The following is a 57671-nucleotide window of genomic DNA, read 5'->3' on the forward strand; positions in this document are numbered from 1 at the left end:
TACCCATGTACTGCTGAGTGAAATATATGCAGCAAAGATCAACAGGCCCTAGCTACAGTAAAATTGTTTTTAGGAGACTTAGTTTTAATTCGTGTACTTTTTCCACGCAACATATGACGTAGTTCACTACGGGTGTTACTGGAATTTGCGGTTGTCAGCGCTTTGTTTGGAGACGTAAAAACCATGCCGCCGTTTTCGTCCACATAAAAAAAGTCAGGATGGGAAAAATCTTGGATGTCTTTTACTGACACACTATCTGGCTTCCCATCATTATTCTCATCAGTCGGTAGCGTAATATTCCACTCACTTAAATCAAATTTATCAGCGGGAACGTCATCTGCGATAGCACCAACACTAAATATTGAAAGTATGAGCAACATAGCCGCATTACTGCACTTTCCTCGTTGAATGATAACTTTCATAAAAAACCTTTTAAATTATATGTTAAGCGTACTTCTTATGCGGTACTTGCTTGATACGAATCTCTTCCATAACAACAAACGGCTTTACCAATAAACCATCAAGGATGCATTTAAAAGCAGAGATAAAATACCAAAAAACATTACCAACGAAGAATTAATGTAATACCAATTTAACATTCAAACAATTTAATTACAAAATACTTTCATTTCATTCATTAGGTTGTGGAGAACAATTGCCTAGTATGGGCTAGTGAAACGTAAAGGAAGGTTTAAAAGCTAAAAAAGTGTGGGTGTCCATTAGTGGTGAGAATATTGATGAGACTCATGGGTGAAACTCTTTTTGAACCTTGCATTTGTGACTGTCTGCTAAATAGAGGGTCTGCTAGATAGACGCTTGTTCATATTTAATAGGCTAAAGAAGTAGGTTCGTCTAGCCTTCAAATACGTGGGTGTCTATAAATTGCTATACAGAACTATGGGTGTCCAAATTCAAAGAACAGGTACAATTATTAAAGAATTATTGAAACCAGCGAGTTTCCTGAGGCTCGCAAGCCAGCCTACAAACTACTTATTGATTTTTGTGAGGATATTGGAACGCTTAAATCCAGTGCTCAAATAACTGAACACTATCTAGCTGAAGAATTATTGGGAAAGCAAATTGTGGTTATAGTTAACTTTCCGCCCAAACAAATAGGCCCATTTATGTCAGAATGCTTGGTGACAGGTTTCTATCGTGAAGATGGTGTGGTGTTAGTCAGCCCCGACAAACCTGTGCCTAATGGCGCAAAACTGGGCTGACTATTTAACCCGTGGCTACATCGCTCTGCGTCCTTTCTCAAAACGAGCAATCAAGACGAGCTATCAACACTAGCCTCATAAAGCAGGCTTAAGCATCCGCCTTAGCCAAATGCGCAACTTCATTGCGCCATGCTTTTTCATAGGCCGAGCGAGACAACACCCGTTCAGCATATGACTTTACATTGCCGAACTTTAGGTCTAGCTCACTGCCTTTTGCCCATGACAACACTTGGGCTGTCACGATGTCGGCCATTGTGAACAAACTGCCGCACACATACTCTTTGTCATTAAGAAGTAGCGAGAACGCTGTTAACGCTCGATCAAATTCCCACGCTGCTGTGTTTTGCATCTGGGGAATACGATGCTGCTCAGGTAAAGCAAAGGTATGCTTTGCTTTACTCCATAAGGGCTGCTCTAGTTCGCTAACGGCAAATATCATCATTTGCTCATACAACCCACGTTCAAATGTACCTGATGCAGGAATAAACTCTTCCATTGCATGCTTTTCTGCTAAGAAGGTCACTATGGCACCTGACTCAGAAAGGGCACCTTGTTCAGTGACTAATACAGGAATTTTAGTGGCCGGATTAAGTGTTTTAAATGCTGAGTTTAAGTGTTCACCGGCTTTTAAATTCACCACCTTGTACTCGTAAGGTAAGCCAATTTCTTCTAAAGCCCATGCCACCCTTACCGACCGCGTTTTCGGGTATCCATAAAGTGTATACATTGCGTGCTCCGCGTTTAAAATACTTCAATTTAACAGCATAAAGCCATATTGAAGCCAAAACGCGGTGCAAACAGCTTATGCGTCTTGGCGTCGTAAAAAGACTAATTCAGTGGCTGTACTTTGTGACTCGCTATAAACATAACCTTCACTGTCGAAAGCTTGTAACCCTTCAACATCACTTACTTCGTTTTCAATAATATATCTTGCCATTAATCCACGAGCTTTTTTGGCAAAAAAGCTGATAATTTTATATTGATCGTTTTTATAGTCTTTAAAGACAGGTGTAATCACCATACCTTCAAGTTCTTTTTTCTTAACGGCCTTAAAGTATTCATTAGAAGCAAGGTTCACCAAAACGTTATCACCCTGCGCATGCATGGCGTCGTTTAAAACCTGAGTAATACGACTCCCCCAAAACGCATACAAGTCTTTACCTTCCGGGTTAGCAAGCTTGGTACCCATTTCTAAACGGTATGCTTGCATTAAATCTAATGGGCGTAACAAACCGTAAAGGCCTGACAAAATTCGCAAGTGGTCTTGGGCATAGCTAACGGCTTTATTGCTTAGTGTATTAGCGTCTAGCCCTGTGTATACATCACCATTGAATGCGTACATGGCTTGTCGCGCATTATCAGCAGTGAAAGGGGTAGAGAATTCAGCAAATCGATTAGCATTAAGTGTGGCTAACTTGTCACTAATTTTCATTAACGAAGAAAGGTCGGCTGGCGAAAGGGTACGGCACACTTCCATCAAACGCTCTGTGTCTTGAAGCATGGTAGGCTGCGTGAAATCATCCACCTCAATGGGGGTTTCAAAATCTAGGTTTTTCGCTGGGGATACTACAACTAACATCTTCGACTCCTTATCTTTTTCAGGCTTTATTATACCACTGTGAAAAAGTTGAGGTTGAATTTAGCATTAAAAACCCATAAATCAACGTAACAGAGAAATCCGATTAGCCAGTATTTCCCGTGTCTGCGCTATAAATTGTCACACGGGTTTGGTATAACTATACCCAAATACGCAAACGTTTGAACCTATCAAACAATTACGCCCTACATACGCAAAAGCGAACCGCTTTACACGACTTGCCTTTCCGGCAATTCGTCCGAGTTTTTTAATTTAAGATTAGAGAGAATTATGAGCAACCAGCTAGCTTCGTTACGTGAGATCACCACGGTCGTTGCCGACACCGGCGATATCGACGCAATTAAAAAATACCAGCCAGTAGACGCAACAACAAACCCATCTTTGTTGTTAAAAGCCGCCAGCTTGCCTCAGTATGCCAGCCTAATCGACGACTCAGTAGCGTGGGCTAAACTACAATCATCTGATAGCGATCAACAGCTTATCGATGCATCCGACAAACTTGCTGTGGCTATTGGTAAAGAGATTTCAGACTCTATCCCAGGTCGTATTTCTACGGAAGTAGATGCCCGTTTGTCTTTCGACAAAAATGCCACCGTAGAAAAAGCCGAGCGTCTTGTTCAACTTTATCAAGATGCTGGTATCGATAAATCACGTATTCTAATTAAAATGGCATCAACGTGGGAAGGCATTCAGGCTGCCGAAATACTTGAGAAAAAAGGTATTCAGTGCAACCTAACCTTATTATTTAGCTTTGCCCAAGCGCGCGCTTGTGCTGAAGCTGGCGCATATCTTATTTCACCGTTTGTAGGCCGTATTCTAGATTGGTACAAAAAATCGACTGGTAAAACTGAATATGCTGCTGATGAAGATCCAGGTGTGGTGTCGGTTACCAGTATTTACAACTACTACAAAGAACACGGTTACAACACGGTAGTCATGGGCGCAAGCTTCCGCAACATTGGTGAAATCCAATCATTAGCGGGCTGCGATCGCCTAACTATAAGCCCTGCTTTATTAGAAGAGCTTGCCAATGAACCGGGCGAACTTACTGTTAAGCTTAAAGATAATGGCGCGACTAAAACCCCTGGCGATCGTTTGACCGAGTCTGAATTCCGCTGGGAAATGAACCAAGATGCCATGGCAACTGAAAAGCTTTCTGAAGGTATCCGCAACTTCGCAGCAGACCAAGACAAGCTCGAAGTGATGCTTCGTGAAAAGTTAAGTGCATAAACCACAGGGAATTAGTAAATGAGTACACTAACATCATTGCCACAATGGCAAGCACTTAATCAAATTGCAGCTTCAATGAAAGATGCACACATGCGTGATTGGTTTAAGGCTGATCCTAAGCGTGCTGAAAAAATGCAGTTAGAAGCGTGCGGCATTTTTCTTGATTACTCTAAGAACCGCGTAAACGAACACGCGTTAGGTGCACTTTTCGATTTAGCCCGTGCATGTAAGTTAGATGACGCCCGCGACGCCATGTTTAACGGTGAGCAAATCAACAGCACTGAAGGTCGTGCGGTTCTTCATACCGCGTTACGTAACTTCTCTGATTCACCTGTAATGGTTGATGGCGAAGACGTCATGCCCGAAGTACGTGCCACCCTTGATAAAATTCGCGACTTCACTGCATTAGTTCACAGTGGCGAACATAAAGGCTACACAGGCAAATCTGTGAAGCATATTGTTGCGATTGGTATTGGCGGTTCTTTCCTTGGCCCTAAAATTATGACCGAAGCCCTAAAACCTCATACGGTTGAGACGGTTAAGGTTCATTTTGTGGCTAACGTTGACGGCTGCCATATTCATGATGTGTTAACTAAACTCGATCATGAAGAAACCCTTGTCGTGATGTCTTCTAAGTCATTCACTACGCAAGAAACATTGCAAAACACACTTTCTGCCAAGGCTTGGTTTTTAAAATCTGGCGGCACGCAAGAAGATATCGCGAAGCACTTTGTTGCCGTGTCTTCAAATGTAAAAGCGGCCACTGAGTTCGGAATAGCAGAAGATAATATTTTCCCTATGTGGGATTGGGTTGGTGGCCGTTATTCTTTGTGGTCAGCAATTGGGTTACCTATTTCTTTAGCGTTAGGTTTTGAAAACTTTAAAGGTTTACTTGAAGGCGCGTTCGACATGGACACGCACTTTAAAACAGCCCCGTTAGAACAAAACCTACCTGTATTACTTGGACTATTAGGCGTGTGGTATCGTAATTTCTTCGATGCACAGTCTCAAGTACTTCTTCCTTATTACCACTACCTTCGCGGCTTACCTGCTTATGTACAGCAGCTTGATATGGAAAGTAATGGTAAACAAGTCACTCAAGGCGGCGAAGCCGTAGATTACGCCACAGGGCCTATTATTTGGGGTAGTGAAGGTACTAACGGCCAGCACAGCTTCCATCAGCTTATTCACCAAGGCTCTGGGGTTATTCCAGCTGACTTTATGTTGCCGTTGAATGTACCTAACCAAGATGACACACATCATTCGATGTTAGCATCTAACTGCTTTGGCCAAGCGCAAGCGCTTATGCAAGGCAAAACCTTTGATGAGTGTTATGCCGACCTAGAAGGCAAAGGCTTAGACGAAGCGGAACGTACTCGTTTGGCGGCCCACAAGACGATGCCGGGTAACAAGCCTAGTAACACCTTAATGTTTGATAGCCTTACGCCTAAGACACTTGGCGCACTAGTTGCAATGTATGAGCATAAGGTATTCGTTCAGGGTGTTATCTGGAACCTTAACTCATTCGACCAATGGGGCGTAGAGTTAGGAAAAGTACTGGGCAACCAAGTACTAGCAGGCATTCAGGGAAATGCAGAAGAAGAAAGTTTTGACGCATCTACCCAACAATTGATTGCCCGTTTCAGAGCAGCGAATGCACCAAAATAAGGAAGTCCGAGTGATGTAATCACTCAAATTTGGTGCAAATAATAACTGAACGGCCGGCTTACCCCCGGCCGTTTTTATTGGCAGAAAATAAGAACGTACAAGCTAACTTGCTGCTAAGTATGTAACCTGCTAACTGTTTTGCTAAACACACTGACGATATCTACCTGTGTCATCATACTGTCACAATTTGTTAATAAAAAGTAAATTTACTTGTTTTATTTTAATTGTGGCTGTGATACAAAATTATACAGAGGGAATAAATACCAAACTCTGTATTGTTGTAGTGGTAATAAAAAGGAGAATCCCAGTGGACAAATCAGACTTATTTGCCATGTTAGATATTGAAGCAAGCCCAGCGAAAACAAAAAGTAAAAAACGCAAGTGGAGAGAGATTGAAGCGCTTCAAGATCGCTTCAAACTGGAAAAGGAGCTCTCTGAACTCGATTGTGGTTTCGAATACGAGTTAGAAACACTGGAAAGATAATATAAAGGCCGCCTGTTAATAACAGGCGGCCTTTTTACTTTCTGGCTTCTTACTTTCAAAGCGGCATTCAAAGTTGCGAAAGAACGACGCCTAACGTTTGCCTTTTGTTAACCGCGATCCTTTCAATAGGCTACAACTGCCAGAAACTATACCTGCCAAAGAATGGGTGAAAGTCCTTTGCTTGCTAGGTAGGCATTGGTGTCGCTAAAGTGGTGACAGCCAAAGAAGCCTCGGTAGGCTGATAACGGTGACGGATGTGGCGCATGTAGCACACAGTGCTTAGTGCGTTTGATATGCTTGCCTTTCTTTTGTGCATGACTGCCCCACAATAAAAACACCACGTTTTCTGCGTGCGTGTTAATTGCCTCTATTAGCGCATCAGTATAAGTTTCCCATCCCCACTTGGCATGACTATTCGCCTTGCCCTGCTCTACCGTTAACACGGTATTAAGCAGCAGTACACCTTGTTCGGCCCAAGAGGTAAGCGTGCCGTGGTTCGGAATGGAAAAGTCGGTAATATCATTGGCTAATTCTTTATAAATATTAACCAGCGAGGGAGGTGTTTTAATGTTTGGCAATACCGAGAAGCATAAGCCATGAGCTTGATGTGGGCCGTGATAAGGATCTTGCCCCAATATCACCACCTTTACTTTTTCTAGCGGTGTCATCGTCAGGGCGTTAAATACATCTTCTGAAGGCGGGTAAATGACTTTACCCGCTTCACGTTCAGATTCTACTTTTTGCATTAGGGCTTTGAAGTAAGGCTTATCTTCTTCACTGCCCAATGCTTGTGCCCATGTGGTCACGCTTTTAGTAAATCCAACATGTGCTGTTTAAGCGCATCGTAAGATGCAGGCAAATCAACAGCAAGGCTGTCTTCACCGGCTACATCAGCTAACGGCTTAGGCAAGCTAATAGGCGTGCCCAGCACGTTTTCTACCGTTTCGCGGAATTTCGCAGGATGCGCAGTACCTAAGAATAGGCCAATTTCGCCGTCTTCTAAATCGTGGCTAACTGCACGGTAAGCAATAGCGGCGTGAGGCTCACTGGTATAGCCTAATTGCGCTAATTGGCGCATAGCTAGCTGAGTGTACTCTTCATCTACCATTTCGCCTTTTAAGCAGCCTTTATCAACATAGCCCTGCTCGATTAAGGCTTCAATGCGCGGCCAGTTGTTAGGTTGGCTAACATCCATCGCGTTCGACATAGTAGCGACAGTCTTCTTCGGCGCCCACTCGCCAGTTTTTAAATAGCGTGGCACAGTATCATTAGCGTTAGTGGCAGCGATAAAGCGTTTAATTGGCAAGCCCATTGATTTTGCAATCATACCGGCGGTTAAGTTACCAAAGTTTCCACTTGGTACAGAGATAACTAGTTGATCACGCTTATCTTTAGGTAATTGGCTTACCGCTTCAAAGTAATAACATACTTGGGCTAGCAAGCGACTGATATTAATCGAGTTAGCCGAGTTAAGGTGTAAACCTTCACGGATGTCTGGGTCGTCGAATGATGCTTTTACTAAGGACTGACATTCATCAAAATCAGATTCAACAGCTACTGTATGGATATTGCCACCAAGAGTGGTGAACAGCTTTTCTTGCAGGGCGCTAATTTTGCCTTTAGGGAAAAGAATGACCACATTGATATTTTCAATACCGTGAAACGCATGCGCTACCGCAGCACCTGTATCACCAGAAGTGGCGGTAAGAATAGTGACTGGTTTACCTTCACTAATTCTTGATAAGGTTTGCGCCATGAAGCGACCACCAAAATCTTTAAACGCCAATGTCGGTCCGTGGAAAAGCTCCAAGGTATAAATATTGTCGCTTACCTGCTCTACCGGCGCGCCAAAAGCAAATGCGGTATTCACAATATCTTCTAGTTCGCCATTGTTAAGCTCATCACCAATAATGGCACGCAGTACTGCTATGCTGCGCTCCGCGAACGGCATTTCAAGCAGTTCGTCAATGTTGTCTAGTTTCGGGATATGAGTAGGGAAATACAAACCTTGTTGTTTACCCAACCCTCTTTTAACTGCTTCAGAGAATGAGGCAGTGTCCTGTGCGTCTTTTAAATTAACCAATTCCACGTTTTAATACCTTTTATCGTTGTGCCGTAACATCTAGCTGCTGTATCACTTCATTAAGCGATAGGGCCAACCGTGGTTCCCTGCTCAGGGATTTGGCACACATGGCTAAAGCCATCTTCATTTTGAATATAGTGTTCGTCTAAATAGGCAACGATACGCTGCGCTTTTTCTTTACTGTCACATACGGCGAATACGGTTGGGCCGGAACCCGAAATACCAAAGGCTAACGCGCCTTCTTGTTCGCTGAAGGCTCTTGCTTCATCGAAACCCGGCAGTAACTGTTTACGATACGGTTCTGCAATTACATCTTTCATTACCGAGGCAGCAAGATCATTTTCACCTGCATGCAAGGCGTGTACAAACACCCCTAACTGGCGACCAAAAGTGAGCGCCGTGGCCATATCAACCTGCTTGGGTAATATGTCACGGGCGGCCGCCGTAGATACGCTAATGCCAGAATAACAAATAGCATAATACCAGTCTTTCACTAAAGGCAGCGATAAGGTTACAGGAGATGTTGCCCCAGTCATCAATGTCATGCCGCCAACATAACATGGCGCCACGTTGTCGTAGTGAATGCTACCGCTGATTTGCCCTTCTAGTTCACCCATCATGGTCAATAAAGTGTCTTCATCGAAGGGATAATCATAAAAAGCGTTTAATGCGACAAAAGCGGCAACAATAGAACTTGCGCTCGACCCCAAACCGCTGCCTATTGGCAAGTTTTTCGATAAAATCATCGCCACTGGTGAAGTCGCTTTCCCGACTTTCTCCATTTGCGCACAAAAGTAGTGATAGCATTGAGTCACAATATTGCTGTCTGCGTCGCTAGGCAATTTGTGTGCGAAAGGGCCAACCGTGGTTAACGAAAAGGTATCTGCACTTTCAATATCGACTTCGTCGCCCAAGCGCGAACCATCGACAGGGGCAAGTGCGGCGCCTAATACATCAAACCCTAAACTTACATTGCCAATAGATGCTGGCGCATATGCTCGTAATGCTTTCATAATACTTTTCTTTAATTACTCTTTAAACTTCAGTGGCTCTTTAACGTTAAAAAAGCCAATTAGTGTGCCATTTGCTTCCAAGGCATAGTACGTAATATATCAGCAAATACCCCCGCAGCCGTTACTGTACCACCTGCCCCATAGCCTCGAATAACATAAGGAATAGGCTGGTAATAATCACTGTTAATGGCCAACGCGTTCTCGCCGTCTTTCACTTGCGATAATGGGTTAGACGCAGGCACTGCTTGAATCGTTACCTTACACTTGTCGCCTTCAATGCTACCTATATAACGAAGTACTTTTCCTTCGGCTTTTGCAGCATCTACACGCTTAGCAAATTCAGCATCAAGTTCAGGCAACTGTGTCATGAATTCTTCAATGGAACAGTCTTCAGCAAAACCAGCAGGTAATACCGATTCTATTTCAATATCAGAAAGCTCAAGCTTTAAGTCTGCTTCACGGGCCATAATAAGAAGCTTACGGGCAACGTCCATTCCGCTTAAGTCATCACGAGGATCTGGCTCGGTATAGCCATTATCTTTCGCTGTACTTGTCGCTTGAGATAGCGACATTCCTTCTTCCAACTTGCCAAATACGTAAGACAAACTGCCTGATAATATGCCTTCAAAACGGTGTAATACATCACCTGCACTGAATAGTTTTTGAAGGTTGTCGATTACCGGTAATCCTGCGCCTACCGTAGTTTCGTATAGATACTGACGATTCGTAGATAATGCTGTTTTCTTCAACTTACGGTAGTAGTCTAGTGAACTGGTATTGGCTTTCTTATTCGGTGTCACTACGTGAAAGCCATTTTCCATCATGTCTACATATTGCTGAGCAATAGCATCGTGGCTAGTGCAATCCACAATGACCGGGTTTACCAAGCTGTTCTCGTCCACAAACTGTTGTAAACGTTCAACGGAAAGCCCTTCACTGGCCGCATCTAATGCTGGCTTCCAGTCTTGGCTTAAATCTATGCCTTGACTGTTAAGTAACAACTTACGGCTATTCGCAATACCGTATACCCGCAGCTGTACATTACGATTAAGTAAAGCTGGCTGTTGTTTTGCTATTTGGCTTAAAAGCTCAGTACCCACGTTACCGCACCCTACCAAAAACACATCAATGGTATGGCGGTCTGAGAAAAAATTCTGGTGAATAACCTTAACCGCTTTTTTCGCCCGCTTGTTTTCGATAACTGTTGAAATAGAACGCTCTGATGAGCCTTGTGCTATCGCCACGTTATTAACGCGGGCTTGCGCCAACGAGTTAAAGAAGCGTGCCGCCAAGCCTTTCGCATGACGCATACCGTCACCCACTAAGGTAACAATCGCTAAGTCATGGCGCACTTCGATAGGGTCTAACAATTGGTTTTGCAACTCTAGCGCAAAGGCATCTTCTAACAAGCTTAACGCGCGATCAGCATCTTTACTTTGAATACAGAAGCTTATTGAGTATTCAGAAGAAGACTGAGTGATTAGGCTTATTGAAATATTCGCATTCGACATCACCTCAAAAACACGGCTTGCCATGCCAACCATGCCTTTAAGACCAGGGCCTGCCACGTTGAACATAGTGACATTATCAAGTTGAGAGATACCTTTAACCGAGGTCCACTTTTCGCTGGCTTCATTACTAATTAACGTACCAGGCGCCGCTGGGTTCAGCGTATTACGAATCAAACATGGAATATGATGCTGGGCAATGGGGCCGATAGTTTTCGGGTGAAGTACTTTTGCACCAAAGTACGAAAGCTCCATGGCTTCTTGATAAGTAAGCTTATCAAGCAATACCGCCCCTTCAACTTGATTCGGATCGGCATTGTAAACACCGTCTACGTCAGTCCAAATTTCACAACAACTCGCATCAATACAAGCTGCTAAGATAGCCGCTGAGTAGTCAGAACCATTGCGACCAAGCGTAACTTTTTCACCGGCTTCGTTAGCCGCAACAAACCCAGGCATGACCAGTAACTCACTACCATCGATAGGCACATCGGTAAAGCGCGCTTTACTTAACGAAACATCAGCAATGCTGTCTAGGTACTCACCTTCTGCAAGAATGTAAGTCACCGGGTCGATAATACGATTTTTCACGCCTTTAGCGCTTAAGATACCGCTAAATAACGTTACCGAGATGTACTCGCCAATACTTAAAATACCTGCGGCAATATTGTCAGGTGCAACACCTAATAGTTTAATACCATCGAGGTGTTGATTAAGTACACGCAGTTGCGCAAGAATGAAGTCGGTAACATCCGCGTGTGCGAAGCCGCTGAGCTCTTCGTTTAGTGCATCAGCAATACCGGTCACGGTAGACGTTAATTTTTCAAATAGAGGGTGGAAATCTTCGCCAGCGGCTGCCTGCTCACATAAAAGTGACAATGCATTCGTTACCCCTTTAGGGGCAGAAAGTACCACTGCAGCGCCATCGGTTTGGTGGGTGGCCGTGCTAATGTCGTTCACGCGCAAGTAGCGCGGTGCGTCGGCAAGTGATGAGCCCCCAAACTTTAAGACTTTCATGTGCTGCTCCTATATCGGTTACGCCAGGTTACTGCTTTAAATCGGTTACGATGACGTGAGTAAAAAAAAGCCCGCTCTCTGTGAGGGCGGGCTTTCGTTGTCTTATGCTTACTTGCACTAGCCAGCGACCGCCCGTTTTAAGGTGGTAATCATAATGCTGGTGGTGCCAATAAGAAGAATCGTTTTCATAGGGTCAATTTGCCGTATAGACGTCTATCTGTCAACCGCAGTTTTCACCATACTGTATTGCAAAAAGTGAAACACAAAGTATTTCACGTTTCGATTTAAGCGATAATCAATCAAGCAATGCTAGATTCGGGTAGTAAGAACTATTCATCATCAACTAATTTCGCAGATAAAAAATCAACTAACAAGCGTATTTTTGGCACTAAATGCCTGTTCGATGGAAACAATGCCCATACCGCTTCTCGCTTGTCTCGATATGATGATAGTACTTCTATTAACTTGCCTGCCGCTAACGACTCACGTACATAAAATCCTGGCAGCTGTACTAAACCCAGTCCGGCCAATGCAGCATGATGTAAGGCATTACCACTATTATACTTCACTCTTCCCTTCACACGCACGGTTTGCACTTGCCCTTCATGATTAAACCGCCAAAGGGGCTGAGATCCTACTAAGCACTGGTGTTCGCTGAGCATGTCGGTACGCTTCGGTGCAGGGAAGGCATTTAAATATTCAGGGCTGGCGCATACATATAGCTGTCGAGTAGCCAGCTTTTTGGCCACCAACGTAGAATCTTCTAAATTACCTATGCGTATGGCAAGGTCATAACCTTCATCAATAATATCCATGGTGTCGTTAGTAAAACGACACTCTACTTCTATACCTTCGTATTTTTTTAAAAACTGATTAATAAGCGGGGCGATAAAAGCTTCGCCAAAAGCGACCGGAACCGTGAGTTTAATCAGCCCTTGGGGTACTTTTTGAAGTTGGCTAATATTGAGCTCAGCCTCTTCTAACGCTTTTAGTGCTGGTTGGCATTGTTCAAAATAAATATGTCCTGCTTGAGTGAGTGACACACTTCGGGTGGTACGGTTGAATAACTTCACTCCCAAACGCTTTTCCACATTGGCGACTTTTCTACTTATTTGCGCGCCCGACGTATTTAATTTAGCAGCAGCCGCAGTAAAGCTGCCTGTACTCGCTACTGCACAAAATTCTACAATACCTTCCCATGTCATCGTTTATACCTTTACAGATTCTCGTTTTTTAGCATGGCGCTATGGGGATAAACACTCACTAGAAGACGCCAGTTAACTTACAATTAAACACCAACACATTATTACACTCAAGTAATAATGAATTACCAAATCTGTATTTATAAAGTCACGCCTCAGGTCTATAATCTATTTCATAACGTAAGAAATTAAAGGTAACGACATCGTGTTGTTTACTTACACTTATTTAGGAGCATGCCATGACATTAGCATTGAAAGATGGTCAGACACATATTAAGTCCAAAGCAGCCGTTGCATGGGCCGCTGGTGAACCGTTAAAGATGGAAGAGATTGATGTTGAATTTCCAAAAAAAGGCGAAGTACTAGTACGTATTGTTGCCAGCGGCGTGTGTCATACCGATGCATTTACGCTTTCAGGTGATGATCCAGAAGGTGTGTTTCCTTCAGTACTTGGCCACGAAGGTGGCGGTATTGTAGAAATGGTAGGTGAAGGGGTGACGTCTGTTGAAGTAGGCGACCATGTTATTCCTTTATACACAGCGGAATGCGGTGAATGTAAATTCTGTACGTCTGGCAAAACAAACTTATGCCAAGCGGTTCGTGAAACTCAAGGAAAAGGCTTAATGCCTGATGGCACCAGCCGCTTTTCGAAAGATGGTGAGCCAATTTACCATTACATGGGTTGCTCTACTTTTTCTGAATACACCGTATTGCCAGAAATTTCACTGGCTAAAGTGAACAAATCAGCGCCGCTTGAAGAAGTCTGCTTGTTAGGCTGTGGCGTTACCACGGGTATGGGCGCTGTGCTTAATACTGCTAAGGTAAAAGAAGGCGATACCGTTGCTATATTTGGCTTAGGCGGCATTGGGCTTTCAGCTATTATTGGTGCACGTATGGCGGGCGCTAGTCGTATTATTGGTATTGATATTAACGAAAGTAAATTCGACCTTGCTACGCAACTTGGTGCTACAGACCTTGTTAACCCTAAAAATTTCGACAAACCTATTCAGGAAGTGATAGTTGAAATGACCGACGGCGGCGTAGATTACTCTTTTGAGTGTATCGGTAACGTGAATGTGATGCGTTCAGCACTCGAGTGCTGCCACAAAGGTTGGGGCGAATCAGTTATTATTGGTGTAGCGGGTGCTGGCCAGGAAATATCTACTCGTCCATTCCAGTTAGTAACTGGCAGAGTATGGCGTGGTTCTGCTTTTGGCGGTGTGAAAGGTCGCTCTGAACTACCGGGTATTGTTGAACGCTACCTAGAGGGTGAATTTGGCTTACAAGAATTCATTACACACACAATGGGGCTTGATGGCATCAATGATGCGTTCGATTTAATGCATAAAGGCGAAAGTATTCGTTCTGTTGTGCACATGGATAAATAGCGCTTAGCTTCTAACAAACTGTGTTTAAGTGTTAAAAGGCCCGCATTAGCTAATGCAGGCCTTTTTATGTTTATAACCACCCTAACTCTAGCGCTTTTAGCACGGCTCGTGTTCTATCTCTCACGCCCATTTTCGCCATAATGGCAGACACTTGATTCTTAACCGTACCGGTTGATTTAAACATAGCTTCAGATATTTCTTTATTACTGTAGCCAGCGGCCACTAAACGTAAGATCTCAATTTCCTTTGGGCTCAAGGTTTCTGGTTGTTCAAATGACTCGAAACTAACCTCTAACCCGTGCAACCCTTTTAGTACTTTTTCGGTAACACTGGGCTGAATAAGGGTTTCCCCATTAACGACGGATTTAATTGCGTCAATTAAGGTTTCAAGTGAGACATCTTTAAGCAAATACCCTTTCGCCCCCGACTGCATCGCTTGAGTAACCAGTTCATGATCGTCAAATGTGGTTAACATAATAACGGGGGTATCAATGTTATGTTTTCGCATTGCACGCAAAGCATCAATACCCGTCATCTCGGGCATTCGGATATCCATCAATACAATATCTGCACTATTAGCATTAAGTGCATCAATAACATAAGCACCGTCATCACACTCGGCCACGACTTCTACACTATCATCCAATGCCAACAAGGAGCGTATCCCTTGTCGCACTAACATTTGATCTTCAACTAATACAACACGAATACTCATACTGGCTCCGGCAACAACACATGCGTAAAAAACCCATGTTTATTAAAACTAAATTTCACCGAACCACCTGACTCTTCAATTCGCTCCGACATCCCCGTCAACCCATTACCTAACTGAATTGTTTTTGCCGTAGGCACTTGCTCATCTTGCAGCGTTAATGAATACCCTTTTTCGCTTTTATCTAAGGTGACTTGTAATTGCGCAGACTGCGTATGCTTAATGGTATTGGTTAAGCTTTCTTGTACGCAGCGAAGTAAGATATCTGCTGTCGTGACATCTTCAATGCTGACATTATCGGCAATAGATAATTGAAGGCTTGGACGCGGTAAGTCTTTAAATAATGCCCTTACCGCTTGCTGCCAATCTAATGGGGCGTTTTCGCGAATATCAGAAACCGCTTCTCGCACATCTGATAGAAGCAACTTTGCTAAGCTGTGACACTGGTCTACGTGGGTCTTTACTTCATCTTCCCCAGCACCTTTGGCTTTATGTGAAGCCACCTGCAAGTGGATGGTAAGCGCGGTTAAGTGGTGCCCTAATACATCGTGTATATTTCTGGCAATGCGCAGCCTTTCGTCTTGTCGACCGGCTTGGTGAATGAGTTGCTGGGCACTGGTTAACTGTCGATTTAGTGCTTCAGATTTCTCTCTGGCGGACTTTTCTTTAATAGCTACATTCGACATCATCATGGCAAATAAATTAAATGTCCAAAACAGTGCGGCCGTTAGCCATGCGTAGGGATCTTGCCAATAGAAGGTGTGAATCACCCCTAAAGGTAAAGCCGCTAATACTGAAACAGCCAAACATTTTCTCCACCCTAAGTAATAAGGTAGCAATGCCGACCATACCACTAAGTATATAGCGAGATAACTGTAAGGCAGTAAAAGCAAACTCCCTACTGCCAATAAGTACATTACAATTAATAGCGGAATACGCCAAGAAGGAAGCGACGTGTCCCGCCTAGTTACCACACTAAAGCACAGCGCTAGCCCAACTGCTGCGGCAACAATCAACCACGGTCTGTGGGATGAGACACCATATTGACTAAATGCGTAGTAAAGCGCAGAGCTACTCACAAACAGCCATGTTACTAAGGCGCTTGCTCGCTCTATATTCATAAAACTGAGTATTTTCATAAACCTATTATTAACTTAAGCTACGAAAAATACATAGGCCAAAAGTCACTTTTTATCTTGTGACCTTCGGCACTAATACTAAACAGAAGATATCGGCAAACTGGCTACATCAAATATTTAAGGTGTAAGTCATGCAAAACATTCACAGCGCTATCGTTCTATTTCACATTATTTGTGGTGCAATTTCACTGCTACTTTTTTGGGGGCCATGTTTTACCAAAAAAGGCGGAAAACAACATAAAAAGGTAGGTAATGTTTACCTAGCCACAATGACGCTGACATCAGTCAGTGGTGTAGTTAGCTCATCATTAGTACTGCTTGCTCCCCTTCTCATCTTTCCGACGATGCCGGCGCATTTTGAATCTGTGGAGTACTTTCTTGCTTACCTTCAAGGCCAGTATATTTTCTTGCTCATGCTAAGCCTGCTGGTTTGGAATAATGTCAGGCACGCTAAAAGAGTCTTAGAGGTAAAAGTTAACCGAGGCGAGCTTCGGAAGGTTAAATATTTATGGTTACCTACTGCACTATTTGTTGTAGCCAGTATCGCGTTGTATCAGGGCATAAAATACAACATTACGCTGACTCAAATTTTTGCGCCTATCGCACTATTTAACAGCGTTGGCATTGTGCGATATGCATTCAAAAAAGACATTGCTAAAGGAGCATGGGTGATTCAACACATCGGGCATATTATTGGCTCAGGCATTGGAGCCTACACAGCATTTTTCGCTTTCGGTGGCCGCAACCTATTTCAAAGCCTACCCTTGCTTCAGATAGGAAGTTGGGTATTGCCAAGTTTGATCGGTGTCCCTTTTACTATATGGCTAAGCAGAAAGTATTTGAATATGTTTAACCCAAATCTAAAAGCCGCAAAGTAACCACGCAATTGTATTTATTTGTTATTTAGCGCAGTCTACACTTTATAAATAAGTGCTACTTGGTAATCATAATTGCTATGAAATATAAAATTGTAACTCTCTTTTCTTTGTCTATTGTTCTATCTACAACAGTGGTCGCTATGGGCCAAACAGTGGCAGTTGATACAACCACTGTCTCTACTACCAATTCAGCGCAAAGTGCAGCGCAAAATACAGCAACAGTAGCTGCGCCCCAGGCAGAGGTAACCCTAGAATCACTCACCAATTACCAAGTTAATAACGAACACATGGTGAGCTCAGGTTTGCCTTCTGCTGCGCATTTTCAATTATTGAAAGACGAGGGGATAAGTAGGGTTATAGATCTCATTCCCGGCGAGCGAGGGCAAGAACAGCTAATGGTTGAAGCACTATCGCTTAACTATCACAACATTCAAGTTGAATGGGAACACCCCACCCTTGCCAATTTCAAAGAGTATACGGGCTATATGGCTCAAGCAAATTCAGCCGATGATAAGGTGCTTACTCATTGTAAATTGAATTGGCGAGGTGCCGTATTTACCTATTTGTACCGCATTACCGCATTAGGTGAATCAGAGCTATCGGCTAAACAAGACTTACTGGCAATTTGGCAACCGAATCAAACCTGGTTTCAATTTATTAATACCGTGATAGATGACTTTAACCAAACCCACAATGCTCAACTCGTTACCTCTGTAACGCCTCAGATAGAGCCTCTTGAACAATAATTTCTAATTACATCTTGGTAGCGACATCACCAAGAGCATAGTAAGACTTCATTTAAGTTTGACATATACGAAAATTCATATACGATACCAACATATATGATTTAGCGTATTTGAGATAAATGATGACTGCAGCAACTTCTACTTCATGCGTTTCGCTTTCACCCCTTTCATTGTTTAAGTGTTTAGCGGAAGAAACTCGGCTAAAAACACTGCTTATGCTTTGTGTTAAAGACGAACTTTGTGTGTGTGATTTAACCGACGCGCTCAATCTTAGCCAACCCAAAATATCCCGTCATCTGGCCGATTTACGTAAATGCGGGCTAGTGGCTGACGACCGACGTGGTAAATGGGTTTATTACCGCCTCAACCCAGCGCTTCCTGCCTGGGCCAAAGAAGTGATTCATTTATCTGCCACAAACAACGCTGACTATATTAGCGATGCCCTAAACAACCTTAAATGTGACGCTGGCTGTTAAACACCCTTCTTACTTTTTTCAAATATGTGACGTAAACCATCAGGATTTTTGTAATGAAAATATTGTATATCTGCACGCACAACCGTTGCCGTAGCATCCTTTGTGAAGCCATTACTAATGCTTCAAGCAATTCATCTTTAGAAGCGCGCAGCGCGGGTAGCCAACCTGTGGGTGAAGTGCATCCGTTGTCAGTAAAGTACCTTGCCGAGCGTGGCTATAATACCGATGGGCTTAAAAGCCAATCTTGGGACGACTTTGAAGACTACCAGCCTGACATCGTCATTACCGTGTGCGACTCAGCAGCGGGTGAAGCATGCCCAGTGTATTTTGGTAATTCTCTGAAGTTGCACTGGGGTCTTGAAGATCCTTCGAAATTAGAAGGTAGTGAAGAAGACAAAGCCCAAGCGTTCTTCAACACCATCGATATTATTGAAAGCCGCGTTGCCGTATTAAGTGATATTGCATCTCGTAACCTTGCTATCGAAGACGTTAAAAAGGCACTTCAGGAAAAAGGAGCTCAGTAATGTCAGAAAAAACATCACCTTCTGATAACGTAGTGACTAGCGTCGCACCTACACCAACAGCTGACGATTTCGCAAAAACGTATTCTGAACACAAACCGCGCATATTGTTACTTTACGGATCGTTAAGAGAGCGCTCTTATAGCCGTTTAGTCATTGAAGAAAGTGCTCGCTTGCTTGAGTACTATGGTTGTGAAGCTAAAGTTTTTGACCCTAGAGGCTTGCCTCAGCCCGACACGGAAGATGACACGGAAGATGACACCCATCCAAAAGTAAAAGAGCTTCGCGAGCTCATGATGTGGTCTGAAGGGCAAATTTGGTGCTCGCCTGAACGTCACGGCAGTATGACAGGCATTATTAAAAGTATTATCGACTGGGTACCATTAAGCATTGGCGCGGTGCGTCCAACTCAAGGGAAAACCTTAGCCGTAATGCAAGTCAGTGGTGGCTCTCAATCATTCAACGCAGTGAATCAAATGCGTGTGCTTGGTCGCTGGATGCGCATGCTGACCATACCTAACCAGTCTTCGGTGGCAAAAGCCTTTTTAGAATTTGAAGACGATGGCCGTATGAAGCCTTCTTCTTACTACAACCGCATCGTGGATGTGGTTGAAGAACTGGTGAAATTTACACTGCTGACCCGCGACAACAAAGATCATCTTGTTAATCGCTATTCTGAGCGCGTTGAAAGCGCAGAGGAATTGAGCAAGCGGGTCAACCAAAAAACGATTTAAACAATACTGTGAACAACAGATTGTAAGTTTTAAAGACATTAACGTCATTAAGGACACTGTCTCATGGGATTTTTCGAACGATACTTATCCGTATGGGTAGGACTTTGTATTATTGCAGGTGTAGCCGTCGGCAGTCTTTTTCCAGACTTCTTTGCGCTAGTAGCTAGCCTTGAATATGCTCACGTAAATTTGGTAATTGCTGTACTAATTTGGCTCATGATTTACCCAATGATGATTCAAATTGATTTTTCATCCATAAAAGATGTGGGTAAAAAGCCCAAAGGGCTGGTACTTACCTTAGTCGTGAACTGGTTGATAAAGCCTTTCACAATGGCGCTACTTGGCTGGTTATTCTTCAAAGGCATTTTTGCCGATTGGGTAGACCCACAAACGGCCACTGAATATATCGCGGGTATGATTTTACTAGGTGTAGCACCGTGTACTGCCATGGTATTTGTATGGAGCCACTTAACAAAAGGCGATGCAAACTACACCTTAGTTCAAGTCTCTATTAACGACTTGATAATGATTATCTTATTTGCCCCTATCACGGCTATGTTACTGGGTGTTACCGATATCACAGTACCCTGGAATACCTTGATCCTATCTGTAGTGCTCTATGTGGTATTGCCGCTCATCGCTGGTGTTATCACACGTAAGAAGATGGAAAAAAAGGGCGAGCAAGCGGTAACGGCAATTATTGAACGCTTTAAGCCATTTTCGGTACTTGGGCTGTTAATTACCATTGTATTGCTGTTTGGCTTTCAAGCAGAAACAATTTTAGCCCAGCCTCAAGACATCGTGCTTATCGCGATACCGCTTCTTATTCAAACCTACGGTATATTTGCGATAGCGTATTTTGCAGCGAAAAAAATGAAGCTACCACACAATGTTGCAGCACCTGCCTGCATGATTGGTACGTCTAACTTTTTCGAATTAGCCGTTGCAGTAGCCATATCCTTATTTGGCTTACATAGTGGTGCTGCCCTAGCAACCGTTGTTGGTGTGCTGGTTGAAGTACCAGTTATGTTATCGCTGGTATGGTTCGCGAATAGAACTCGCCACTGGTTTGACTAACATGAGCATTCATTAGCGCGACAAAAGTTAACACAAAACTAAAAGCAAAAAGGAGCTCATATGAGCTCCTTTTTTGGTATTTATAAGTGCATGAACACCCAATATCATTACCCGTGAAGATGTTTATTTAACACGCCATGGTTTCTGGCAGAATAAATCCGTAGCGCTTCAAGGTAGTTTCTAATGGCAGTCGTTTTAGCGGCTTTTCAATAAATGCCAGCGCGCCTAGTTCCATCACGCGGTTTTGCATCACCGGCTGAATATCACCTGAAATGACCACTACAAACACTTCTATTTTTCGGCGCTTTATTTCTTCAAGCACGCCTACCCCGTCGAGTATCGGCATGGTTAAATCTAGCAGCACTAAATCAATGCGATGATGCCCCATTATCTCAAGCGCATCCACACCATTAGATGCTTCATAAATTTCACTTGCTAATCCATCGGGCAAGTTACGGCGCGCCATCTTTCTTGCTAGCGCCGAATCATCACAAATCAGAATGTTAAAGCTCATGGTCAACTCTTAGTCATCTACAAGTACGTATATCGCCACAAGGAACTCAAAGCAATGCGTCTATTGTCGAAAACATGGATGAAGAAAGTAGGGATAAGACTATATTAAACGAAAGTATAAAAAAACACTTTTAGGTCAATTTTCCAGTAGCTTATCGTAAATATTTGTTACTTTAGAAGGTATATGCAGCCAAATATAAATACAAAGCACATTGCACTGCATTGAATATCACTTATTGTTAAAGGCTAAATTATGCTGGATGTAACCCTTTCTAAAAAAGTTGCTTATCAAATTCTTTCTCATTTTGATAAGAGCTATCGCTGGTTTACGCGAATTACTAGAGGTGCCCAATCGCGGTTTGAGCAAGGCCAATGGAAAGAAATTCAGCTCGCTTCAAAAGAGCGTATTACCATCTATGAACAAAGCCTTTCAGATGCCGTTGCCGATGTTTACCATTTAACCGAAGTTCATAAAAAAAATGACGAGTTTTGGCAAGACCTCAAGAAGGTTTTCGCACGACAACTTGAAGGCCACCCGCAATTTGAGCTAGCCGAAACCTTTTATAATTCTGTGATTGGACGTTTATTCAAACACCGCAAAATCGACAACAGCATGATGTTTGTATTGCCAAGTCGCTGCTTTTTACCCGGCCAAGACCGAGATAAAGTCATTCACAGCTTCGATACCACCACCACGGTACGCGAGATGTACGTGTCTATTTTCAAAATCTATCGCTACGGCATCCCTTTTGAAGATTACGAACGTGACATGCAAAACCTTGAAGAAGCACTTAGAAAGCGATTAACCACACAGCAATTGGCCAGTGTTCATACTGTGGAACTGCTAAAACCCACGTTTTTTAGAGGAAAATCGGCGTATCTTATTGGCAGAATATGCATGCCAGAAGAAACCCTTCCTTTTGTTATCTCTATGCAACGCAGTGATGAACATACCCTGTTTGTAGACGCACTGCTCACAGACAGAAGTGATTTAAGCGTTATTTTCGGTTTTGCCAGAAGCTACTTTATGGCAGACACCCAAAACCCAGCAGAAGTGGCGGCGTTTCTGCAAGAACTATTACCTAACAAGAAGCACTTTGAGCTTTACATGGCGCTTGGTCATTACAAGCACGGGAAAACCGTGTTTTATCGTAATTTTCTCGATCATATGGATACTACGGACGATCACTTCGAGGCCGCGCCTGGCATTAGAGGATTGGTGATGATGGTGTTTCACCTGCCCTCTTACGGGGTAGTGTTTAAAATTATTAAAGATGAATTTGCCGAAAGTAAGAAGATCACCCGAGAGCATGTTAAAGACTGCTACCGGTTAGTAAAAATGTCCGACCGTGTGGGACGAATGGCAGACACCCATGAATACGTTAACTTTCGCTTTCCCTTGTCTCGTATCGACCCCCTTTTAATCGAAGAACTTAAAGAAACCTGCGCTTCTAGCCTCGAATTTACCGAAGACGAGCTGGTCATTAAGCATTTATACATAGAACGTAAGATGACTCCGCTCAATTTGTATCTTCAACAAGAAGAAGATGAAGGCAAAGTACGCAGCGCATTAAACGAGTTAGGACTTTGTATTAAACAAATAGCCATGGCGAATATCTTCCCTGGCGACATGCTGCATAAAAATTTCGGTATCACCCGACATGGCAGAGTTATCTTTTACGACTATGATGAAATATGTTTAATGAACGAACGTCATTTCAGGGCGCTACCCAAATCAGATGACCCTTATGCGATGGACATGTTGTCAGTTGGTCCTAGCGATGTCTTCCCCGAGCAGTTTGAACATTTTATTGTTGGAAAACGCAAACTTAAGGACATTTTGAAGTCGTTGCATGGCGACCTAATGACCCCAGAATACTGGCACGAAGTACAGATAAAATGTGCTCGTGGCGACATTCAACACTTTACGCCATATAACGCTAATGTCCGTTTTAATAGGGGTGCTAATGGCAACCCAAAGTGATCGCAACACGATAGATTGTATGTATAAACACTGATATTTAACTCCATTAATTAGAAGTACCAAAATCATGAATGTGCTACTTGTTGAAGATGATCCTAAGGTTGCCGCTCACATTGAAAAAGGATTTGTTGGTGAAGGGCACAGCTGCGTTGCGGCGCGTGATGGCGAAAGGGGCTTAGCTGAAGCTTTGTCCGATGACGTAGATGTTATTGTATTAGATGTAATGCTGCCCTTGTTAGACGGCTTTACTATCTTAGAACGTTTACGAAAGGATAACGTGCTTACCCCTGTGCTACTGCTTAGTGCGAAAAGCCAAGTAGAAGATAAAGTTCGGGGTTTACGTTCAGGCGCCAACGATTATTTAACCAAACCTTTTGCGTTTGAAGAACTACTCGCCCGTGTTGAAGGGTTAGCAGGACGAGAACGTGAAAGCGGTGATAAAACACTTATCAAAGTGGGCGATCTCACGCTTGACCTTGTTAACAGGAAGGTACAACGCGGTGATACCGAAATAGACTTACAATCAAAAGAGTTCCAGTTACTAGAGTGCTTATTGCGCCATCAAGGGAAGGTCGTAACACGCAGCATGCTGTTGGAGCAAGTTTGGAATTATCACTTCGACCCGCAAACCAATGTTATCGACGTGCATATCAGCCGTTTGCGTCAAAAAGTAGACAAAGCATTTAACGTTCCTCTTATTGAAACGGTAAGAGGCACGGGATATAGAATTGCGGATCCTGTTGTGTGTTAGCAATAGGCAACTTCACCCGAAGTTCTAGTTTTCGAGTTGGGGTATTACTTACCTCGTTAGCGCTTGTTGCTATCTTATTTATCGTTTACTTCTGGCGTCTTGCCAGTAGTGACGTATTTATTCGTGAGGCAAGCGCTGCGGTTGATGCTGAAACTTACGCGTTTACGCTATTGCATGAGCAAGTAGGTATTGATGCGGTTATTAGTAACATTCAAGCGAGAACCACACCAAGCCTTTCGTCAGATTCGAACCAAACCGACACCTCCCACGCCTTAACGCCATCTCGGTTAATTGTGGTACTTCGCAACAGCGAAAACCAGATAGTAGCAGGCAATTATCCAATGTGGCCTATTGCCATGGGTGAAAGTGTTGACGCTGGCACTCCTCTCACAAGCATTATTAAATTACCCGCACTGACTGGCGAAAAAGAGAGTTTCGAAAAAGAGAGTATCGCGCAAGACAGTACCCGCTATTCCTTTTCTGAATCAACCAACAGTATTCTTTTCGAGGAAGTAAACCTAGAAGGTTATTCTTTGTTTGTTGGCCGGAATATCGATGATTTATACAGTGCACAGTGGTTAGGGAAAACGTTTGGTTGGATAATTATTGCCTTGCTATGCGTATTGGGTGCCATAAGCTTTGCAGTCGCACTTTACGTGGTTAAGCGTATTAACCGCATGGCACAAACTGCCGATTCCATTATTCGCACTGGTAATTTAGAAGAACGCTTGGAAATAGACAGCAACTGGGATGACTTAAGTCGATTGGCTGTTGTGTTCAATCATATGCTCGATACCATTGAAAGTGCGGTGAACAATATAAAGTCGGTAAGCGACAGTATTGCCCATGACTTGCGTACACCGCTGGCACGCTTACGCAATAATTTAGAACATATTGGTGATGAGAAGCTACGCCACGAAACTACCTACGAAGCTGACAAACTGTTAAATATGTTCAATAGTCTTTTGCGTATTAGCAAACTAGAAACGGTTCACAAAAAAGAAGGGTTTTGTGAAACCGAGCTAAGTGAAATGATTATTGATGTAGAGGATTTATATCAACCATTGGCCGAAGACCGAGATATTAAGCTTATTAGTCAGCTGTCTAAAGTTCAGTTCTACGGCGATCCAAACTTACTGTTTCAAGCAGTAGCGAATGTGCTAGATAACGCCATAAAATACACGCCTGATGGCGGAACCGTTACGCTACAACTTACCGCCACGTCTTCCCATGTGATTATCAGCGTGAATGATAATGGGAAGGGAGTTGATGAACATGAACTTGATAGTTTAGAACGTCGTTTCTTCCAAGCTGATAAAAGCAGAACCTGTGAAGGGAACGGGTTGGGGTTATCACTTGTTTCGGCAATTATTAAACTGCACAAAGGTAAACTTTGGTTTGTGCACGACCCGCTTATGCAAGGTCACGGGTTGGGCGTAGTATTCACCTTCCCCCGTTAATGCTTCGATGGTGATGCTTTGATAAAGAGCTAAATCGACACTAGTTTTGTTTCTGCATAAAAATAGTCACCTCAGCCATTACCACGCCAAATTTTCTAATGTATGAGCGGTTCATCATGGCGCTATCGTCAAATGCCCAAAACCAATCATCGAAGGTAACTGCATAGGTTGTATCATCAACCGGTAAGTCCATATTGTAATGAAAGTTAAATGCGTTGCCGTATGAAGTGCCTGTTGCAGGGCCATCAATATCGCCCGCGTTGCCCACGTAGGTGCCATCGGCCTGTTTAACAATTTTCCACGTACGAGTTTTTGGCCCTTCACCTACCCCGTAGGTGAATGTTTCATCTAGCGTTAATGTACCGCCCTCGTTTTTACCTTCAATATCTACCACAAAGCGCTGAACCACTTCGCCAGAACGATTTTGTACTATGCCCCAAGCCCGAACGTTGCCAGCAAAAAATTCCTCAATATTAAACGTGGGTGAAACTTGTTTGTAAGTATTGCCATCTACCGATGTAGAACATCCGGCTATAAGAGTAAGGCAAGATAAAAGCCCGACTAACACCGTGCGCTGTATAAATTTCATAGTGACCTCAATTTAAGTTTATATGGCTGCCCACAATTGATAAAAAATGTACTAATTACTTTTGTAACAAGGCTTTACGTAATTTGGGTTCAGAGGTTTTTTCTGACAGCCAAATGTCGAAAAAAGACTGCGTAAAGTTCGTGTCTTCAATAGTGCCAGCCAGCTCACCATTGATATAAAACTCACTGGCTTGGTTTGAGGTAGCCACACCGGTAATTACGTCACCGTCTTCAACATCGGGGAAAAGCGACGCCATTTTGTCTCGCCATTCACTTAACATTGCTTCGTCGCTAATACCTTGCTTACGCATTTCATCTACTGAACGCTGTGCTATCTTTTTACCATCTAAACTTCTTTGATAATCGAGCTTTAATGCAAATGGAGCGTCAGACTGCCACAGCCCTTTAGGCGCATAGAGCGTAGCGTCGTAAACGTCCCAAAACATATACGTAAACATTGCATTACCCACAACCTGCGCCTCAGGCACTTGTTTGGTGACATAATCAGGCACACTTTGCGCCAGCACGTTTTTCGACAAAACCAAAAGCGATATTCCCAATGCGATGACGAGGTTAAAAGTGGTATAACGACGTTTAAACATATACATGTACCTTCTTTATCTATCTTCTACTTATGTCTTCTAAAAGCTAAGTCGCCGCACACACGCCCAAGATATGCCCCAGAAATTTTGAATCAGCAACTTGAAGCTTAAAATTACAAAAATGACCAAGAAACAACTAGGTCAAAGCGATACATTTTTTATTTTACGGTGCGCTCTAGTTATACTGTTGCAATTGCCACATTGATCATTTGAATAGCTTGTTTTGAATTTTGAAAGTTTTGCTGATGCCCTGTGTTTACCCTCGCCGCTAGAGCCCTTTACGCCAGACTGGGAAGGTGCTGAACATGTATCAATGTTTGTTAAGCGGGACGATAGAATACATCCCGTCATTTCAGGCAACAAATGGCGTAAATTAAAATACGCGTTTGCTCTTTTGCCGCACCACGAAATGGCTTTAAATTCGCAAGCGGGTTTACGCTTGAATTTGAACACCCAGCTACCTTCTTCAGTAGTCAGTTTTGGCGGTGGGTTTTCCAACCATCTGCACGCGTTAGGTTATTTGTGTAATCAGCTAAATGTGCCTTTTCACGCCATTATTCGCGGCGACTACACAAAACACCCCAGCCCAATGATTCAGGATTTAGTGGAATGGGGCGCTCAAGTTCGCTACGTGAATAAAATAACCTACCAGCAAAGGGATGATCCTACTTATTTAGCGAGCCTACGAACTCAGTTTCCCGATGCGTTGATCATTCCTGAAGGCGGCAGCCAAATGGCGGCGCTTAAAGGCGTGCGAGAAGTCGTAAACGAAATAGAGATCCCTTTCGACCATATTATTGCTCCTGTTGCCAGTGGCGCGACCTTGGCAGGATTAACTTCGGCGTTATCATCCCACCAACATGCTATTGGCATTGGCGTATTAAAAGGAGACGGATATTTAGAAGGGCTAGTAGAGCAGTTTCTTGAGCCGGGGCTTGCACTTAATGGTCGCACAAACAGCCAATTCAGTATTAATCATGATTTTCATTGTGGTGGATACGGGAAAATTCCCCCGTATTTAAAGACATTCTGTGAAAACTTCAATCGAACAATGCCGTTTGAAATTGAAGGGGTTTACTCTGGAAAGGTGTTTTGGGCACTTAAGCACTTGCTAGCCACTGTGGCTTCAACCAATGCATCGACCAATGTAGGTGAAAAAAGGACAATTGAAAAAGGACAGACACTTATCATCGTTCACACTGGCGGAATTCAGGGTGCCAGAAAAAATAAAACCCCTTGATCTTATAGACCCACACATTCGTTTAACCTAATATCAAGGCTGTGGAAGGTGTATATCTAAAAGCACAGCCTGGTTGTATCTAGCTTCGCGTTACTCATAGCTACCGCTCAAACGCAATAACTGTTAGGAGATGCACCATGATAAAAGGAACAAGTAGCTTACCACCCCCTTTAAACATACTGGTTTCTAGGGCGCTCAAGTTATGCGAACTGGTACTTTCTACCAGTTCCGTTTTCTATCCCTTCGCGGCTATTTATGAAAATGGCAAAGTCGGTTGTTTGTTTAGCGAAGAAACCCATTATCGTATCGACGAAAGTCAGCTTATAGAGTGTTTGCAGTGGCGAATCATCGACACTACCACAGACTCTGAAAGTTACAGTATTCTCGTTTACGCCGCGACGGTTGAAACGCAAAAACACACTCGTTTAGATGCTATCGCCATCAGCGCTGCGTGCCCCAATGACGAGGAAAAACTTTTACTCTATCCTTATTATCGTGTGGGCGACAAAATTGTGGTTTCCCCTCCCATCAATACAATGCCAGAATAGGCGTTATCGCGTATAAATTGCGCTTATTCGTTTTCCTTGTGATTACGATGACTATTTTTTGTCGAACCTATGCTGTCTTTGCTTGCCAATTTGGTATCGTCTGCTAGCATTCAGCCCAAAATTCATTAGCTTATTTAGGGATTAATTATTATGTCTCGCGTTTTAATTATTGGTGCTGGCGGCGTTGCCTCAGTAACCGTAAAAAAGTGTGCACGTTTACCTCAACACTTTGACGAAATTTTTCTTGCCAGCCGCACTGTGTCTAAGTGTGAAGCCTTGCAACATGAAGTGGGTGCAGACCGCGTTAAAGGCGTATTCGCTCTTGATGCTGATAACGCCAAAGAAGTAGAAGCGCTTATTAACGATGTTAAACCTGACCTAGTAATTAACCTTGCGCTACCGTATCAAGACTTGCCTATTATGGATGCTTGTTTAGCAACCAATACTGATTACCTTGATACCGCAAACTACGAACCAAAAGACGAAGCAAAATTCGAATACTCTTGGCAGTGGGCTTACCAGCAGAAATTTAAAGACGCTGGCATTATGGCGTTGTTAGGCAGTGGTTTCGATCCAGGTGTAACCAACGTGTACACCGCTTACGCTGCTAAGCACTATTTCGACGAAATTCACTATTTGGATATTGTTGATTGTAATGGTGGTGATCACGGTCAAGCATTTGCTACCAACTTCAACCCTGAAATCAATATTCGCGAAATTACTCAACGTGGTCGTTTCTGGGAAAATGGCGAGTGGAAAGAAACCGATCCACTCAGCGTGCGTGAAGATTTGGATTACCAAAATATTGGTGTGCGCGCGTCATACTTGATGTTCCATGAAGAATTGGAATCTTTGGTTAAGCACTTCCCTACTCTAAAACGTGCGCGTTTTTGGATGACATTTGGTGATGAATACCTAACACACCTTCGCGTATTAGAAGGCGTTGGCATGACCAGCATTGAACCGATTGAATTCCAAGGCCAAAAAGTGGTGCCTTTAGAGTTCTTAAAGGCAGTTCTGCCCAACCCAGGTTCGCTGGCTGAAGGTTATACCGGCATGACCTGCATTGGTACTTACATTACCGGTATAAAAGATGGCAAAGAAAAAACCATTTTCATCTACAACAACTGTGAACATGCCAAGTGTAACGATGAAGTTGGTGCACAAGCGGTGTCTTACACCACAGGTGTTCCGGCCATGATTGGTGCAGCGCTAATGCTAAATGGCACTTGGAAAGAAAACGGTGTTTGGAACATGGAACAATTCGATCCAGATCCATTCATGGATATGCTTAACGAGCATGGCCTTCCATGGCATGTACTTGAGTGTGATAGCAGCCCATTCACTAAGTAATAGAACACTGTAACTGGAGCAAATAAAGGTTGGCAGACTTAACGCAACGAACAGATATCCCTTCTCCTTGCTATGTGCTGGAAGAGGAAAAACTCATCCGAAACCTTGAGTTGATGAAGCGTGTACAAGACGAGTCAGGCGTTAGAATTATTCTGGCTTTAAAAGGGTTTTCAATGTGGTCGAGCTTCGACATCATTAAACCTTATTTACATGGCGCAACCGCAAGTTCGGTATGGGAAGCCAAATTAGCCGCTGAAATGGGTAAAGAAGTCCATGCCTATTCTCCTGCGTATAAAAAGGCGGATATAGAAGAGCTGGCTACGCTGGTGAATCACTTGTCGTTTAATAGTCTGTCACAATGGCAAACTCACAAAGATGCGCTTGCGGGCGTGTCTCTGGGTTTGCGTATTAATCCAGAGCATCAAGAAGCAGATACCCCGCTTTACGACCCCGCAGCGCCGGGGTCGCGATTGGGGCTTCGAGTAAGTGAGCTCGAAGGGGTAGGTTTATCGGGCATTGACGGTTTCCATTGTCATAACTTGTGTGAGTGTGACTCATTTGCTACCGAACGTACGCTTAAAGCAATAGAGGCACGCTTTGGCGATTACCTAGGTCAGTTAAAGTGGTTAAACTTAGGTGGCGGTCACTTGATGACTAGCGAAGGTTACGATGTTGACCACCTGATTAAAACCCTTAGCGATTTTAAACAGCGCTACCCGCATTTAGACGTTATCTTAGAGCCGGGCTCTGCCGTCGCGTGGCAAACAGGGCCGCTAATTGCTGAGGTCGTGGATGTAGTAAACAATGATGGTGATATTGCCATTTTAGATATTTCAGCCACGGCGCACATGCCTGATGTACTTGAAATGCCTTATCGGCCGACGATTTTAAATGCAGCGTTACCTGGCGAGAAAGCCTACGACTATCGCTTAGGTGGAAATTCCTGTTTAGCCGGTGATGTTATTGATACTTACTCGTTTGATGCGCCATTAAAAGCCGGCGATCGGGTTCAGTTTGAAGACATGATGCATTACACCATGGTGAAAACATCATTCTTCAACGGCGTTGAACACCCCGCCATTGGTATTTTGCGTAAAAACGGTGAGTTCGAAATTGTTCGCCAATTTTCTTACGAAGACTTTAAAGGCCGCTTGTCGTAAGCAGTAGATAGCGCCTTTTAACTAAAAAATAAATGCCCGCTGCGTTAACGCCAGCGGGCATTTCTATTTATGACGTTTGAATACAGCGTAGTGGATAAAAACCTATTTTATAAAATGCCTGTACCGTTAAGATTCTGGCTTTTATCAACCGTGCCTTCCGCGATAACCGTATCATCAAGATAAATAGCAAATGGCGTACCTTCAGGGCCAGTAAGATTATACCGAAACCCATGCATTTCATCGGCTAAGGCTAACTTCACCTGCGTATTAGGGTGAATTAAATCGTACTCGCCGGAATCGCCGGATTTACCAAAAATATCGACAACCCATTTACCCTCTGGCATCTCAATTTTCAAAACTTGCTGACTCATAACTATCCTCCAACCTTACACTTAACGTGATAAGCGATAGTGCAAAATGCGCTAAGCCTATTGTGTGTTAACTATATTGTTTAGATAGGTACCCTTAACCCATAGGTCTGAGATCAATCAGCGTCTTTCGCACCTTTTGCGTCTAGCCCAGCTTGGTACAAGGCATTCTTTTTCAAGTCATAATGCTCAGCCACCACTGCTGCGGCTTTCTTTAATGGCATGTGGTCACATAACGTGGTTAAAAGCGACATGGCTTCAGCCGATATTTCAGATAAATTCACTTGAGCTGGCGACACCATCACCACGAACTCACCTTTTTGGTGGGCTGCGTCTGCTTCTAAATAATCAATAACATCACCCGGCGTACCACTCACATAGGTTTCAAAGGTTTTGCTAAGCTCTTTGGCGACCACTATGTGTCTGTCTCCTAGCACACGGGCAATGTCTTTCACTGTGGCTAAAATACGGCGCGGTGCTTCATAAAATACGCTCGTGCAAGTACGCGCTTTTAGTTCGGCAAGTTGGTTGTCTTTAGCTTGTGTTTTTACCGGTAAAAAGCCTTCAAAAATAAATCGGTCTGTTGGCAGCCCAGAAGCACTTAACGCGGTAATAGCGGCACATGGGCCTGGCAATGCGATAACAGGAATACCTTCTTCTCGGCAGCGCCTAACAAATACAAAACCAGGATCGCTAATTAATGGCGTGCCCGCATCGCTGATTAACGCCACAGATTCGCCGTCTTTTAAGCGCTGTACCAGCATCGCGGTACGTTTATCTTCATTGTGATCATGCAGCGATAAGGTACGTGTAGAAATACTGAAGTGCTGTAACAACCGAGAGCTGTGTCGTGTATCTTCCGCAGCAATCCAGTTAACCTGTTTTAATACCTCGATAGCGCGGGCGCTAATATCATCAAGGTTGCCGATAGGTGTAGGAACGATATACAAGGTGGCGAAATTGGTCATATAAACAATAAAAATAACGAATAATAAAGAAAGTGTACCACGCCATTGGGCTAGTTTACGTCGGCAAACGTAGATTTTCATCGTGGTTAGGATAAACTTGCCGCTACTTGCCGTTAAACGAAGTGAAAGGAAACAGACTGTGGGTCACATTGGACATTTTACAAAGCGCATTACCTTTGCAATGGCGACAGCCACCAGCGTGCTATATTTAGCAGGCTGCGGGAGCACACCTGAACCCACCTCGGCACCTAAGATTATCAATACTGAGCCGGTAGAAGCGCCAGTAAAGCAACATATCACGCCAGAACACAAGCTGGTAGAAGCCAAAAAAGTATGGCTTCAAACTCGAGATAAAGTGAAGCGAGATACCTTACTACTAGATGCAGTAGGCCTTTATATCGCGCAAGACGATACTATTTTAGCGCAGCAAATCTTGTTTGAAATGAAACAAGATGGTGTAGCTACCTCATTGCAAGATAGCTACGCCATACATGTTGCGATGGCATATCAGAACGACCCTTCTTCATCACCGGCACAACTTACAGCAATGCTGGAAGATGTGAATACTAGCCCTGCCCTTGTTGCCAAACTGGCGGCGCTGGAAGCAGACCTTTATGCCAAGCAAGGTTTGTGGGCTAAAGCGGCCAATAGCGTTTTGTCTACCGAGCTAGAAGACGAACAAAAAGTTGCTAAGGTTTGGTCATTATTAAACCAAATACCTAGAGATGAACTTGCGCAAAGTGAAAACCAGTACCCTGAGCTGCAACCCTTCTTTGCCCTTCGTCAATTAACCATTGAAAGTGCGCGAAACCCGCAGCAATTGAATCGGTCAATTGCGCAATACCAACAGGTTTATGCAGGCCATATGTTGGCACAGCATTTACCCAAGGATGTTGCCTTAGCGCAGGCACTAACTGCCCCTCAAATTCGCGAACTCGTCGTGCTACTGCCGTTAAGCGGAAGATTGGCGGCTACTGGTGAAGCAGTGAAGGATGGCATTATGGCGGGCTATTACCAACAGCTTCAACGAAGCAGCAACCCAAATAGCTTGCCTGCCATTCGGTTTGTAGATACCACCAACGCCGATACACAAACCATGGTCGCCGCCATTGGCGACGCTAAATTTATAGTGGGTCCGCTACTAAAAGAAACCGTTGAGCAATTAATACCAGCGTTACCCCCTGGCGTAAACATGCTAGCGTTAAACCGCCCAGACGAAATGCCGACAATTTCAGAGAGCTCAGCCTCAGTAAACTCTGCGCCTTCAAACTCAAAGCCTTTAATCCCAGAAGCCGTTAACGCTGAATCTGAAATGCCTTCCAGCGCAGCACCGGCCGTTAATTATTTCGCCCTTGCGCCGGAAGATGAAGCCAATCAGCTTGCAGAGTTTATTTATAGCAAAGGCTTTAGAGCCCCAATTGTTATTGCAGCGCAAAGTAACTTGTACCAGCGTATGAACGATGCGTTTAAAAATCGTTGGAACACGCTGCACGAACAAGAAGCCCAAGCCCGCAAGGCTAACATCACTTCAGTAACGTTCAATGATAGTGAGTCACTAAGAGAAGGCATCACGCAGGCTTTAGATGTAGCCCAAAGTAATCAGCGTATTAACCAAATTGAATATATGACGAACGAAGAAGTTTACAACATGCCCCGCAGCAGGCGAGACATTGATGCCATTGTTGCATTCGCATCGCCGCAAGATACCGAACTTCTTAACCCCATAATAGAAGCGAGCTTAAACCCGTACGATGGAAAACAAGTGCCTGTTTATGCGACCTCTCGTTCAATGGACTACAACAGTGGCAAGAACCAGTGGCGTGATTTACAAAACGTACGCTTTATCGACATGCCATGGATGATGCCAGACCATAAATGGCAGCAACTTGCTCAGCAAACCAACCAAACTTGGCCCTATCGCAGTACGTTGCAAAATAGACTGTTCGCCTTCGGTGTAGACGCTTACGAATTACTCCCTCAGTTAGGGATGCTAACTACCTTGTCGTACATAACATTCGACGGGTTAACCGGCACACTTACGCTGAATGAAAACAGTGAAGTAGAACGAAACTTACCTCAAGCCGTTATTCGTAACGAGCGCGTGCAAATGCTAATGGAGTAAACTACATTGTCCGTATTGCAAGGGAATGCAGCAGAAAACAAGGCCGTTACCTATTTAGAGGAACAAGGGCTTACATTACGTTGTCGTAATTACCGAACCAAACGTGGTGAACTTGATATTGTTATGCAAGATGGTGACACCATTGTTTGTGTAGAAGTGAAGTTTCGCAAAAAGTCACAGTACGGTCAGGCCGCTGAATTTGTCACAATGAAGAAACTTCAACGAATTCAGGCTGCGTTTGCGTTCTATTTGTTAGATAATAACTTTAATCCCGCGTCTACCCCATTACGCATAGACGTTATCGCCATTGACGGAAGCGACCTTCAGTGGCTTAAAAATATTGGATAAAAAGCGCGTAGCGGTTAGGTGCGCTGATGATTAGGTGTAGGTAGTACTTAGGCTGTAGTAAACCCTCCGCCGCATAGATGCGGCGGCGGAGCTCCCATGGATGGGTTCACAGCGTGTTTACGGAAGCCTAAGTGCTGCCTGCGCCGAATTCTCAAGCCTACCTCCTACAGCCTGATGTGCACTCATTGTTGAGATTGCTTGATATCCTGAAATGCAGAGAAAAGAAGTATGATTGAACAAATTAAAGCGAACTTTACTGAAAGTATTCAAACCAAAATTGCTGCATCTGAAATTTTGCCTGAATCAATTGAAAAAGCAGCCATGATGATGGTTGAAGCGCTAATTCGCGGTAATAAGATTTTAAGCTGCGGTAACGGTGGTTCGGCAGGTGATGCTCAGCACTTTTCTTCTGAAATGCTTAACCGCTATGAACGCGATCGCCCTAGCCTTCCAGCCATTGCGTTAAGTACTGATACTTCTACTATTACTTCCATTGCTAACGACTATAGCTACGATGAAATTTTTGCTAAACAAGTTCGTGCGTTAGGTCAGTCTGGCGATATTTTGTTTGCTATATCAACCAGTGGTAACTCACGAAATGTCATTGCCGCCATGGAAGCAGCCTTGTCTCGTGATATGACCATTGTAGCCTTAACCGGTAAAGACGGTGGTGAAATGGCAGGCTTCTTAAGCGAGCACGATGTTGAAGTGCGTGTGCCTTCTAACCGCACTGCCCGCATTCAGGAAGTTCACTTGTTGGTGATTCACAATTTATGTGAATGCATTGATGACAGCTTATTCCCGGCCGACCTTGGAGACGAATAACGTTTACCCATTTATGAAACGAGTTAAAACGTTAACTATTACTCTTGTATCACTTCTTTTTGTAATGCAATTACAGGGCTGCGTGGTGGCGGTTGGCGCCGCGGGTGCGATGGCTGCGAAAGTGGCGAACGACAGACGCACCGTTGGTACTCAACTTGATGACCAAAACGCAGGTCGCGCTGTGGCTTATCAATGGTCAAAGAGTGAAGCGCTAAAAGAGCAAACCAATCTACAAGTCGATATGTATAACGGCATTGCTTTACTTACTGGCCAAGCTCCCACGCAAGCGTTAATTGATGAAGCGGTTAGACGGGCTCAGGAAGTCGATTACCTTAAGAAAATTCACAATCAAATTCGCATTGGTGAACCTATTGGGGCGGGTACTCAAGCAAATGACATCTGGCTTGCATCAAAAGTACGCACCAAGATAGTGGCCGATGAACGCGTGCCAGCCTTACAAGTTAGTGTGGTAGTGCAAGATTCTGAAGTGTTCTTAATGGGCCGATTAACCAATGCTGAAGCTAATGCAGCTGTAGATATTGCAAGGAACATAACGGGCGTAGCCCGCGTAGTGCGCGCATTTGAGATCATTTAGTCGCGATACCGCAACGGCCCTACTTGTTGCTGGGGCCTTGTTTATGGAAATTCTGGATGCCACGGTGATCACCACCGCGCTTCCCGTTATTGCCGCTGATTTTGGCGTGCCAGCAACTCAGCTTTCTATTGGCGTTTCTGCCTACCTTGTTGCCGTTACCTTTTTTATTCCGCTAAGTGGTTATGTGGCCGACAAATTCGGTGCCCGTAATGTCTTCATGGCCGCCATTATCATTTTTGTGGTGGCATCAATATTATGTGGAATTAGCACTAACCTAACTAGCTTTACCTTGTCTCGTATTATGCAGGGCATTGGCGGCGCGCTTATGGTGCCCGTAGGCCGTTTAGTGGTGCTGCGAGACTTACCCAAAGAAAAGCTAGTTAAAACCGTGGCTATTATCACGTGGCCGGCATTAAGTGCTCCTATTCTTGGCCCTGTATTAGGGGGGTGGATTGCCACCCACTTGAGCTGGCAATGGATATTCTTCATGAACGTGCCATTAGGCATATTCGCGCTTATTGCTTCCGCCTATTTGCTTGAGAACTTCACCGCTAATGTGGGTAAGTTTGATGTAGTAGGTTTTCTGCTAACCGGTATTGGCTTTGCCTCTTTTATGGCAGGTATAGAACTATTTGCTGGTCATAACACCTCTACTTTACTGGGCAGCGTGGTGACCGGGTTTGGACTGTTATTATTGATAGCTGCGGTGTTTCATATTCGCGGTGCTAAAAAACCTCTGTTTTCTTTTGAAGCCATGCAGTATCGCACCTTTCGATTGTCAATGTACGGCGGCTCGGTAGTACGTATAGCGTTAGGCAGTGCGCCATTTTTGGTGCCGCTTATGCTGCAACTGGGAATGGGTTACTCGCCGGTAGAAGCAGGTACATTATTACTATGGCTGTTTGTGGGTAATATTGCCATTAAACCCGCAACTACTTGGATAATGAACACTTTTGGTTTTAAGCGGGTGCTTATCGCAAATGGCATTATGATCTCACTGGGTTTTGTGGCGTTATCGCTAATTACTCAACAAACTTCATCGGTTGTGATTGCGGTTATTTTGTTTGTTAGCGGTGTGAATAGGTCAATGCATTTAACCTTATTAAACACCATCGCCTTTGCGGATGTGCCGAAAGATAAAATGCGCGATGCGAATACACTGGGTGCTATTTTGATGCAAATGAACCGTGGCATGGGGATAACCATTTCTGCGCTTATGCTTGCCATTGCTTCCCTGATGGTAGGAAATTCAAGCAGTGATCCGTCGCTTATCAACTTCAAAATTGCCATGGCGATGATGGCGGTAGTGGCGCTGCTTAGTATTACCGACAGCCTAATGCTATCGAAAACCGATGGCGACTCGGTTTTAAAAAAGCGGCTTAAAAAGCAGGTGAGTTGAGGTAGCACGGGCAAGTGCTACTGCTCAGAGGAAGCGAATGACTGTGCTTATTTAGGGTTTATCGCGGATTTAAACTGACACTTCAACAACCTAACTTAACTATATCTGACAGTCCGTTGTGTACGTAGGGCGGCCGTTGGCTTATTGAAACTTTCACAGTACCGTTGTTGCGTTCTGCACGCATTAAAGTTTTTCAACGCAAATTAATACACAGACTAGCCATGGCCTCTGAGAGCATTCGTGAGTGCAGATTCTGAAGGAGCTATAAATAAGGCGGTCTTACCGTGCGTTGAAGAGAGAAAGAGCCCTTCGTTTGAAAGCATTTTTAGATACTTCCGAGCAGTATTTTCAGCAATGTTATAACTGTTGGCGGTTTCTTTCACTGTAAACGCTCTTCCAGGTTCCTTAACAGCTTTCTTGATCAAGTCAATTTGGACAAAGTTAAGCCTCTTACCCCACTTTGTTTGCTCCAGCAGAGCTGTAATTTTCTGAAAATCACTTACTTTATTTTCAAGGTAACTTTTCAAATCATTAAACGCTTGAATGATTATGTCTAGTTGATAATAAATAAAGTACGTAAGATCGTTGTGTCCTCTTTCTGTATATAAAAAAGACTCTCCGTAATCTCTTGGGTTTTCTCTCAATAGTTTTGATATTGAAACATACTTGAAAAGTTTATAATCACTCTTTAGCATAAACCAATAAAACAGTGCTCTCGCAGTTCTACCATTTCCATCTCTGAAAGCGTGTTCATATCCTATAAAAAAATGCAGTATGATTGCTTTTAATATTGGATGCATAAAACTTGAACCGCTTTCAGACGTGTGATCAATATTTGCAAATGCGCACAAAGATCTTAGTCTATCTTCAATTAACTTAAAATCGGGAGGGCGATGGGCAATATTTCCGTCGCCATCTTCAATGTAAATATCGTTGGCTTCCCTAAAACTACCTGGTACTACGTTGTTTTCCGATGTCTTAAACGTGGCGAAATAATGAAACTCTAGAATCAAGTCGATAGTTAATGGTTCTCCAGCTTTTCGTTCTGCATGTTTGAGAAGTAAAAAGTTATTAAGAATCATTCTTTCATCTTCATCTATTGGTTCCCGTTCTTCCTCAAGCATTTTTTTAGCCACCTCCCGAGTGGTAGAGGCCCCCTCCAGTTGCGCACTTGTAATCGCTTCTTCCATAATTAGTGAGGAAACAAGAAACCTATTCTGGAGGCTATCACTAGCAGCTGATTCTTCAATACTTCCAACGTTACCACCAGCTAATTTATCAAGATGATACAATTTCGATTCCATACTTGCTGGAATATTATATGTAAATGAAATTCCTCCTGGATCTTGAAGGCCTGTATGTTTCAAATTGAGACCACGTTTGAATAAAACAGTTTTCCATGCCAACTCAACGTCATCACCTTTATCCACGCGCCACTTAAATTGTGACCAATGTAGATAACGGCCTTGTTCATCAGTATCAGAATACTTAGTTATGTATGGGTGAATTGCACTAAACTCTGAATCAAAATTAAAGCTGGGTGCCTTTTCTATTCTCAATTTAGCCATTGTGGAGTTCTGGTTGTTGACGAAATATAAACATAACACAGTAGAAGTGAAACGCAAATTTAAAATTTTGCGTTTCATGTCTATAATGCAATTTGTAAAGTAATATAAGCATAAGAAATATATAAGAAATACGTGGAATCAGGTGCTTGACTAAGAGTTCTAACTAGTACGTGTTTTTCCTACATCACAGCACTGCTAACGTAAGCCGTGAATAAGTTACCCATCAGATTATGTTGTAACTAGCTAACAAGTTACTTTGATTCTTTAAGCCTCGAAAAGTGTGGCCTCCACTGGATTCGCTAATGCTGACCAGTTTTCGATGCATTGAATGTCCGTCCCTTGTCTATTTGAGCCTGACAGGAAGGATGATGGGCGGCAAAGTACGTTTAACTGCCGCTGAGTCGTGCAACAACAAACGACAGAAATGAGCGATCTGCGGAGTCTCGGCAAACCAGAACATGGTAATAATTTTGTTCGAAAAGTGACTTAGTGGGGCTTGCTGGGTATATTTAAAAACATGAATTTTAGAAGAATTAATGCAATCAAAAAATGGAACTTGGATTGAAGACATTTAATATATGCCTACTGTTACTCATACCGCTAATGGCCAGTGGTGTAGAAACGAACGTCGAGACGACTATTGAAAAAACAGTTCAGAATGAATGGATTTTGACATATAGAACAGATGCTCAAATAGATATGTTGGCGTTCAAAAGCTCCCCAGATAAATCTCGAACTTTTAGATGGCGTCCACTGGATGATAATTTTGTTGTTACCGTTTTAGATAATAAGGAAATAATCAGGAAAAGCGATTCAACCAAATTTACAAAAGTTAGTCTGTACTTGACTCCAACCTATATTGCGTTACCAAAAGACTATGCGCCTTTTTCGCCATTTTCTGATGGAAGTATGCTTATTCATTCAGGGCGATTTTTTGCTTGTCCGAATACTTGTACTGGTTATCAGAACAGTTGGGAAATAACTCTTATATCTAACAATACCGATTTAATAATTGTTGATGGTAAGAGCTTTAAAGGAAAGTCTTCTTGGGTAGACAAGGATGAAGGACAAAAGGTTTATGTTGGCTCAGCAGTGCCAATTGAAAACGAAGATATTTTCGCTTTAATTGACAATGAACTGCCTTCGATCCTTTTCAAAGCTCTTCAACGACAAATACCTGAAATGATGGTCTATTTTTCTGAAAAATTGGGCAAGCTGAAGTTCAAACCAACACTATTCGCCTCTTACAGTGACGATAATAGTGGTTCTTATGGAAATCAAGGAGGAACACTTCCCAATCAAGTATTCATGCACTGGTATGGAAAGAAAGCTATTGCAGATTTAAACGAGTTTCAAGTTAGTTGGTTTTTTGCACACGAAATCGCACATGTTTTTCAAGGAGAGGCAAAAAATATTTCGGCCATCGAACAGCAATGGATTCATGAAGGTGGCGCAGAATATATGGCTTACGAATTGCTAAATAGTTTGGGCAGCAAATATCGTAATTACGCAAAAGAAAAATTTAGTACGGATACAAAAAATTGCCTTAAAAACACAAGCGAACAATCTTTTGGAGCGCTAATTCAGCAAAAAAAATATGATGCTTTGTATGAATGCGGTTTGGTCTTCTGGAAAATTATTGCAACTGACGAATTAGCCCTAGAAAATAAAGTTAGTATTTTTGATATATGGACTAATTTCAACCATCAAGTAGATGATGGAAATCCAGCAAATTTTAATACTTTCATTAACACTTTAAAGCCATTTGTCACAGAAAACACATACAACACTATTCAGGGGTTCTTAGAATACAGAACTACTGAAAATAAACATCCAAACAAAGAATAATTGTTCATTGCAGAGCATCGTCGAACGACCGTTAATGGCACATAACGGAATTAAAAGCAGAGAGTGATGAATGTCCGCTCCTTGTCTGAAGCGGATTTGCGCAAAAATTATGTCTAATCTCCGAAGTTCGCTCATAACCGTCCATCAGCTGCCGTTATGAGCTATCCATTAAAGCACTAAGCTCAAACCTCAGCCTCTACACATCACGCGTTAACTTTTTTTAAATACAGCTCAACGCCTATGTTTGCTGCATCAACCGCACCAGCTACATAGCCTGGAAATTGCACCGACCATTCGCTGCCAATACCGACTAAATTTTGATACCACGGGCCATTTTGCGCGGTTATGTAAGGTGCTGGTGCATGTGTATTCGCAGCATGTGTATCTAAATGTGTTGCTGTGAGTGGGTCTTGTGCCCAGTCTTTAATAATATCGGCTTTGGGAGTGGCGGCTTGTGCGCCAAAAAGCCTGACTAATTGCGCTCTGCAGTGTGTGATAAAATCTTCATTACTAATGCGTTTTCGATCATCAGCGGGTATGCCAATAAAGCCAAATAATGCGGCTTGGCCTAGTGGATTTGATGCATCGTGTATTTCTGCCATTGGCCCAACACTGCTGCGGGCGCTGCCCGAGAGCGTTTGCTTACGCCAAAATGGCGTATCGTACACTGCAATATACTTAGCGTGGGGTGCCATCCAGGTTGCGGTATTTTGCCACTGCGGTACTAAATCGCTTGGCAATGCGGGGGTAAATGTTATTTGGCTTGCGGCTAAGCGTGGTGGTAGCGCAAGCATTACGTGCTCAACGTTTACTTTATTATCGGTTGTGTTTGAGGTGCTAAAGTTAACTTCAATATTACCGTGTTGGTGGGTAATTGTTTTAACCAAAGCGCCGGTCACTATGTGTTTGTTGCTAAGCTTTGCATGTAAGGCATTAATAAGTGTGCCCATGCCACCTTTTAACCGCATAGACGTAGGCGCATGCGTATAACCGGGCATTGCTGTGGGCGGTTGTGTATGTGAGCGCTCTACTAGCGTATTGCCTTGCTCGTACTGGGCAAATGTTTCTAGGTTTAGGGTTTTAATAATGGCATTTAATTGCGGCTGAAACTCTGGCCAAAACCACGTTGGGCCAAGATCAAAGCTATTTGTTGTCGCTTGCGACAGGCTTGTAAAGTCCATAATACGGCCACCTAATTGGTCTCTGGCTTCAAGCAATATGTAATCGGTAATGCCGCATTGCTCTAACTGGTAAGCTGCATACACGCCGCTTAGCCCACCGCCTATAATCGCAATTTTTGTACGCATTATTTAGCCTCCACAGCCTATGTTTTTAAAATTACCTACTTTTAGGTAAATTGTAGCGCTGTTATTTCCCGCAGATATTAACGCTTTACTCGTGCTTGGCAGCCTTAGCCAGCTTCCTTTTGAATATTCTACCTCGTTGTGTATTACGCTGCCGCCCAGTACAAATAGCTCTAAGGCATTATGTGCTTTTAGGTTATCAAATAGGGGCTGTTGCGGGGTTAACTTTACCAGTTTAGTTACTTCGTTATCATCTTGATAAAGCGGGCATATTAGGCGGTTATTTTGGGTTATCCACGTAGCCGGATCGTGTGTATTTATGCGCACAGAGGTGGCTTCTGTTACGCACATTTGCCACAGTTTTACAAAAATGGTTGCGCCACTTTTACTTTTAGGTGCATGTGAAGACCCTGGCGGGTTTCGTAAATAAAAGCCTTGTGGGTAGTCGCCCGACTCATCTGAAAAAGTGCCCGAAAGTACCAATATTTCTTCACCACCTGGGTGAGCATGGCTTGGAAAAGTAGACTCAGGCGCGTAGCGTACTACGCTAGTTGCTCTGGCTTTTTCAGCGCCTATTCTGTCGAGCATTACCCGCTCAACACCCGCCTGAGGCGATGTTTGCCAACTATATTGACTTGGCAGCATTAAAGCGTTTTTTGAAAAATCTGAATTGACTCGCATATATCTAACCTAAATCAAATAAGAGCAATAATGTATGTTATTGCTCTATGATACCAATCCGCACTAATACTTAATCATTTTGCGGGGCTTAGCGTTTCGCTACCTGCGTTAAAAAATTCTCATTTAGAACAACTTAATAGCGAATTTTTTGCCTAACTATCAACACGTTTTTCCAACCTCAAAATAGATCACTTAATTAAGCGAATTGGTATAAATTTACGCTTATTAAGCGTTTTGTAATTGTGCGTGAGCGTCAAGTACTCGTGCACTGTAAGTTAGCGCAGCACCTGCATTTAAGGCTACAGCAACGCCTAACGCTTCAGATATTTCACCAATTGTTGCGCCGTGCTCAACCGCTTTTTTAGTGTGCATCGCAATACACCCATCACAACGTGTTGTTACTGCAACAGCGAGCGCTAATTAGCTCATGTAATTTAGGCGTTAAGTGGCCTGTCTTTTCGCCAGCGCCATCCATTGTCATTAATCCGCGTAGGGTATCTGGGCTTTGCTTAGCAAACGCACCTACAGTGTTCATTACTTCGGTGCGGTACGCGTTCCAATCTTGTGACATTTTTTTACTTTCCTATCTTAAATTTTTACTAAGCTACGCAGTAAATGCGTACTTCTGGTTCATTAGTAAGTAGTGGCGCGAGCGCGGTAACCACATCTGCATTAAATAAATCGCTTTCTAAGTACTCATGAGCGTGCTCAATAGTTTCAAAGCCGTGAAGTACCTGTACATCTTCATCACGCGCTAATAACTCTTTTGAAACTGCGCCTCTTACAGTGTCTAAAAATGGGGCTTTGTAGGTATTAAAAACCTCTGCTGCTGCTTTTCTATTACCGTGGTCAACATTTAGTGTAATTTGTAAATAAACCATATTTGTTCTCCAGTGATTAAATTTAGCTACGGGCAGCTTTAGCCCATTAGCGCTTACGATATTTAGTTACGACCTGCCATTACGCCGCCGTCAACATCCCATACGGCACCTGTGACCCAAGCAGCTTTGTCGCTGAGTAAAAACGCAATGGTATTGGCGACATCTTCGCTGGTACCTACACGGCCAATTGGGTGGAAACTGTTAAAGCCTTGTAGGGCATCGTTTACTTGTGCTTTAGGAATAAAACCTTCGTAAATTGGCGTTTGTACAACCGCTGGCGATACTGCATTGACGCGAATGTTGTGCACGGCTAATTCCATTGCTAAATGTTGAGTTAGCGCATGTAAGCCTGCTTTAGCCATTGAATACGCTGACGATGGTGTAGCGGCAATAGCTTGCTTACCCCACATAGAACCCACATTAACAATGGCGCCTGCGCGTTTTGCTGTAACTAAATTAGCGGCTACTTTTTGAGTAATAAAAAATAGCGCGCGGTTAATTTGCATGTACTGATCGTAATCAGCTGCTTCGTGCTCTAAAAATGGTTTAGGGAAAAACACACCGGCCGCATTTACCAGTAAATCGACGTCTGCGTGGTCTTGTGAAAGTGTGTTAATTAAGTTTTGCACGCCTTCGTCGCTGGTTAAATCAGCGGTTAACACCTCAACAGTGCCTAAAGCTGATAACTGCTCTTTTGCTGCTTGGGCTTTTTCTTTTCGGTGGCCAACAATAACAGCGTGGCCGCCTTGCTCTAAAATTAATCGAGCCGTGTCAAAACCCATTCCGCTAGTACCACCAATAACGAGTAACTTTTTACCTGAAAATTGCTTAGTCATGTTTATTGCTCCAAGCGCCACTAAGCGCTGTATTTGTTATATAAATAAAAAGTATTGGGTTGCCTAATAGCAAGTAACTTGCTGGTTGGCTTGGGCGGTATTTTTTACTTATTTACTTGCTTTAACAAACGAGATAATCTGAATCATCAGTAAAGAAAAAGTTTATCGTATGAAATCACCTATACACCTCAATGCATTAAAAGCGTTTGAAGCAAGCGCAAGGCACCAAAGTTTTTCAGCGGCAGCTGAAGAGCTAAATGTAACGCCTGCAGCCGTTGGGCAGCTGGTAAAAACATTAGAAGAGTGGCTCGACACGCCGCTATTTCATAGAATGAGCTCAGGTAAAACACGGCTAGTAACCACCGAAACCGCGCAAAGTGCCCTGCCATTAATACGCGAAGGCTTTGATAAACTAGCCCAAGGGCTAGAGATTTTAAAAGACAACACCATAAGTGGCGCGTTAACAGTGGCAGTAAGCCCCGCATTTGCCGCCAAGTGGTTATTGCCTAGGTTGCATTTTTTTCAAGAAATATGTTCGCAAACCAGTGTGAATTTAAATACTAATTTAAAGCCTGTTGATTTTACTGAGCAGCGCATAGATATAGGCATACGCTTTGGTACAGGCACTTGGCAAGGCTTGAGCGCAGAAAAACTAATGGATGAAGAGGTATACCCGGTATGCTCACCTAAGTTTTTAGAAGACTCAAACCGCTTAAACACCATAGATAAATTATTGAACGAAACCCTAATACACGATCAATCAATGGACGACCATATGGGGTTTCCGTCTTGGTCGGCGTGGTTAAAAAAAGCCGGAGTAACAGGCCCTTTAACCACTAAAAGCATTCAAATAAATAACTCAGCGGCTGTATTGCAATCAGCTATTGATGGTCACGGCGTGGCGTTAGCACGCAGTGTTATGGCTAAAGATGATCTAGCCGCAGGGCGATTGGTCAGGTTATTCCCTGATATTTATTTTGAATCGCCTTTGGCGTATTACGTTATTTACCGCCTCGAATGTGCTGAACTGCCAAGAATACACGCATTTAAAGAATGGCTGTTTAAAGAGGTAGAAAACCCGCGGGCTAAAAGAGATTAAAGCTCAGGAGTACTTTGATAAAATACAGCAGTAAAGAAAATATTCACCATGGTAAAAGATAATCTCTGTGGTTAAGTACGTTCATTCCCCGTAAGCTTTCGCTCCAAGTTAGCCACTTTAATGACTAAAGTGGCGTTTAATTAGGAGTAAACATTATGTCACAAGTAAGAGTAACGCCACGGCAAGATGGCGAGCAAGCCCCAGCCGAACTTCTAGCCGAAATGCAAGGTCGTCGTCCAAACGGTGAACGAATAGGCCGTGATCTCCATGATGTAGCTGGTCATGCATTAAGCAGCATTTCGTTGAAGGCTCAAGTGGCCGATAAATTACTGTCTAAAGGCCGCACCGCTGAAGCTCAAGCAGAAGTAAAAGCATTGGCGCAGCTGTCTCAGCAACTACTCAGTGAGATTAGGCAAACGGTAAGTGGCATTAAACACCTTTCCTTTAGCCAGGAAATCGCTAAAAATATGGCTAAGTTGTCGGAGCAGGGTTTTCATGAAGTGAGCGATGTAGACGAAAGCAGCTTCACTCACCTTACTCCCCTTCAAGAAACTCAATTGTCGTTAATAGTAAAAGAAGCGACTACGAATATTCTTCGTCATAGTAAGGGCAACCAAGCAACGCTTACCCTTCAATGTACCAACGATATGTTGACTCTCGTTATAACTGATAATGGTAACAGCCACTGCCAAACTGAGGGCAACGGCGTTCAAGGCATTCGCGAGCGAGCTGAACTCATTAATGCAACGGTTGAGTTTCAGTGGGGCTCCCCAACCGTGCTAACACTTCAATTACCGCTACTTTCTAAACCCGATAATAACGCACAGAGCACACATTGAAATATGACTAATTCTATATCGAGCAACCGGCAATGAATCGAATTTTAGTGGTAGAAGACCAATCTTTGGTGCGTGATGCTATCGCCACCTTATTGTCTTTAGAAGACGACTTTGAAATAAGTGGGAAGTGCGCTAATGGACAAGAAGCGCTAGATTGGCTTGGCGCAAACGAAGCCCCCGATATTATTCTTACCGACATTGAGATGCCCTTAGTCTCGGGGCTAGATTTAGCAGAAAAGCTTGCAGCTTTATCTATAGACAGCAAAGTGGTGGTAATGACCACATTCTCCAAACCTGGCTACATAAAGCGAGCGCTGGCACTGGGCGCTAAAGGGTTTGTTTTAAAAGAGGCTGACAGTGAGTACCTTGTTAACTCATTACATAAAATTGTAAAAGGCGAAAGAGTTATTAGCCCCGAACTTGCTTTAATGGCACTGAATGATAACAACCCGCTTTCGGCAAAAGAAAGCAAAGCACTGAAACTCGCCGCTGACGGATTAAAAACCCATGATATTGCGCAGAAGCTGTTTTTGTCAGAAGGTACCGTGCGTAATTATTTGTCTGAAGCCATCGCAAAACTTGATGCAACAAACCGTGTAGATGCCGCCAGAATCGCAAAACAAAAAGGCTGGTTATAAACCAGCCTTTGTTATATCCGCTACCCCTATTTCAGATGTAGCGTTTGTCTTTTTAACTTACTCAATTCGTTAATTAAAACTCAGTTGAGAAACGTACGCCAAACTCACTCGCGTCATTACTTAATACTTGGATAATATAATCCCCAGTATTTAAGCGAGCGTTGTCATAACGCTCATCAAAGATATTACGGCCATATAAAGCAACCGTATAACCTTCATCTGCTGGCGTATAGGCAACATCGAAATTAACCAATTCACGGCTATCAATGTTCGTCATACGAGTAGGCTCTGAACTAGGCTCGCCGTACATTTCTGCGCGGTATGAATAGTCGATACGTGCGCGAATTTTATCACCGCCTTCAAGGTCGAAGGTGTATGACGGGCCAATTGCGAAAGTTAAATCAGGCGTTAATGGCGCAACAGGGTTAAATCCGTCTTGCTCATCAACTTCAACATCCATGTAACCAATGCTGGTTAGCATACTGAAGTTGCCTACGTTCAAGGTCGTATCTAGCTCGATACCACGTGACGTTTGCTCAACCACTAAGTTAGCCGTATCAAAACCACCTTCACTAACTTGGCTTACTTGGTACGGTAAGTCTTCAAACTCAGTGTTAAATACTGCAATGCTCACGTCAAAGTATTCATTTACACGACCTTTAAGGCCCACTTCGTAGTTCACCGCTGTAATGTTGTCAGAGGCTTCAAAACAGTTGCTTGCATTAACTGCTGCTACTGCGCCGTCTAAATCATCGAAGCCACCCGCGCCAAAGAACTCGCCAATTAGGCAGTATGGACGAGCAGGATATTGACCTGACTGATAACCGTTTTGAATGGTGGCATAACCTGTCATGCCATTTTCAAAGGTATAGTTGGTCGCCAATTCCCACGTTACTTCGTCCCACTCATTTGAGTCATAAATGGTGCCAAGCGCATCGAATACATTTGCAGACGCGTCTTTTTCATCTTCAGTGTAACGAATACCACCAGATACACTAAGCTCGTCAGTTAAGTCATGACGAAGGTTTAGGTATACCGCTTTACTTGTGGTTTCTTGGTCAAGTTGAAGGGTGTTGCCACCGCCATCAAAACTTGAATCACTACCTTGACGGTTGCTACCTTCTTCATTGAAGTAATAAAGGCCAGCAACAAAGTCAGTGTACTCATTGATGTAACCATTCAATTGAACTTCAATTGACGTTTGGTCTGCTTCACCACGCTCTGGGTATTGGTCTAACGAGTAGATAGTACCATCATCATCCAGACCCGCTTTGTACTTAGATGTACGGCGGCTAGCAACGACTTTAGCGGTGTAATCGTCACTAATATCCCATTCGGTAGTCAGTGACACACCACGGGCTTCATTAGATACGCCAGTGACTTCTGGTGTGCCTGTAGCGTTATCGTAAATATCATAACCTTCTGGGGTTACATCGCTATTTCTAAGCTCAAGACCTAGGCTGTTTGTACCAGCATAAAAACGCCCATCTGGCATTTCATCAATAAGCACTGTGTAAGGGCGTAAACCACCGTCACCATTATTGGCATCAGCGGTTAGTACCATACGGAAATCATCAGACGGCTCATATTTTACCGAGATACGACCAGAAATATCTTCTGTTTCGCCCACATCATATTCTGCATTAGGTACGTTAATGAACTCGCCCAAACCATCACGGGTGTTGTAAGCAAGGTTCATGTTGAATGCTAGGGTGTCAGATAATGCATGGTTCACGAACAAGTCAGTCTTAACACGACCGCGAGTACCGAACTCTGCATTTACTTTAGTCACATCGCCTTGATCTGGCTCTTTGGTAATGATGTTAATGGCACCACCAATAGAGTTACGACCGTATAGCGTACCTTGAGGACCACGAAGTACCTCGATACGCTCGATGTTATTCAAGCTCCAGTTTTGACCCACTTGGCGGCCTAAATAAACGCCATCAACATAGACGCTTACACCAGGATCAGTAGTGATAAGATGGTCTTGAAGACCAATACCACGAATAAAAGGGTTTACAGAAGAAGTGTGACCCGCTGAAAAGCCCGTTACGTTTAAGTTTGGAACAAACTTACCAACATCCGTTAAGTCAGTAATGCCTTGTTCAGCTAACATATCACCGTCAAATGCACTAATTGCAATTGGTACTTCATAGATAACTTGAGGACGCTTGGTTGCTGTAACGGTAATCGCTTCATACATTTGTTCTTCAGTGGCTTCAGCCTCTTGAGCAAATGCAGAATGAGAAATAGCAGGTACAGTTAACGCTACTGCCAAAGCGACAGGCGAAAGCCTACTAACTAGTGTCTTAGACACGTCAGTATTGGTGATCATGTGTAACCCCTTTGCGAGAGTGTTTAGTGTCAAAAAATTTATTGTTTTTAGGCTGCTTCAAGTTCTCTATGGAACTTTAAAACCAATAGACTCACAAAATAGAGGGCGTTACGACGAGTAACATTTAGCTGATTTATGGATATCCTGATGAAAGTGGCGTGTATCCCTACTGGTTTTAGTGTCACTTTCTCTACCCTACCAGCCCCCATCTACCCACGACTGGAGTATTGGCTTGAAGACTGGAGAAATATCATACTGACTTCCTTTTAACTTGCATAGCGAAATATTGCACTTTTATTAAAATGAGACTTTAAAATTAGACTAATTGGTTAGGCCGAAAACAGTGCTAACCCCCTCATTCCAATTGACATATTATTATTTATAATCATTACGTTAGCATAGGTTACTTATTAAGCATAAAACCGATTCCCTTTAACTATTCACTAGACCATTTAGACAATATTTTCCCACACCTTTACAACCTTCAGACAAAAAGCACCGCAGGTTGTAGCCGCCCCACTACCCCAATTCGCCTTCTTTATACTTTGCCTCTTGTCGCTAGCCTTTAAGATTAACCTCTTGCATTAGCAGCAAATTGTTACCTTTTTAGATTTTGCTCAACCTTTCAATTTATAAAAACCAACGCCACTTTGTCGACAATAACTACTAAGAAAGTTTGACCAAGCAGCCTAAACCCCCTATATTGTCGACATAACATTTATTTTGTGGTGCATAGCTTGTCGGTACAGATAACCCTAGAAAAGCCTGTAACTAATGCAGATAGAACCTTCTTTCAATTGCGTAAAGACATTGTAGAAGGCGTTATTCCTGCAGGCTCTAAACTCAGTGAAACTGATTTGTCGACAAAATACGAAGTCAGCCGTGCGGTTATTCGCGAAGGTATTAATCGACTTGCCGCCTGCCACCTAGTTGAGCGGAAAGCGAATATTGGGGCCAAAGTAGTATCGCTAACCCCTGAAGGGCTAATTCAGCTTTACCAAGTAAGAGAAGCCTTAGAAGGCATGGCCGCACGCCTTGCTGCAAGACACATGAGCGACGAAGAAGTCGCCTCACTGCAAGGCTTATTAGATTCTCACTTCAATAAAGTGAAAGACGCCCAGTTGTATTACCAAGAAGCCGGCGACGTGGACTTCCACTACCGCATCGTGACTGGCAGTAAAAACAGCCACCTCATTAGCGTGTTAATAGACGGGCTCTATCATCTTGTACGCATGTATCGCGTTCAACTAGGCATGGCTGGCCCAAGGGTTACTACAGCCTTTGACGAACACAGACACATTGTGAACGCGATTGCGAATCGCGATGAAGAGCTAGCCGAGATGCTAATGCGCCGCCATATTCTTTATTCAAAGAACAATATTGAAAACAAACTTAGCGCCACACCAACCTAATTTAAAACCAGAGAGTGTTACTTATGAGTGCAGGAAAGAAATTCAGACAAGCACTGGCCGACAATAAGCCACTGCAAATATTAGGCACCATTAATGCCTATACCGCCATGATGGCAAAATCTATCGGTCACAAAGCGATATACCTCTCAGGCGGTGGCGTTGCGAATGCTTCATACGGGCTCCCCGATTTGGGCATGACATCACTAAACGACGTTATTGTGGATGTACAACGCATCACGTCAGCCTGTGACTTACCCTTATTGGTAGACATAGACACAGGCTGGGGCGGCGCATTTAATATTGCAAAAACCATTCGCGATATGGAAAAAGCGGGCGCAGCGGCTGTACACATGGAAGATCAAGTTGCGCAAAAGCGCTGCGGTCATCGCCCTAACAAAGAAATTGTGAGCACAGAAGAAATGGTCGATCGCATTAAAGCCGCGGTAGATGCCAGAACCGACCCAGACTTTTTCATTATGGCGCGAACCGATTCTTTCGCTCAAGAAGGGTTAGAAAAAGCCATTCAACGCGCTAAGGCTTATGTTGCGGCCGGTGCCGATGGCATATTTGCAGAAGCAGTAAAAACTGAAGAACACTACCGCGCATTTTCAGAAGCGTTAGACGTCCCTATTCTTGCCAACATTACCGAATTCGGACAAACCGAACTTTGGAACAAAGAACAACTTGGCGAATGGGGCGCTGCGATGGTGCTTTACCCACTAAGTGCATTCCGCGCCATGAACAAAGCTGCCGAGAACGTTTACCAATCAATACTTGATAATGGCGATCAAAAAGCCGTTGTCGACACCATGCAAACCCGCATGGAGTTATACGATTACCTTGGCTATCACGACTACGAGCAAAAACTCGACGAACTGTTCGCCAAAGGCAAAGGCTAACGGCTGAGGTGAATCGAGGCCGTTTTACCTGCGAGGTCGCTTTGGCTGAGGAGGCAGGGATACGGCGCTGCCACGCCGGTTGCCTTTGCAGTAAATATGCGCGGTCCTGCTGAGGTCGGTGATGTAGAGGTAGAGAGTGCGAGCGCTGCCCCTCTGAGGCATGGATGCCGAAGCGGAGCCCCCATGGATGGGTTTACGGCGTGGCAGCGCCGCACTTTGTACCTCTGCAGCAAAGCGGCTTCACTGAGGACGCTGATGTAGAGGTAGAGAGTGTGAGCGCTGCCCCTCTGAGGCATGGATGCCGAAGCGGAGCCCCCATGGATGGGTTTACGGCGTGGCAGCGCCGCACTCTGTACCTCTGCAGCAAAGCGGCCTCAAGCAAATTGCGGCAATTAATTATACTAAACAAACTTTTGTACCTTACATACACAAGACCGGAGACAACAAGATGGCTAAACAATTAAGTGGCGCGGGATTACGCGGCCAAGTTGCAGGAAAAACAGCACTGTCTACTGTAGGCGTATCAGGCTCTGGCCTGACATACCGTGGTTACGATGTAAAAGATTTAGCAGCCAGTTGCCAGTTTGAAGAAGTGGCTTATCTTATTTTAAAAGGTAAATTGCCTACCCAGTCCGAGTTAGATGAATACAAAGCCTTACTTCGTAGTATGCGCGGATTACCTCAGGCCCTTAAAGATGTATTAGAGCGTATTCCAAAAGACGCACATCCTATGGACGTACTTCGTACAGGTTGTTCTATGTTGGGTAACCTTGAAATGGAGAACGACTTCAGCGAACAGCAGCACGCAACCGATCGCATGTTAGCTTGTTTCCCAAGCATTATTTGCTATTGGTATCGCTTTACTCACGATGGTGTTCGTATTGATGTAGAAACCGATGACGATTCAATTGGTGGTCATTTCTTGCATATGCTGCACGGCGAAAAACCTCGCGAGTTGCATGAACAAGTCATGCACGTTTCACTTATTTTGTATGCAGAGCACGAATTCAATGCATCTACCTTTACCGCTCGCGTATGTGCTTCAACCTTGTCAGATATGCACTCATGTGTGACCGGCGCTATTGGCTCGCTTCGCGGTCCATTGCATGGCGGTGCGAACGAAGCAGCCATGGAAATGATAGAAGGCTTTACATCAGCCGAAGACGCTGAAGAAAAAATGATGGCCATGCTTGCCCGTAAAGACAAAATCATGGGCTTTGGGCATGCCATTTATTCTGAATCAGACCCACGTAACGAAATCATTAAAGGTTGGTCTGAAAAGCTCGCTGCCGATGTAGGTGACGAGGTGCTTTACCCCGTATCTGTGCGCTGTGAAGAAGTGATGTGGCGCGAGAAAAAGCTATTCTGTAACGCTGATTTTTTCCACGCTTCCGCTTATAACTTTATGGGAATTCCCACCAAGTTGTTTACCCCTATCTTCGTGATGTCTCGCCTAACGGGGTGGGCAGCACACGTGATGGAACAACGCGCTGACAACCGTATTATTCGCCCATCAGCTGAATATACTGGTGAAGATATTCGTGACGTACCTCCTATGTCTGCACGTAGTTAACGACTAAGGCTTAAAATCATGAGTAATATGAATTACGAATACCGTAAACCTTTGCCTGGCGCAGGTATCGATTTCTTTGATACCCGCGAGGCAGTGGAAGCCATTGAACCTGGCGCCTACGATAAACTTCCCTACACTTCACGAGTGTTTGCCGAAAACTTAGTGCGCCGTTGTAACCCTGACGCGTTAACCGATTCACTTAAGCAGTTTATTTATCGCAAGAACGATTTGGATTTTCCGTGGTTTCCAGCCCGCGTGGTATGCCACGACATCCTGGGGCAAACCGCGTTGGTTGACTTGGCTGGCTTACGGGATGCCATTGCGGCGAAAGGCGGCGATCCAGCGAAAGTAAACCCAGTTGTGCCTACCCAGTTAATTGTCGATCACTCATTAGCCGTTGAACATGCGGGTTTTGAACCCGACGCGTTTGAAAAAAACCGCGCTATTGAAGATAGACGTAACGACGACCGATTCCATTTTATCGACTGGACTAAGTTAGCGTTTAAAAACGTGGATGTGATACCGCCGGGTAATGGCATTATGCACCAAATCAACTTAGAGCGTATGTCGCCAGTTATTCAGTCTCGCGACGGCGTTGCCTTTCCTGATACCTTGGTTGGCACCGACAGCCATACCCCTCATGTTGATGCACTAGGCGTTATTGCTATTGGTGTAGGCGGCCTTGAAGCAGAAAGCGTTATGCTGGGGCGCGCCTCTTACATGCGCCTACCTGATATTGTAGGTGTTGAGCTTACGGGTAAGCCACAGCCCAATATTACTGCTACCGATATTGTATTGGCACTTACTGAGTTTTTGCGTAAAGCGCGTGTGGTGTCTTCTTATTTGGAATTTTATGGCGAAGGTACTACGCACCTCACCCTTGGCGATCGCGCTACTATTTCAAACATGACGCCCGAATACGGCGCTACCGCGGCGATGTTCTACATCGACCAGCAAACCATCGATTATTTGCGCTTAACTGGCCGTGAAGAAAAGCAAATTGCCTTAGTTGAACAATACGCGAAGCACACCGGTTTATGGGCAGATTCATTAGCGAGTGCCGAATACGAGCGTGTTCTCACTTTTGATTTATCCTCTGTTGGCCGCAACATGGCTGGCCCATCTAATCCACATGCTCGTTTAGCCACCAGCGATTTGGCTCAGCGCGGCGTTGCTAGCGCATGGGAACAAGAAGAAGGCAAAATGCCTGATGGTGCGGTAATTATCGCTGCCATTACTAGTTGTACTAATACGTCTAACCCGCGCAATGTAATTGCAGCAGGCTTAATTGCCCGCAATGCAAACCAGCGTGGCTTAACCCGCAAACCTTGGGTGAAAAGTTCGTTAGCGCCAGGTTCTAAAGCGGTAAAACTGTATTTAGAAGAAGCCGATTTGATGGGCGAACTGGAACAGTTGGGCTTTGGTATAGTGGCTTTTGCCTGCACCACCTGTAACGGAATGAGCGGCGCGCTAGACCCGAAAATTCAGCAAGAAATTATAGACCGTGACTTATACGCCACGGCAGTGCTTTCTGGTAATCGTAATTTCGATGGCCGTATTCACCCGTATGCGAAACAAGCCTTTTTGGCATCACCGCCATTAGTGGTGGCCTACGCCATTGCCGGTACGGTTCGTTTCGATATTGAAAAAGACGTATTAGGCATAGATAACGACGGTAACCCCGTCACGCTTAAAGATATTTGGCCAAGCGACGAAGAGATTGATGCCATTGTCGCTAAAAGCGTGAAACCAGAGCATTTTCGTAAAGTGTACGAGCCCATGTTCGACTTAAAAGTGAATACTGGCAGCGACATTAGCCCGCTGTATGATTGGCGTGAAATGAGTACCTATATTCGCCGCCCGCCTTATTGGGAAGGTGCAATGGATGCTGAGCGTACAATGACAGGCATGCGACCGCTGGCTATATTGGGCGATAACATTACCACCGATCATTTATCGCCATCGAACGCGATTATGGCTACCAGTGCAGCGGGTGAGTATTTGGCGAAAATGGGGTTACCGGAAGAAGACTTTAACTCTTATGCCACCCATAGGGGCGACCATTTAACGGCGCTTCGCGCTACTTTGGCGAACCCGAAAGTGTTCAACGAAATGGTGCTTGAAAACGGCGAAGTGAAACAAGGCTCGCTTGCTCGCATTGAGCCAGAAGGCAAAGTGGTGCGCATGTGGGAAGCCATTGAAGCCTACATGCAGCGCAGACAGCCACTGATTATTGTAGCAGGTGCCGACTATGGTCAGGGCTCTTCACGAGACTGGGCTGCCAAAGGTGTTCGTTTAGCTGGGGTAGAAGTCATTGTCGCAGAGGGCTTCGAGCGTATTCACCGTACCAACTTACTTGGCATGGGTGTATTACCCCTTGAGTTTAAACCGGGTACAACACGCAAAACCCTTGAACTTGATGGCACTGAAACCTACGACGTTAAAGGTGAACCTGCACCGGGTGCTACGCTAACCTTAGTGGTTAATCGAGCCAACGGTGAAACCCTAGATGTGCCCGTAACCTGTCGCTTAGATACCGCAGAAGAGGTGTCGATTTACAGCGCAGGCGGTGTGCTTCAACGCTTTGCCAAAGACTTCTTAGAAGCTGAAGAGGTTGAAAGCTAGCGCCTTCATCTTAGCGCATTGACGTTTGGCACTGAGCCACTTCACTTCATAAACACGCCGTGAACCCATCCATGGGGGCTCTGCCACAGCATCCTTGCTGCGGAAGGTTTATGAAGCGAAGTAGCTCAATACCTTAGTGTGTAACGACGTTAAGCCAAAACTTGTAATACAACTGTGGAAAGTGATTTTTAAGCGCTGCTTTCGCTGAGTGACTGGTTGCCTTGCTGTTGTAAGCTCCCAACTTGCATCCATGCGTATTGAGGGCCCTGAGCCCAAATTACGTTCCCCTAACATCCTCCAACAATGTTTAACTAGGTGTTAGACGCTGGAGGTTGTTCGGAATTTAAAAAAGGAATAAACATGACGAAGTATGCCCCTCAAATTCGTGTACCAGCTACCTACATGCGCGGTGGTACCAGTAAAGGTGTGTTCTTTAACGTATCTGATTTACCCGAAGCGGCGCAGCAGCCTGGACCGGCGCGAGATGCACTTTTATTGCGTGTGATTGGCAGCCCAGACCCTTACGGTAAACAAACCGATGGCATGGGTGGCGCTACGTCGAGCACTAGCAAAACCGTGCTTATTAGTAAGAGTGAGCGCGATGATTACGATGTTGACTACTTATTTGGTCAAGTTTCTATCGACAAGCCTTTTGTGGATTGGAGCGGTAACTGCGGTAACTTAACGGCCGCAGTCGGCGCATTTGCGATAAATAATGGGTTGGTCGATGCCAGTAAAATTCCAGATAACGGCATTGCGGTTGTCAATATATGGCAAGCTAACATCAATAAAGCCATTATTGCCAAGGTGCCTATTACTAATGGTGAAGTGCAAGAAACCGGTGATTTTGAATTAGACGGGGTGACGTTTCCTGCCGCAGAAGTTGAGGTTGCGTTTGTCGACCCTGCCGATGGCGAAGGCGCTATATTTCCTACTGGTCGTTTAGTCGATACCCTTGAAGTACCTGATGTAGGTTCATTTCGTGCCACTATGATTAACGCAGGCATTCCAACTATTTTCGTTAACGCTGAAGATATTGGCTACACGGGTACAGAACTCCAAGATGACATTAATAACGATGATGCCGCCCTTGCCAAATTTGAAGCTATTCGTGCTTATGGCGCTGTGAAAATGGGGCTAATTAGTGATATTGGCGAAGCGGCCTCTCGCCAGCACACGCCTAAAGTCGCTATGGTAGCGCCACCTGCAGGCTATAAGGCCTCTAGTGGTAAAGACATTTTGGGAAATGATATTGATGTACTGGTTCGCGCTATGTCTATGGGTAAGCTGCATCACGCGATGATGGGCACAGCCGCTGTGGCCATAGCTGCAGCGGCGGCTATTCCGGGTACATTAGTGAACCTTGCTGCTGGTGGCAGTGAACGTGAAGCTGTTGTGTTCGGTCACCCATCAGGCACCTTGCGTGTAGGCGCAAAAGCAAGCTTTGAAAACGACAAATGGAATATTGAACAAGCCGTCATGAGTAGAAGCGCCCGTATATTGATGGAAGGCTGGGTTCGCGTTCCCACCGAACAAAGCTAATCAACAGTATAAAATTTAACCCATTGAGAAATATCAGCTTTTCTTCCCTTATCGCCAAGGTAGACTTCCGT

Annotated in this window: 54 protein-coding genes and 1 pseudogene; 32 read left to right on the forward strand and 23 right to left on the reverse strand. The window is 44.0% G+C overall.

From position 1 onward, the window contains the following. Nucleotides 1-50: 50 nt before the first annotated feature. Nucleotides 51-380: pseudogene (locus tag C7Y69_RS18830) on the reverse strand (polysaccharide lyase family 7 protein); the annotation flags it as partial. 561 nt (nt 381-941) lie between these two features. Here C7Y69_RS18830 and C7Y69_RS18835 point away from each other — a divergent pair. Beyond that, complete coding sequence (locus C7Y69_RS18835; RefSeq protein WP_348272399.1) at nt 942-1220, forward strand: tRNA-binding protein; 279 nt, start codon at nt 942-944, stop codon at nt 1218-1220. A gap of 88 nt (nt 1221-1308) precedes the next feature. Here C7Y69_RS18835 and C7Y69_RS18840 read toward each other — a convergent pair whose 3' ends face one another. Next, nucleotides 1309-1947 (reverse strand): glutathione S-transferase family protein, encoded by a 639-nt coding sequence (locus tag C7Y69_RS18840; protein WP_126873801.1) that lies wholly within the window; start codon nt 1945-1947, stop codon nt 1309-1311. Between the two features lie 75 nt (nt 1948-2022). Next, nucleotides 2023-2799 carry a peroxide stress protein YaaA gene (gene yaaA / locus C7Y69_RS18845; protein WP_126873802.1) on the reverse strand — a complete coding sequence of 259 codons (777 nt, stop codon included), beginning with the start codon at nt 2797-2799 and terminating at the stop codon, nt 2023-2025. A 288-nt stretch (nt 2800-3087) separates the two neighbouring features. Between yaaA and tal the strand changes: the two genes are divergently transcribed. The 3 genes from tal to C7Y69_RS18860 all read left to right on the forward strand — a co-directional run bounded on the left by tal (nt 3088) and on the right by C7Y69_RS18860 (nt 6199). After that, nucleotides 3088-4047, forward strand: coding sequence for a transaldolase (tal, locus tag C7Y69_RS18850; protein WP_013782892.1), 960 nt, complete (start codon nt 3088-3090; stop codon nt 4045-4047). 18 nt (nt 4048-4065) lie between these two features. Beyond that, nucleotides 4066-5715: a glucose-6-phosphate isomerase gene (pgi, locus tag C7Y69_RS18855; protein WP_126873803.1), complete on the forward strand. Its 1650-nt coding sequence runs from the start codon at nt 4066-4068 to the stop codon at nt 5713-5715. 307 nt (nt 5716-6022) lie between these two features. Further along, the gene (locus tag C7Y69_RS18860; RefSeq protein WP_013782890.1) at nt 6023-6199 is read left to right on the forward strand and encodes a DUF3545 family protein; all 177 of its coding nucleotides are present in this window, start codon (nt 6023-6025) and stop codon (nt 6197-6199) included. Nucleotides 6200-6345: 146 nt separating this feature from the next. Here the strand turns inward: C7Y69_RS18860 and ung are convergent, their stop codons facing one another. From ung to C7Y69_RS18885, 5 genes are all read right to left on the reverse strand, one after another. Further along, on the reverse strand, nt 6346-7005 hold the full coding sequence (ung, locus tag C7Y69_RS18865) for a uracil-DNA glycosylase (protein WP_013782889.1): 660 nt from the start codon (nt 7003-7005) through the stop codon (nt 6346-6348). Next, nucleotides 7002-8288 (reverse strand): threonine synthase, encoded by a 1287-nt coding sequence (thrC, locus tag C7Y69_RS18870; protein ID WP_126873804.1) that lies wholly within the window; start codon nt 8286-8288, stop codon nt 7002-7004. Before thrC ends, ung begins: the two co-directional genes overlap by 4 nt. Nucleotides 8289-8341: 53 nt before the next feature. After that, nucleotides 8342-9295, reverse strand: coding sequence for a homoserine kinase (gene thrB, locus C7Y69_RS18875; protein ID WP_126873805.1), 954 nt, complete (start codon nt 9293-9295; stop codon nt 8342-8344). Between the two features lie 59 nt (nt 9296-9354). Then, the gene (thrA, locus tag C7Y69_RS18880; RefSeq protein WP_126873806.1) at nt 9355-11820 is read right to left on the reverse strand and encodes a bifunctional aspartate kinase/homoserine dehydrogenase I; all 2466 of its coding nucleotides are present in this window, start codon (nt 11818-11820) and stop codon (nt 9355-9357) included. A gap of 329 nt (nt 11821-12149) precedes the next feature. Next, on the reverse strand, nt 12150-13025 hold the full coding sequence (locus C7Y69_RS18885; protein ID WP_126873807.1) for a LysR substrate-binding domain-containing protein: 876 nt from the start codon (nt 13023-13025) through the stop codon (nt 12150-12152). Between the two features lie 236 nt (nt 13026-13261). On the opposite strand from C7Y69_RS18885, the gene C7Y69_RS18890 reads away from it, so the two are divergent. After that, entirely contained in the window at nt 13262-14410 is a 1149-nt protein-coding gene (locus C7Y69_RS18890) for an S-(hydroxymethyl)glutathione dehydrogenase/class III alcohol dehydrogenase (protein ID WP_126873808.1), read from the forward strand. A 70-nt stretch (nt 14411-14480) separates the two neighbouring features. On the opposite strand, the gene C7Y69_RS18895 is transcribed toward C7Y69_RS18890, so the two are convergent. Together C7Y69_RS18895 and C7Y69_RS18900 are read right to left on the reverse strand one after the other, a co-directional pair. Further along, entirely contained in the window at nt 14481-15125 is a 645-nt protein-coding gene (locus C7Y69_RS18895; RefSeq protein ID WP_126873809.1) for a response regulator transcription factor, read from the reverse strand. After that, a complete protein-coding gene (locus C7Y69_RS18900) occupies nt 15122-16261 on the reverse strand; it encodes a sensor histidine kinase (RefSeq protein ID WP_126873810.1) in 1140 nt (379 codons plus the stop codon). Before C7Y69_RS18900 ends, C7Y69_RS18895 begins: the two co-directional genes overlap by 4 nt. A gap of 131 nt (nt 16262-16392) precedes the next feature. Between C7Y69_RS18900 and C7Y69_RS18905 the strand changes: the two genes are divergently transcribed. The 6 genes from C7Y69_RS18905 to arsB all read left to right on the forward strand — a co-directional run bounded on the left by C7Y69_RS18905 (nt 16393) and on the right by arsB (nt 20693). Continuing rightward, nucleotides 16393-17139, forward strand: coding sequence for a hypothetical protein (locus tag C7Y69_RS18905; protein WP_126873811.1), 747 nt, complete (start codon nt 16393-16395; stop codon nt 17137-17139). A gap of 77 nt (nt 17140-17216) precedes the next feature. Then, complete coding sequence (locus C7Y69_RS18910) at nt 17217-17885, forward strand: protein tyrosine phosphatase family protein (RefSeq protein WP_244360738.1); 669 nt, start codon at nt 17217-17219, stop codon at nt 17883-17885. 122 nt (nt 17886-18007) lie between these two features. Continuing rightward, nucleotides 18008-18361: a metalloregulator ArsR/SmtB family transcription factor gene (locus C7Y69_RS18915; protein ID WP_013782879.1), complete on the forward strand. Its 354-nt coding sequence runs from the start codon at nt 18008-18010 to the stop codon at nt 18359-18361. 53 nt (nt 18362-18414) lie between these two features. Next, complete coding sequence (locus C7Y69_RS18920; protein ID WP_126873812.1) at nt 18415-18885, forward strand: arsenate reductase ArsC; 471 nt, start codon at nt 18415-18417, stop codon at nt 18883-18885. Further along, nucleotides 18885-19616 carry an arsenical resistance protein ArsH gene (arsH, locus tag C7Y69_RS18925; protein ID WP_126873813.1) on the forward strand — a complete coding sequence of 244 codons (732 nt, stop codon included), beginning with the start codon at nt 18885-18887 and terminating at the stop codon, nt 19614-19616. Before C7Y69_RS18920 ends, arsH begins: the two co-directional genes overlap by 1 nt. 63 nt (nt 19617-19679) lie before the next feature. Then, nucleotides 19680-20693 carry an ACR3 family arsenite efflux transporter gene (gene arsB / locus C7Y69_RS18930; RefSeq protein ID WP_013782876.1) on the forward strand — a complete coding sequence of 338 codons (1014 nt, stop codon included), beginning with the start codon at nt 19680-19682 and terminating at the stop codon, nt 20691-20693. A gap of 127 nt (nt 20694-20820) precedes the next feature. Here arsB and C7Y69_RS18935 read toward each other — a convergent pair whose 3' ends face one another. Next, on the reverse strand, nt 20821-21207 hold the full coding sequence (locus C7Y69_RS18935) for a response regulator (protein ID WP_013782875.1): 387 nt from the start codon (nt 21205-21207) through the stop codon (nt 20821-20823). A gap of 252 nt (nt 21208-21459) precedes the next feature. Between C7Y69_RS18935 and aceK the strand changes: the two genes are divergently transcribed. The 3 genes from aceK to C7Y69_RS18950 all read left to right on the forward strand — a co-directional run bounded on the left by aceK (nt 21460) and on the right by C7Y69_RS18950 (nt 25401). Further along, nucleotides 21460-23190, forward strand: a complete 1731-nt coding sequence (gene aceK, locus C7Y69_RS18940; protein ID WP_126873814.1) for a bifunctional isocitrate dehydrogenase kinase/phosphatase — start codon at nt 21460-21462, stop codon at nt 23188-23190. 67 nt (nt 23191-23257) lie between these two features. Next, complete coding sequence (locus C7Y69_RS18945) at nt 23258-23941, forward strand: response regulator transcription factor (RefSeq protein WP_126873815.1); 684 nt, start codon at nt 23258-23260, stop codon at nt 23939-23941. Next, complete coding sequence (locus C7Y69_RS18950; RefSeq protein ID WP_126873816.1) at nt 23935-25401, forward strand: sensor histidine kinase; 1467 nt, start codon at nt 23935-23937, stop codon at nt 25399-25401. The genes C7Y69_RS18945 and C7Y69_RS18950 overlap by 7 nt, the downstream gene beginning before the upstream one ends. 40 nt (nt 25402-25441) lie before the next feature. Here C7Y69_RS18950 and C7Y69_RS18955 read toward each other — a convergent pair whose 3' ends face one another. Both C7Y69_RS18955 and C7Y69_RS18960 read right to left on the reverse strand, forming a co-directional pair. Beyond that, complete coding sequence (locus C7Y69_RS18955; protein WP_126873817.1) at nt 25442-25990, reverse strand: DUF3833 domain-containing protein; 549 nt, start codon at nt 25988-25990, stop codon at nt 25442-25444. 55 nt (nt 25991-26045) lie between these two features. Then, the gene (locus C7Y69_RS18960; protein ID WP_260563764.1) at nt 26046-26597 is read right to left on the reverse strand and encodes a chalcone isomerase family protein; all 552 of its coding nucleotides are present in this window, start codon (nt 26595-26597) and stop codon (nt 26046-26048) included. A gap of 307 nt (nt 26598-26904) precedes the next feature. On the opposite strand from C7Y69_RS18960, the gene C7Y69_RS18965 reads away from it, so the two are divergent. From C7Y69_RS18965 to nspC, 4 genes are all read left to right on the forward strand, one after another. Next, the gene (locus C7Y69_RS18965) at nt 26905-27831 is read left to right on the forward strand and encodes a 1-aminocyclopropane-1-carboxylate deaminase/D-cysteine desulfhydrase (protein ID WP_126873840.1); all 927 of its coding nucleotides are present in this window, start codon (nt 26905-26907) and stop codon (nt 27829-27831) included. A gap of 137 nt (nt 27832-27968) precedes the next feature. After that, entirely contained in the window at nt 27969-28379 is a 411-nt protein-coding gene (locus tag C7Y69_RS18970; protein WP_013782868.1) for a hypothetical protein, read from the forward strand. A 150-nt stretch (nt 28380-28529) separates the two neighbouring features. Further along, the gene (locus tag C7Y69_RS18975) at nt 28530-29732 is read left to right on the forward strand and encodes a saccharopine dehydrogenase family protein (RefSeq protein ID WP_013782867.1); all 1203 of its coding nucleotides are present in this window, start codon (nt 28530-28532) and stop codon (nt 29730-29732) included. A gap of 29 nt (nt 29733-29761) precedes the next feature. After that, nucleotides 29762-30892 (forward strand): carboxynorspermidine decarboxylase, encoded by a 1131-nt coding sequence (gene nspC, locus C7Y69_RS18980; protein WP_013782866.1) that lies wholly within the window; start codon nt 29762-29764, stop codon nt 30890-30892. A gap of 107 nt (nt 30893-30999) precedes the next feature. On the opposite strand, the gene C7Y69_RS18985 is transcribed toward nspC, so the two are convergent. After that, on the reverse strand, nt 31000-31263 hold the full coding sequence (locus C7Y69_RS18985) for a hypothetical protein (protein ID WP_013782865.1): 264 nt from the start codon (nt 31261-31263) through the stop codon (nt 31000-31002). Between the two features lie 113 nt (nt 31264-31376). After that, nucleotides 31377-32228 (reverse strand): 16S rRNA (cytidine(1402)-2'-O)-methyltransferase, encoded by an 852-nt coding sequence (rsmI, locus tag C7Y69_RS18990; protein WP_041452691.1) that lies wholly within the window; start codon nt 32226-32228, stop codon nt 31377-31379. A gap of 139 nt (nt 32229-32367) precedes the next feature. On the opposite strand from rsmI, the gene C7Y69_RS18995 reads away from it, so the two are divergent. The 5 genes from C7Y69_RS18995 (at nt 32368) to C7Y69_RS19015 (ending at nt 37517) form a co-directional block, all read left to right on the forward strand. Further along, a complete protein-coding gene (locus tag C7Y69_RS18995) occupies nt 32368-34350 on the forward strand; it encodes a penicillin-binding protein activator (RefSeq protein WP_260563766.1) in 1983 nt (660 codons plus the stop codon). Nucleotides 34351-34356: 6 nt separating this feature from the next. Continuing rightward, nucleotides 34357-34698 (forward strand): YraN family protein, encoded by a 342-nt coding sequence (locus C7Y69_RS19000; protein ID WP_126873819.1) that lies wholly within the window; start codon nt 34357-34359, stop codon nt 34696-34698. A gap of 228 nt (nt 34699-34926) precedes the next feature. Next, the gene (locus C7Y69_RS19005) at nt 34927-35523 is read left to right on the forward strand and encodes a phosphoheptose isomerase (protein ID WP_013782861.1); all 597 of its coding nucleotides are present in this window, start codon (nt 34927-34929) and stop codon (nt 35521-35523) included. Between the two features lie 13 nt (nt 35524-35536). Next, the gene (locus tag C7Y69_RS19010; protein ID WP_126873820.1) at nt 35537-36118 is read left to right on the forward strand and encodes a BON domain-containing protein; all 582 of its coding nucleotides are present in this window, start codon (nt 35537-35539) and stop codon (nt 36116-36118) included. 43 nt (nt 36119-36161) lie between these two features. Beyond that, on the forward strand, nt 36162-37517 hold the full coding sequence (locus tag C7Y69_RS19015) for an MFS transporter (RefSeq protein ID WP_126873842.1): 1356 nt from the start codon (nt 36162-36164) through the stop codon (nt 37515-37517). 215 nt (nt 37518-37732) lie between these two features. Here the strand turns inward: C7Y69_RS19015 and C7Y69_RS19020 are convergent, their stop codons facing one another. Continuing rightward, nucleotides 37733-39085, reverse strand: coding sequence for a Fic family protein (locus C7Y69_RS19020; protein WP_126873821.1), 1353 nt, complete (start codon nt 39083-39085; stop codon nt 37733-37735). Nucleotides 39086-39646: 561 nt separating this feature from the next. Between C7Y69_RS19020 and C7Y69_RS19025 the strand changes: the two genes are divergently transcribed. Continuing rightward, a complete protein-coding gene (locus C7Y69_RS19025; RefSeq protein WP_126873822.1) occupies nt 39647-40933 on the forward strand; it encodes a hypothetical protein in 1287 nt (428 codons plus the stop codon). Nucleotides 40934-41136: 203 nt separating this feature from the next. Here C7Y69_RS19025 and C7Y69_RS19030 read toward each other — a convergent pair whose 3' ends face one another. The 6 genes from C7Y69_RS19030 to C7Y69_RS19050 all read right to left on the reverse strand — a co-directional run bounded on the left by C7Y69_RS19030 (nt 41137) and on the right by C7Y69_RS19050 (nt 44635). Then, nucleotides 41137-42240, reverse strand: coding sequence for a flavin monoamine oxidase family protein (locus C7Y69_RS19030; RefSeq protein WP_126873823.1), 1104 nt, complete (start codon nt 42238-42240; stop codon nt 41137-41139). A 3-nt stretch (nt 42241-42243) separates the two neighbouring features. Beyond that, nucleotides 42244-42918, reverse strand: a complete 675-nt coding sequence (locus C7Y69_RS19035) for a cupin domain-containing protein (protein WP_096042626.1) — start codon at nt 42916-42918, stop codon at nt 42244-42246. A 225-nt stretch (nt 42919-43143) separates the two neighbouring features. Next, nucleotides 43144-43290: a carboxymuconolactone decarboxylase family protein gene (locus C7Y69_RS21725; protein ID WP_221885336.1), complete on the reverse strand. Its 147-nt coding sequence runs from the start codon at nt 43288-43290 to the stop codon at nt 43144-43146. Between the two features lie 13 nt (nt 43291-43303). Further along, on the reverse strand, nt 43304-43489 hold the full coding sequence (locus C7Y69_RS21730; protein ID WP_221885335.1) for a hypothetical protein: 186 nt from the start codon (nt 43487-43489) through the stop codon (nt 43304-43306). Nucleotides 43490-43517: 28 nt separating this feature from the next. Further along, the gene (locus C7Y69_RS19045; RefSeq protein ID WP_096042628.1) at nt 43518-43799 is read right to left on the reverse strand and encodes a hypothetical protein; all 282 of its coding nucleotides are present in this window, start codon (nt 43797-43799) and stop codon (nt 43518-43520) included. Nucleotides 43800-43861: 62 nt separating this feature from the next. Further along, on the reverse strand, nt 43862-44635 hold the full coding sequence (locus C7Y69_RS19050; RefSeq protein WP_126873824.1) for an SDR family NAD(P)-dependent oxidoreductase: 774 nt from the start codon (nt 44633-44635) through the stop codon (nt 43862-43864). Between the two features lie 169 nt (nt 44636-44804). On the opposite strand from C7Y69_RS19050, the gene gcvA reads away from it, so the two are divergent. The 3 genes from gcvA (at nt 44805) to C7Y69_RS19065 (ending at nt 47211) form a co-directional block, all read left to right on the forward strand. Continuing rightward, nucleotides 44805-45734 (forward strand): transcriptional regulator GcvA, encoded by a 930-nt coding sequence (gene gcvA, locus C7Y69_RS19055; protein WP_126873825.1) that lies wholly within the window; start codon nt 44805-44807, stop codon nt 45732-45734. Nucleotides 45735-45889: 155 nt separating this feature from the next. Continuing rightward, nucleotides 45890-46573 carry a sensor histidine kinase gene (locus tag C7Y69_RS19060; protein WP_126873826.1) on the forward strand — a complete coding sequence of 228 codons (684 nt, stop codon included), beginning with the start codon at nt 45890-45892 and terminating at the stop codon, nt 46571-46573. A 32-nt stretch (nt 46574-46605) separates the two neighbouring features. Continuing rightward, entirely contained in the window at nt 46606-47211 is a 606-nt protein-coding gene (locus C7Y69_RS19065) for a DNA-binding response regulator (RefSeq protein WP_126873827.1), read from the forward strand. A 73-nt stretch (nt 47212-47284) separates the two neighbouring features. Here the strand turns inward: C7Y69_RS19065 and C7Y69_RS19070 are convergent, their stop codons facing one another. Beyond that, nucleotides 47285-49549, reverse strand: coding sequence for a TonB-dependent receptor (locus C7Y69_RS19070; RefSeq protein ID WP_126873828.1), 2265 nt, complete (start codon nt 49547-49549; stop codon nt 47285-47287). Nucleotides 49550-50286: 737 nt separating this feature from the next. Here C7Y69_RS19070 and C7Y69_RS19075 point away from each other — a divergent pair. The 5 genes from C7Y69_RS19075 to prpF all read left to right on the forward strand — a co-directional run bounded on the left by C7Y69_RS19075 (nt 50287) and on the right by prpF (nt 57600). Further along, nucleotides 50287-50961, forward strand: coding sequence for a GntR family transcriptional regulator (locus tag C7Y69_RS19075; RefSeq protein ID WP_126873829.1), 675 nt, complete (start codon nt 50287-50289; stop codon nt 50959-50961). A 23-nt stretch (nt 50962-50984) separates the two neighbouring features. After that, nucleotides 50985-51860: a methylisocitrate lyase gene (prpB, locus tag C7Y69_RS19080; protein ID WP_126873830.1), complete on the forward strand. Its 876-nt coding sequence runs from the start codon at nt 50985-50987 to the stop codon at nt 51858-51860. Nucleotides 51861-52308: 448 nt separating this feature from the next. Continuing rightward, nucleotides 52309-53433 carry a 2-methylcitrate synthase gene (gene prpC / locus C7Y69_RS19085; protein ID WP_126873831.1) on the forward strand — a complete coding sequence of 375 codons (1125 nt, stop codon included), beginning with the start codon at nt 52309-52311 and terminating at the stop codon, nt 53431-53433. Between the two features lie 27 nt (nt 53434-53460). Further along, nucleotides 53461-56058, forward strand: a complete 2598-nt coding sequence (gene acnD / locus C7Y69_RS19090; protein ID WP_126873843.1) for a Fe/S-dependent 2-methylisocitrate dehydratase AcnD — start codon at nt 53461-53463, stop codon at nt 56056-56058. Between the two features lie 360 nt (nt 56059-56418). After that, nucleotides 56419-57600 carry a 2-methylaconitate cis-trans isomerase PrpF gene (gene prpF / locus C7Y69_RS19095; protein ID WP_126873832.1) on the forward strand — a complete coding sequence of 394 codons (1182 nt, stop codon included), beginning with the start codon at nt 56419-56421 and terminating at the stop codon, nt 57598-57600. Nucleotides 57601-57671: the final 71 nt, after the last annotated feature.

The organism is Alteromonas sp. KS69, assembly GCF_003989595.1.
GTDB classification, from domain to species: Bacteria; Pseudomonadota; Gammaproteobacteria; order Enterobacterales; family Alteromonadaceae; genus Alteromonas; species Alteromonas naphthalenivorans.

Bases quoted from the DNA above. Each gene is read 5' to 3' on its own strand.
- C7Y69_RS18840 (WP_126873801.1), bottom strand. From the start codon at position 1,947: ATGTATACACTTTATGGATACCCGAAAACGCGGTCGGTAAGGGTGGCA.
- yaaA (WP_126873802.1), bottom strand. From the start codon at position 2,799: ATGTTAGTTGTAGTATCCCCAGCGAAAAACCTAGATTTTGAAACCCCC.
- tal (WP_013782892.1), top strand. From the start codon at position 3,088: ATGAGCAACCAGCTAGCTTCGTTACGTGAGATCACCACGGTCGTTGCC.
- pgi (WP_126873803.1), top strand. From the start codon at position 4,066: ATGAGTACACTAACATCATTGCCACAATGGCAAGCACTTAATCAAATT.
- thrB (WP_126873805.1), bottom strand. From the start codon at position 9,295: ATGAAAGCATTACGAGCATATGCGCCAGCATCTATTGGCAATGTAAGT.
- thrA (WP_126873806.1), bottom strand. From the start codon at position 11,820: ATGAAAGTCTTAAAGTTTGGGGGCTCATCACTTGCCGACGCACCGCGC.
- C7Y69_RS18885 (WP_126873807.1), bottom strand. From the start codon at position 13,025: ATGACATGGGAAGGTATTGTAGAATTTTGTGCAGTAGCGAGTACAGGC.
- C7Y69_RS18890 (WP_126873808.1), top strand. From the start codon at position 13,262: ATGACATTAGCATTGAAAGATGGTCAGACACATATTAAGTCCAAAGCA.
- C7Y69_RS18895 (WP_126873809.1), bottom strand. From the start codon at position 15,125: ATGAGTATTCGTGTTGTATTAGTTGAAGATCAAATGTTAGTGCGACAA.
- C7Y69_RS18900 (WP_126873810.1), bottom strand. From the start codon at position 16,261: ATGAAAATACTCAGTTTTATGAATATAGAGCGAGCAAGCGCCTTAGTA.
- C7Y69_RS18905 (WP_126873811.1), top strand. From the start codon at position 16,393: ATGCAAAACATTCACAGCGCTATCGTTCTATTTCACATTATTTGTGGT.
- C7Y69_RS18910 (WP_244360738.1), top strand. From the start codon at position 17,217: ATGAAATATAAAATTGTAACTCTCTTTTCTTTGTCTATTGTTCTATCT.
- C7Y69_RS18915 (WP_013782879.1), top strand. From the start codon at position 18,008: ATGACTGCAGCAACTTCTACTTCATGCGTTTCGCTTTCACCCCTTTCA.
- C7Y69_RS18920 (WP_126873812.1), top strand. From the start codon at position 18,415: ATGAAAATATTGTATATCTGCACGCACAACCGTTGCCGTAGCATCCTT.
- arsH (WP_126873813.1), top strand. From the start codon at position 18,885: ATGTCAGAAAAAACATCACCTTCTGATAACGTAGTGACTAGCGTCGCA.
- arsB (WP_013782876.1), top strand. From the start codon at position 19,680: ATGGGATTTTTCGAACGATACTTATCCGTATGGGTAGGACTTTGTATT.
- C7Y69_RS18935 (WP_013782875.1), bottom strand. From the start codon at position 21,207: ATGAGCTTTAACATTCTGATTTGTGATGATTCGGCGCTAGCAAGAAAG.
- aceK (WP_126873814.1), top strand. From the start codon at position 21,460: ATGCTGGATGTAACCCTTTCTAAAAAAGTTGCTTATCAAATTCTTTCT.
- C7Y69_RS18945 (WP_126873815.1), top strand. From the start codon at position 23,258: ATGAATGTGCTACTTGTTGAAGATGATCCTAAGGTTGCCGCTCACATT.
- C7Y69_RS18955 (WP_126873817.1), bottom strand. From the start codon at position 25,990: ATGAAATTTATACAGCGCACGGTGTTAGTCGGGCTTTTATCTTGCCTT.
- C7Y69_RS18960 (WP_260563764.1), bottom strand. From the start codon at position 26,597: ATGTATATGTTTAAACGTCGTTATACCACTTTTAACCTCGTCATCGCA.
- C7Y69_RS18965 (WP_126873840.1), top strand. From the start codon at position 26,905: ATGTTTGTTAAGCGGGACGATAGAATACATCCCGTCATTTCAGGCAAC.
- C7Y69_RS18970 (WP_013782868.1), top strand. From the start codon at position 27,969: ATGATAAAAGGAACAAGTAGCTTACCACCCCCTTTAAACATACTGGTT.
- C7Y69_RS18975 (WP_013782867.1), top strand. From the start codon at position 28,530: ATGTCTCGCGTTTTAATTATTGGTGCTGGCGGCGTTGCCTCAGTAACC.
- C7Y69_RS18985 (WP_013782865.1), bottom strand. From the start codon at position 31,263: ATGAGTCAGCAAGTTTTGAAAATTGAGATGCCAGAGGGTAAATGGGTT.
- rsmI (WP_041452691.1), bottom strand. From the start codon at position 32,228: ATGACCAATTTCGCCACCTTGTATATCGTTCCTACACCTATCGGCAAC.
- C7Y69_RS19005 (WP_013782861.1), top strand. From the start codon at position 34,927: ATGATTGAACAAATTAAAGCGAACTTTACTGAAAGTATTCAAACCAAA.
- C7Y69_RS19010 (WP_126873820.1), top strand. From the start codon at position 35,537: ATGAAACGAGTTAAAACGTTAACTATTACTCTTGTATCACTTCTTTTT.
- C7Y69_RS19015 (WP_126873842.1), top strand. From the start codon at position 36,162: ATGGAAATTCTGGATGCCACGGTGATCACCACCGCGCTTCCCGTTATT.
- C7Y69_RS19020 (WP_126873821.1), bottom strand. From the start codon at position 39,085: ATGGCTAAATTGAGAATAGAAAAGGCACCCAGCTTTAATTTTGATTCA.
- C7Y69_RS19030 (WP_126873823.1), bottom strand. From the start codon at position 42,240: ATGCGTACAAAAATTGCGATTATAGGCGGTGGGCTAAGCGGCGTGTAT.
- C7Y69_RS19035 (WP_096042626.1), bottom strand. From the start codon at position 42,918: ATGCGAGTCAATTCAGATTTTTCAAAAAACGCTTTAATGCTGCCAAGT.
- C7Y69_RS21725 (WP_221885336.1), bottom strand. From the start codon at position 43,290: ATGCACACTAAAAAAGCGGTTGAGCACGGCGCAACAATTGGTGAAATA.
- C7Y69_RS21730 (WP_221885335.1), bottom strand. From the start codon at position 43,489: ATGTCACAAGATTGGAACGCGTACCGCACCGAAGTAATGAACACTGTA.
- C7Y69_RS19045 (WP_096042628.1), bottom strand. From the start codon at position 43,799: ATGGTTTATTTACAAATTACACTAAATGTTGACCACGGTAATAGAAAA.
- C7Y69_RS19050 (WP_126873824.1), bottom strand. From the start codon at position 44,635: ATGACTAAGCAATTTTCAGGTAAAAAGTTACTCGTTATTGGTGGTACT.
- gcvA (WP_126873825.1), top strand. From the start codon at position 44,805: ATGAAATCACCTATACACCTCAATGCATTAAAAGCGTTTGAAGCAAGC.
- C7Y69_RS19060 (WP_126873826.1), top strand. From the start codon at position 45,890: ATGTCACAAGTAAGAGTAACGCCACGGCAAGATGGCGAGCAAGCCCCA.
- C7Y69_RS19065 (WP_126873827.1), top strand. From the start codon at position 46,606: ATGAATCGAATTTTAGTGGTAGAAGACCAATCTTTGGTGCGTGATGCT.
- C7Y69_RS19070 (WP_126873828.1), bottom strand. From the start codon at position 49,549: ATGATCACCAATACTGACGTGTCTAAGACACTAGTTAGTAGGCTTTCG.
- prpB (WP_126873830.1), top strand. From the start codon at position 50,985: ATGAGTGCAGGAAAGAAATTCAGACAAGCACTGGCCGACAATAAGCCA.
- prpC (WP_126873831.1), top strand. From the start codon at position 52,309: ATGGCTAAACAATTAAGTGGCGCGGGATTACGCGGCCAAGTTGCAGGA.
- acnD (WP_126873843.1), top strand. From the start codon at position 53,461: ATGAATTACGAATACCGTAAACCTTTGCCTGGCGCAGGTATCGATTTC.
- prpF (WP_126873832.1), top strand. From the start codon at position 56,419: ATGACGAAGTATGCCCCTCAAATTCGTGTACCAGCTACCTACATGCGC.